This is a genomic window from Amycolatopsis sp. CB00013 (assembly GCF_001905755.1).
GTDB lineage: Bacteria > Actinomycetota > Actinomycetes > Mycobacteriales > Pseudonocardiaceae > Amycolatopsis > Amycolatopsis japonica.
The window spans coordinates 679876-736037 of the sequence record NZ_LIWC01000004.1 but is presented as its reverse complement, the minus strand read 5'-3'; the positions used below and the strand labels follow the sequence as shown (position 1 = coordinate 736037).

At 68.8% G+C, this 56162-nt stretch carries 54 protein-coding genes and 1 other RNA gene (2 of these 55 only partly in view); 22 read left to right on the top strand and 33 right to left on the bottom strand.

The features are described 5' to 3' along the window. Positions 1–2929, top strand: the 3' portion of a protein-coding gene (locus tag AMK34_RS30230) for a PQQ-dependent sugar dehydrogenase (protein ID WP_073847581.1). It extends 56 nt beyond the left edge of the window; the window shows 2929 of its 2985 coding nt (coding positions 57–2985); its start codon lies beyond the left edge, outside the window; its stop codon occupies positions 2927–2929. A 44-nt stretch (positions 2930–2973) separates the two neighbouring features. Here the strand turns inward: AMK34_RS30230 and AMK34_RS30225 are convergent, their stop codons facing one another. The 5 genes from AMK34_RS30225 to AMK34_RS30205 all read right to left on the bottom strand — a co-directional run bounded on the left by AMK34_RS30225 (position 2974) and on the right by AMK34_RS30205 (position 8521). Beyond that, positions 2974–3780 carry an ABC transporter permease gene (locus AMK34_RS30225; RefSeq protein WP_037331945.1) on the bottom strand — a complete coding sequence of 269 codons (807 nt, stop codon included), beginning with the start codon at positions 3778–3780 and terminating at the stop codon, positions 2974–2976. A gap of 9 nt (positions 3781–3789) precedes the next feature. After that, complete coding sequence (locus tag AMK34_RS30220; protein ID WP_038518829.1) at positions 3790–4674, bottom strand: ABC transporter permease; 885 nt, start codon at positions 4672–4674, stop codon at positions 3790–3792. A 76-nt stretch (positions 4675–4750) separates the two neighbouring features. Next, on the bottom strand, positions 4751–5956 hold the full coding sequence (locus AMK34_RS30215; RefSeq protein ID WP_073847580.1) for an ABC transporter substrate-binding protein: 1206 nt from the start codon (positions 5954–5956) through the stop codon (positions 4751–4753). A 28-nt stretch (positions 5957–5984) separates the two neighbouring features. Next, positions 5985–7079, bottom strand: a complete 1095-nt coding sequence (locus AMK34_RS30210) for an ABC transporter ATP-binding protein (protein WP_073847639.1) — start codon at positions 7077–7079, stop codon at positions 5985–5987. Positions 7080–7099: 20 nt separating this feature from the next. Further along, entirely contained in the window at positions 7100–8521 is a 1422-nt protein-coding gene (locus AMK34_RS30205) for a gamma-aminobutyraldehyde dehydrogenase (protein WP_038518833.1), read from the bottom strand. A 157-nt stretch (positions 8522–8678) separates the two neighbouring features. Between AMK34_RS30205 and AMK34_RS30200 the strand changes: the two genes are divergently transcribed. Together AMK34_RS30200 and AMK34_RS30195 are read left to right on the top strand one after the other, a co-directional pair. Further along, on the top strand, positions 8679–9422 hold the full coding sequence (locus AMK34_RS30200; protein WP_038518834.1) for a FadR/GntR family transcriptional regulator: 744 nt from the start codon (positions 8679–8681) through the stop codon (positions 9420–9422). A 32-nt stretch (positions 9423–9454) separates the two neighbouring features. Further along, positions 9455–10189, top strand: a complete 735-nt coding sequence (locus tag AMK34_RS30195) for a cache domain-containing protein (protein ID WP_038524363.1) — start codon at positions 9455–9457, stop codon at positions 10187–10189. On the opposite strand, the gene AMK34_RS30190 is transcribed toward AMK34_RS30195, so the two are convergent. Further along, positions 10173–11642 carry a PucR family transcriptional regulator gene (locus AMK34_RS30190; protein WP_073847638.1) on the bottom strand — a complete coding sequence of 490 codons (1470 nt, stop codon included), beginning with the start codon at positions 11640–11642 and terminating at the stop codon, positions 10173–10175. The two genes, AMK34_RS30195 and AMK34_RS30190, sit on opposite strands and share 17 nt — an antisense overlap. Positions 11643–11752: 110 nt before the next feature. On the opposite strand from AMK34_RS30190, the gene gabT reads away from it, so the two are divergent. Then, entirely contained in the window at positions 11753–13084 is a 1332-nt protein-coding gene (gabT, locus tag AMK34_RS30185) for a 4-aminobutyrate--2-oxoglutarate transaminase (protein ID WP_073847637.1), read from the top strand. Further along, positions 13081–14511: an aldehyde dehydrogenase family protein gene (locus AMK34_RS30180; protein WP_073847579.1), complete on the top strand. Its 1431-nt coding sequence runs from the start codon at positions 13081–13083 to the stop codon at positions 14509–14511. The genes gabT and AMK34_RS30180 overlap by 4 nt, the downstream gene beginning before the upstream one ends. A 39-nt stretch (positions 14512–14550) precedes the next feature. Here AMK34_RS30180 and AMK34_RS30175 read toward each other — a convergent pair whose 3' ends face one another. Beyond that, on the bottom strand, positions 14551–15312 hold the full coding sequence (locus AMK34_RS30175; RefSeq protein ID WP_038518844.1) for a helical backbone metal receptor: 762 nt from the start codon (positions 15310–15312) through the stop codon (positions 14551–14553). Continuing rightward, the gene (locus tag AMK34_RS30170; RefSeq protein WP_073847578.1) at positions 15309–16718 is read right to left on the bottom strand and encodes an RNB domain-containing ribonuclease; all 1410 of its coding nucleotides are present in this window, start codon (positions 16716–16718) and stop codon (positions 15309–15311) included. Before AMK34_RS30170 ends, AMK34_RS30175 begins: the two co-directional genes overlap by 4 nt. Before the next feature lie 134 nt (positions 16719–16852). Between AMK34_RS30170 and AMK34_RS30165 the strand changes: the two genes are divergently transcribed. Next, on the top strand, positions 16853–17818 hold the full coding sequence (locus AMK34_RS30165) for an ATP-binding protein (protein ID WP_073847577.1): 966 nt from the start codon (positions 16853–16855) through the stop codon (positions 17816–17818). A 350-nt stretch (positions 17819–18168) separates the two neighbouring features. Here the strand turns inward: AMK34_RS30165 and AMK34_RS30160 are convergent, their stop codons facing one another. The 9 genes from AMK34_RS30160 to AMK34_RS30120 all read right to left on the bottom strand — a co-directional run bounded on the left by AMK34_RS30160 (position 18169) and on the right by AMK34_RS30120 (position 28410). Then, positions 18169–18366: a hypothetical protein gene (locus AMK34_RS30160; RefSeq protein ID WP_007035345.1), complete on the bottom strand. Its 198-nt coding sequence runs from the start codon at positions 18364–18366 to the stop codon at positions 18169–18171. 34 nt (positions 18367–18400) lie between these two features. Continuing rightward, positions 18401–19534: a hypothetical protein gene (locus tag AMK34_RS30155; protein WP_443111216.1), complete on the bottom strand. Its 1134-nt coding sequence runs from the start codon at positions 19532–19534 to the stop codon at positions 18401–18403. Positions 19535–19627: 93 nt separating this feature from the next. Further along, positions 19628–20626, bottom strand: coding sequence for a C40 family peptidase (locus tag AMK34_RS30150; protein ID WP_038518851.1), 999 nt, complete (start codon positions 20624–20626; stop codon positions 19628–19630). A gap of 4 nt (positions 20627–20630) precedes the next feature. Next, positions 20631–21227, bottom strand: a complete 597-nt coding sequence (locus AMK34_RS30145) for a hypothetical protein (RefSeq protein ID WP_073847576.1) — start codon at positions 21225–21227, stop codon at positions 20631–20633. A gap of 3 nt (positions 21228–21230) precedes the next feature. Beyond that, complete coding sequence (locus AMK34_RS30140; protein ID WP_073847575.1) at positions 21231–23396, bottom strand: hypothetical protein; 2166 nt, start codon at positions 23394–23396, stop codon at positions 21231–21233. Next, positions 23393–26347, bottom strand: a complete 2955-nt coding sequence (locus tag AMK34_RS30135; RefSeq protein WP_073847574.1) for an ATP-binding protein — start codon at positions 26345–26347, stop codon at positions 23393–23395. The genes AMK34_RS30140 and AMK34_RS30135 overlap by 4 nt, the downstream gene beginning before the upstream one ends. A gap of 3 nt (positions 26348–26350) precedes the next feature. Then, positions 26351–26827, bottom strand: coding sequence for a hypothetical protein (locus tag AMK34_RS30130; RefSeq protein WP_073847573.1), 477 nt, complete (start codon positions 26825–26827; stop codon positions 26351–26353). A gap of 9 nt (positions 26828–26836) precedes the next feature. Next, entirely contained in the window at positions 26837–27103 is a 267-nt protein-coding gene (locus AMK34_RS30125; protein ID WP_005166545.1) for a hypothetical protein, read from the bottom strand. Positions 27104–27546: 443 nt separating this feature from the next. After that, positions 27547–28410 carry an SCO6745 family protein gene (locus tag AMK34_RS30120; protein WP_038518857.1) on the bottom strand — a complete coding sequence of 288 codons (864 nt, stop codon included), beginning with the start codon at positions 28408–28410 and terminating at the stop codon, positions 27547–27549. 292 nt (positions 28411–28702) lie between these two features. On the opposite strand from AMK34_RS30120, the gene AMK34_RS30115 reads away from it, so the two are divergent. The 4 genes from AMK34_RS30115 to AMK34_RS30100 are packed head-to-tail and all read left to right on the top strand — an operon-like array spanning position 28703 to position 31395. Then, complete coding sequence (locus tag AMK34_RS30115; protein WP_073847572.1) at positions 28703–29203, top strand: YbaB/EbfC family nucleoid-associated protein; 501 nt, start codon at positions 28703–28705, stop codon at positions 29201–29203. Between the two features lie 25 nt (positions 29204–29228). Further along, the gene (locus AMK34_RS30110; protein WP_038518861.1) at positions 29229–29561 is read left to right on the top strand and encodes a hypothetical protein; all 333 of its coding nucleotides are present in this window, start codon (positions 29229–29231) and stop codon (positions 29559–29561) included. Positions 29562–29566: 5 nt separating this feature from the next. Further along, positions 29567–30709: a hypothetical protein gene (locus AMK34_RS30105; RefSeq protein WP_073847571.1), complete on the top strand. Its 1143-nt coding sequence runs from the start codon at positions 29567–29569 to the stop codon at positions 30707–30709. A gap of 50 nt (positions 30710–30759) precedes the next feature. Further along, entirely contained in the window at positions 30760–31395 is a 636-nt protein-coding gene (locus AMK34_RS30100) for a hypothetical protein (protein WP_073847570.1), read from the top strand. 98 nt (positions 31396–31493) lie between these two features. Here AMK34_RS30100 and rnpB read toward each other — a convergent pair. From rnpB to AMK34_RS30075, 5 genes are all read right to left on the bottom strand, one after another. After that, positions 31494–31892: RNase P RNA component class A (rnpB, locus tag AMK34_RS30095), an RNA gene on the bottom strand. A 14-nt stretch (positions 31893–31906) separates the two neighbouring features. Next, a complete protein-coding gene (locus AMK34_RS30090) occupies positions 31907–32467 on the bottom strand; it encodes a COG4315 family predicted lipoprotein (RefSeq protein WP_228694698.1) in 561 nt (186 codons plus the stop codon). Continuing rightward, entirely contained in the window at positions 32388–33671 is a 1284-nt protein-coding gene (locus AMK34_RS30085) for an NAD(P)/FAD-dependent oxidoreductase (RefSeq protein WP_038518868.1), read from the bottom strand. Before AMK34_RS30085 ends, AMK34_RS30090 begins: the two co-directional genes overlap by 80 nt. Beyond that, entirely contained in the window at positions 33668–34477 is an 810-nt protein-coding gene (locus tag AMK34_RS30080) for a ferredoxin (protein WP_073847569.1), read from the bottom strand. Before AMK34_RS30080 ends, AMK34_RS30085 begins: the two co-directional genes overlap by 4 nt. Further along, positions 34474–35124, bottom strand: coding sequence for a DUF4142 domain-containing protein (locus AMK34_RS30075; RefSeq protein ID WP_073847568.1), 651 nt, complete (start codon positions 35122–35124; stop codon positions 34474–34476). Before AMK34_RS30075 ends, AMK34_RS30080 begins: the two co-directional genes overlap by 4 nt. 246 nt (positions 35125–35370) lie before the next feature. On the opposite strand from AMK34_RS30075, the gene AMK34_RS30070 reads away from it, so the two are divergent. Genes AMK34_RS30070 through sfnG form a run of 4 tightly spaced genes read left to right on the top strand, consistent with a single transcriptional unit; the run spans position 35371 to position 40278 of the window. Continuing rightward, positions 35371–35925 carry a sigma-70 family RNA polymerase sigma factor gene (locus AMK34_RS30070; protein WP_037331979.1) on the top strand — a complete coding sequence of 185 codons (555 nt, stop codon included), beginning with the start codon at positions 35371–35373 and terminating at the stop codon, positions 35923–35925. A gap of 11 nt (positions 35926–35936) precedes the next feature. Then, positions 35937–36296: a zf-HC2 domain-containing protein gene (locus AMK34_RS30065; protein ID WP_228694700.1), complete on the top strand. Its 360-nt coding sequence runs from the start codon at positions 35937–35939 to the stop codon at positions 36294–36296. 31 nt (positions 36297–36327) lie between these two features. Beyond that, a complete protein-coding gene (locus tag AMK34_RS30060; RefSeq protein ID WP_073847567.1) occupies positions 36328–39153 on the top strand; it encodes a BREX system ATP-binding domain-containing protein in 2826 nt (941 codons plus the stop codon). Positions 39154–39186: 33 nt separating this feature from the next. Then, a complete protein-coding gene (sfnG, locus tag AMK34_RS30055; protein WP_037331985.1) occupies positions 39187–40278 on the top strand; it encodes a dimethylsulfone monooxygenase SfnG in 1092 nt (363 codons plus the stop codon). Positions 40279–40324: 46 nt separating this feature from the next. Here sfnG and AMK34_RS30050 read toward each other — a convergent pair whose 3' ends face one another. The 4 genes from AMK34_RS30050 to AMK34_RS30035 form a co-directional block, all read right to left on the bottom strand. Continuing rightward, entirely contained in the window at positions 40325–42061 is a 1737-nt protein-coding gene (locus AMK34_RS30050; RefSeq protein ID WP_038518883.1) for a hypothetical protein, read from the bottom strand. Between the two features lie 112 nt (positions 42062–42173). Continuing rightward, complete coding sequence (locus AMK34_RS30045; RefSeq protein ID WP_198941770.1) at positions 42174–43283, bottom strand: bifunctional RNase H/acid phosphatase; 1110 nt, start codon at positions 43281–43283, stop codon at positions 42174–42176. Continuing rightward, entirely contained in the window at positions 43280–44017 is a 738-nt protein-coding gene (locus AMK34_RS30040) for a zinc ribbon domain-containing protein (RefSeq protein WP_073847566.1), read from the bottom strand. The genes AMK34_RS30045 and AMK34_RS30040 overlap by 4 nt, the downstream gene beginning before the upstream one ends. Before the next feature lie 17 nt (positions 44018–44034). Then, positions 44035–44856 carry a Nif3-like dinuclear metal center hexameric protein gene (locus AMK34_RS30035; protein ID WP_073847565.1) on the bottom strand — a complete coding sequence of 274 codons (822 nt, stop codon included), beginning with the start codon at positions 44854–44856 and terminating at the stop codon, positions 44035–44037. Between the two features lie 31 nt (positions 44857–44887). On the opposite strand from AMK34_RS30035, the gene AMK34_RS30030 reads away from it, so the two are divergent. After that, the gene (locus AMK34_RS30030) at positions 44888–45442 is read left to right on the top strand and encodes a chorismate mutase (RefSeq protein ID WP_073847564.1); all 555 of its coding nucleotides are present in this window, start codon (positions 44888–44890) and stop codon (positions 45440–45442) included. 97 nt (positions 45443–45539) lie between these two features. On the opposite strand, the gene AMK34_RS30025 is transcribed toward AMK34_RS30030, so the two are convergent. Continuing rightward, positions 45540–45860: a hypothetical protein gene (locus AMK34_RS30025; protein ID WP_038518892.1), complete on the bottom strand. Its 321-nt coding sequence runs from the start codon at positions 45858–45860 to the stop codon at positions 45540–45542. A 130-nt stretch (positions 45861–45990) separates the two neighbouring features. Here AMK34_RS30025 and AMK34_RS30020 point away from each other — a divergent pair, with 130 nt between their 5' ends. Genes AMK34_RS30020 through AMK34_RS30010 form a run of 3 tightly spaced genes read left to right on the top strand, consistent with a single transcriptional unit; the run spans position 45991 to position 47972 of the window. Then, positions 45991–46452 (top strand): low molecular weight protein-tyrosine-phosphatase, encoded by a 462-nt coding sequence (locus AMK34_RS30020; RefSeq protein ID WP_037331995.1) that lies wholly within the window; start codon positions 45991–45993, stop codon positions 46450–46452. A gap of 23 nt (positions 46453–46475) precedes the next feature. Then, positions 46476–47297 carry an SURF1 family cytochrome oxidase biogenesis protein gene (locus tag AMK34_RS30015; RefSeq protein WP_038518895.1) on the top strand — a complete coding sequence of 274 codons (822 nt, stop codon included), beginning with the start codon at positions 46476–46478 and terminating at the stop codon, positions 47295–47297. Between the two features lie 54 nt (positions 47298–47351). After that, complete coding sequence (locus tag AMK34_RS30010) at positions 47352–47972, top strand: FMN-binding negative transcriptional regulator (RefSeq protein WP_038524369.1); 621 nt, start codon at positions 47352–47354, stop codon at positions 47970–47972. A gap of 238 nt (positions 47973–48210) precedes the next feature. Here the strand turns inward: AMK34_RS30010 and AMK34_RS30005 are convergent, their stop codons facing one another. Then, the gene (locus AMK34_RS30005; protein ID WP_174492061.1) at positions 48211–49164 is read right to left on the bottom strand and encodes a cobalamin biosynthesis protein CobD/CbiB; all 954 of its coding nucleotides are present in this window, start codon (positions 49162–49164) and stop codon (positions 48211–48213) included. Positions 49165–49202: 38 nt separating this feature from the next. Beyond that, positions 49203–49898 (bottom strand): FadR/GntR family transcriptional regulator, encoded by a 696-nt coding sequence (locus tag AMK34_RS30000; RefSeq protein ID WP_016331555.1) that lies wholly within the window; start codon positions 49896–49898, stop codon positions 49203–49205. A gap of 103 nt (positions 49899–50001) precedes the next feature. Here AMK34_RS30000 and AMK34_RS29995 point away from each other — a divergent pair, with 103 nt between their 5' ends. The 4 genes from AMK34_RS29995 to AMK34_RS29980 are packed head-to-tail and all read left to right on the top strand — an operon-like array spanning position 50002 to position 52736. After that, on the top strand, positions 50002–50493 hold the full coding sequence (locus AMK34_RS29995) for a gluconokinase (RefSeq protein WP_038518897.1): 492 nt from the start codon (positions 50002–50004) through the stop codon (positions 50491–50493). Continuing rightward, the gene (locus AMK34_RS29990; protein ID WP_037332001.1) at positions 50493–51860 is read left to right on the top strand and encodes a GntT/GntP/DsdX family permease; all 1368 of its coding nucleotides are present in this window, start codon (positions 50493–50495) and stop codon (positions 51858–51860) included. The genes AMK34_RS29995 and AMK34_RS29990 overlap by 1 nt, the downstream gene beginning before the upstream one ends. 43 nt (positions 51861–51903) lie before the next feature. Next, positions 51904–52230 carry an ArsR/SmtB family transcription factor gene (locus AMK34_RS29985; RefSeq protein ID WP_016331552.1) on the top strand — a complete coding sequence of 109 codons (327 nt, stop codon included), beginning with the start codon at positions 51904–51906 and terminating at the stop codon, positions 52228–52230. Then, positions 52227–52736: an SRPBCC family protein gene (locus AMK34_RS29980; RefSeq protein ID WP_038518901.1), complete on the top strand. Its 510-nt coding sequence runs from the start codon at positions 52227–52229 to the stop codon at positions 52734–52736. The genes AMK34_RS29985 and AMK34_RS29980 overlap by 4 nt, the downstream gene beginning before the upstream one ends. Positions 52737–52794: 58 nt before the next feature. Here the strand turns inward: AMK34_RS29980 and AMK34_RS29975 are convergent, their stop codons facing one another. The 4 genes in view from AMK34_RS29975 to AMK34_RS29960 are tightly spaced (each overlapping or abutting the next) and all read right to left on the bottom strand, a layout consistent with a single transcriptional unit that may run on beyond the window. After that, positions 52795–53799, bottom strand: coding sequence for an N-acetylglucosamine kinase (locus tag AMK34_RS29975; protein WP_038518904.1), 1005 nt, complete (start codon positions 53797–53799; stop codon positions 52795–52797). Continuing rightward, complete coding sequence (locus AMK34_RS29970; protein ID WP_073847563.1) at positions 53784–55049, bottom strand: 6-phospho-beta-glucosidase; 1266 nt, start codon at positions 55047–55049, stop codon at positions 53784–53786. The genes AMK34_RS29975 and AMK34_RS29970 overlap by 16 nt, the downstream gene beginning before the upstream one ends. Continuing rightward, entirely contained in the window at positions 55046–55939 is an 894-nt protein-coding gene (locus AMK34_RS29965; protein WP_073847562.1) for a carbohydrate ABC transporter permease, read from the bottom strand. The genes AMK34_RS29970 and AMK34_RS29965 overlap by 4 nt, the downstream gene beginning before the upstream one ends. Continuing rightward, on the bottom strand, positions 55936–56162 hold the final stretch of the coding sequence (locus tag AMK34_RS29960; RefSeq protein WP_073847561.1) for a carbohydrate ABC transporter permease. 763 nt of this gene lie beyond the right edge of the window; only the last 227 of its 990 coding nucleotides appear in the window; its start codon lies off the right edge, out of view; its stop codon occupies positions 55936–55938. Before AMK34_RS29960 ends, AMK34_RS29965 begins: the two co-directional genes overlap by 4 nt.

Genomic DNA, 56162 nt, shown 5'->3' with positions numbered 1-56162 from the left:
CACAGTCGTCACGGCACCTGTCGCCGCGGCGGCGCCGGTACTGCCCGCCGGGTTCGTCTTGACCGATACGCCGACCGGGCAACCGGCCGGTGACCTGACCGACGTGGCCTATCTGCCTGACGGCGGCGTCCTCACGACCGGCAGGCACGGCTCCGTACGCTGGACGCCGAAGGGCGGACAGCCGAGTGAAATCGCGTCGATCCCGGTCTACACCGGGGGTTCACTCGGTTTGACGAGTATCGCGGTGGCCCCGGATTTCGCCACCAGCCGAACGATCTACACCGCGCGAGCACTGTCGAACGGCGGCGGCCGGGCCTTCCGCGTCAGCCAATGGCAAGTGCAGGGAACGGACGCGCCGACCGGGCTCACCGACGAAAGACCGGTACTTCAGATCCCCGCGAACTCCGACAGCCGGGGCATCCAGGATCTCGCCGTCGATCCGTCGGGCGGAGTGCTCTGGATCGCGGTCGGCGACAACGCCGCCGACCAGGCACCCGGAACCGCCACCAAGGACACCGTGGACAAGTTCGCGCTGCGCGCGCTGGACCCGGGTCAGCCGACCGGCAAGATCCTGCGGGTCACCCCCAACGGCGTCGGCGTCGGAAGCAATCCCTTCTACGACATGGCCACGCCGGATTCGTGGCGCAGCCGCAACTATCTCAGCGGACTCCGGGATCCGCGGATCACGCTCGACCAGCGTGGCGGAATCGTGGTCACGGACAACGGATGGGCGGCCCGGGACGAGGTGAACATCGCCCTGCCTGGCCAGAACCAGAAATGGCCGTGCTGGGAAGGAACCGGCAAGACACCCGGTTACCGCGACCTGGCCGAGTGCGGCAACGTGCTGAACACCGCACCACTGACGGAAACGGCACGCCAGACGAACGGCGACATTCTCGGTGGGGTCTTCTACGCCGGTACGTCGTACCCGGAGCCCTACCGTGCACGGCATTTCGTGGCGGACAAAGGCGCGGGCACGCTGTCGACGCTGAGGTTCGACAGCGCCGGCAAGGTGGTCGATCAGCCCGCGGTTCTCGCATCCGGGATCGGCAATCCCGCCGCCCTCGCGACCGCGCCCAACGGGGACATCGTGGTGGCGGACGCGAGCACGTCGACCCTACGGCGGCTGAGCTACCTTCCGGCCAACAAGGCTCCTGTGGCCTCCTTTGACGTCACCATCGAACCCGGCACCCGCACGGTGCGGTTCGACGCGAGCGCTTCGACCGACCCGGACTTCGACAACCTCGGCTACGAATGGGACTTCGGCGACGGCGATACCGGAACCGGACGCGTCGTGTCCCACGTCTACGACACCGCGGCCGAGAAGGTGACCGTCACCCTGACCACAAAGGACAGCCACGGGACGGCGACGAGCACGACCCAGTCTGTCACCCCCGGCACCGCCGGTCCGACGGTCACGATGTCCTCGCCGGGGCCGGACGCGCGTTTCCAAGCGGGCGAGTCGATCAGGTTGACGGCGAAGGCGACCGATCCCGTCGACGGGTGGCGCAACGTCTACTGGACGGCGGAGCAGGTGATCTGCCCGGTTCAGGACAGCTGCACGACCAGCGTGCGCACCGGGTCGGATGAGATCTTCTCGCTGGTTTACCCGCGGGACAACGACAGCAAGATCATCATCACCGCGTACGCGACCAGCAGCCGAGGTGTCGTGAGCAGGGAGCGGTACGTCGCCCTGCCGCGGCTGGCGAGGGTCTCGATCGGTGGGTCGCGGGAGGCCCGATTCGATGTGGGCGACGGTCAGGGCCAAGCCGTCGACAGGTGGGTGACCGTCGGTTCCGGGGTCTCGGTCACCGCACCGTCGACTGCGTTCGACGGAGCGCCGTTCACCCGGTGGGCAGACAACTCCAGTACGTCGCCGAAGCGCGAGTTCATAGTGCTCCCGGGCGAAACGCAACTACGTGCCGATTACCAGTCGCCCATCGAGAAGCGCTACGCCGAAGACGCCCCACTTCAGGGAAGACTGGGTCCCGCAACGGGGATCGAGGTCATCGAAGCCGGTGTTCATTGGCGTCCTTACGCCAGTGGCCGTCTCTACTGGACACCGAGGACCGGTGTGACCGCCGTTTCCGGCGCGATCCACGAAAAGTACGTCGCGCTTGGCGCGCATGCCTTCCTCGGAGTCCCGAGCACGGACGAAGCCGCGGGTAAAACGACCTACGGTCGCTTCAACCAGTTCGAGGGCGGCCCCGCGACCGGCGCCGGGACGATCTATTGGGAACCAGGCTTCGGCGCGGTGGCGATCTATGGCCCCGTCCGCGACAAATGGCTCGAGACCGGAGCGGAGGGCGGTCTGCTCGGTCCCCCGACCACCGATCAAGCGACGACACCGGACGGGACCGGTCGGTACAGCCACTTCGCCGGTTCGTCGATCTACTGGACGGCCGCGACCGGAGCGCACTACATCAAGGGCGAGATCAGGAACAAGTGGCGGGCACTCGGCTGGGAAAGGTACTTCGGTTACCCCACCACAGACGAGAGCGGGACTCCGGACGGTGTGGGCAGATACAACCACTTCAGCCAGGCCGGATCGATCTATTGGACGCCGTCGACAGGCGCCTACGAAGTCCACGGGTTGATCCGCGCGCGGTGGTCGGCGATCGGCTGGGAGAACGGAGTCGGCTATCCCATCACCGACGAGACGTGGACACCTGGCAACACCGGCAAGTACAACCACTTCCGCCAGGGCGGCTTCGATCACTCGATCTACTGGCGTGCGGGAACGAACGTCGCCTGGGAGGTCAAGGGATTGATCCGGCTGCGCTGGCGGGACCTCGGCTGGCAGACGTCGTACCTCGGCTTCCCGATCAGTGGCGAGTACAACACGCCGACGGGTAAGCGCAGCGACTTCCAGTACGGCTACATCACCTACAACGGATCGACGGGAGCGATCGAAGACCGTCGGTACTGAGTGAAAACGCCGGTGCGGCCCGCAAAGGGTCGCACCGGCGTTGTCTAAAGCCGTCCGCCCGACGTCGTGTCGCCGGAAAGCCGTTGCGCCAGATAGACGGGCACCGTCGAGGCCAGGATCAGCACCGCCGCCACGACGTTGACGATCGGGGCCTGGTTCGGCCGGAACAGGTTGTTCAGGATCCAGATCGGCAGGGTCTCCAACCCGGTCCCGAGGGTGAACGTCGTGACGATGATTTCGTCGAACGACAGCGCGAAGGCGAGCAGACCGCCGGCCAGCAGGGCCGACCGCAGCATCGGGAAGGTCACCAGCCGGAACGTCGTGAGCCCGTCGGCGCCGAGGTCCATCGACGCCTCTTCGAGGTTGCCGCCCATCCGCCGCAGGCGGGCGACGACGTTGTTGAACACCACCACGATGCAGAAGGTCGCGTGCGCGACGATCGCGGTGAACAGGCCGAGGTCGATGCCGAGGATCGTGCGGAAGGCGTTGTTCAGCGCGATACCGGTGACGATACCGGGCAGCGCGATCGGCAGGATGATCAGCAGCGACACCTGGTTGCGGCCGAAGAAACGGTACTTCTGCAGCGCGAAGGCCGCCATCGTGCCGAGTACCAGGGCAATCGCGGTCGCCGCGAGTCCTGCTTGGACACTCGTGCCGAGCGCGTTGAGCGCGCCTTCGTTCTCCGCGGCCCGGCTCCACCATTCGAGGGTGAAGCTCGACGGCGGCCAGCCGAAGGTGGTGTCCGCGTTGAAGGAGTTGAGCAGGACCACCAGCAGCGGGAAGTAGATGACGCCGAGGCCGAGCACGAGCGCGGCCAGCAGCAGGTATTTGGTCGTCCGGGAAAGCCGCATCGCGCGCTCCTACAGGTTGTCCAGCGCGCCCGTGCGGCGCACGGCGGCGAGGTAGGCGAGCATGATCACCACGGGCACGGTCGCGACGGTCGCCGCGAACGGCAGGTTGTTGGCCGCGCCGATGTTGTCGTAGACGACGTTGCCCAGCATCTGCGACGTGCCGCCGACGATCTTCACCGCGATGTAGTCGCCCAGCGACAACGAAAACGTGAAGATCGAGCCGGCGACGACGGCCGGGAAGGTCACCGGAAGCACCACCGAGCGGAACGTCCGGAACGGCCGGGCGCCGAGGTCGCCCGAGGCGTCCACCAAGGAGTTCGGCAGCCGTTCGAGGCCCGCGTAGATCGGCAGGATCATGTACGGAAGCCAGAGATACGACAGTGTGATCACGGTCGCGAGCACGCCGTAGCCGGGGGTGTCGAGGCCGAACGGGTTGAGCAGCCAGTGCAGAACCCCGTTGCCCGACAACATGGTCCGCCACGCGTAGGCCTTCACCAGGTAGCTCGCCCACAGCGGAGTCATGACGGCGATCACCAGGAGCCGCCGTGCCCTGGGTGAGGCGAATTTGGCCATGTAGAACGCCATCGGGAAGGCGATGATCGCGGTGACCACCGTGACCAGCGCAGCGATCCCGACGGTCCGGAGGGTGATCGTGCGGTACACCGCGTCGCTGAACAGGGTGACGAAGTTGTTCAGCGACCACTCGGTCACGACCTGGCCGGTGAAGACGTCGGTGCTCCAGAACGCGGTCACGAACAACGCGGCCAGCGCGCCGAGGTAGGCGAGGCCGAGCCACAGCATCGGCGCGGAGAGCAGGATTCCCAGGCGCAGCTTGGGTTTGCGGTACAGGTAGGCGGAGGCTTTCCGCCTCGGTGAATCGAGGGTGGTCGTCATCGTCTCCACCAGGTGTGGGATGGGACCGGAAGCGGCCGGCGTGGGGGGCCCACCGGCCGCTCCCGGAGTCGGGAGGTCAGCCCTTGATCTCGGTCCAGGCGCGGGTCCACTCGCCGTAGTCCTTGCACTTGACGTCGGTGCGGCCGTCGAGGCACTGCGTGATCGGCGTCGTCCAGTACTGGATCTTCGAGGCGTACGCGGCGTCGCCGGCGTGGTAGGTCTCGCAGTGCTTCTTGTCCTTGGTTTCGGCGCACGCCTTCGGGTTCGAGGGCGATTCACCGAAGTACTCGGCGACCTGGGCGTTCGCCTTCGGGCTGACGATGTGGTTCAGCCACTTGTAGGAGCACGTCTTGTGCGGGGACTTCGCGCCCACCATCCAGGTGTCCGACCAGCCGGTCGCGCCTTCGGACGGCAGCACGGACTCGACCGGCGCGCCCTCGCTCTTGGTCAGGTTCACCGTCACCTGCCAGGCGGTGCCGACGACGGCGTCGCCGCTCTTGAGCGCCTGGCTTTCCTTCAGGTAGTCCGACCAGTACTCCCCCACCATCGGGCGCTGCTGCTTGAGCAGGTCGACGGCGGCCTGGAACTGCTTGTCGTCCAAGGCGTACGGGTTCTTGATCCCGAGTTCGGGCTTGTGCGTCTGCAGGTACAGCGCGGCGTCGGCGATGTAGATCGGCGAGTCGTAGGCCGAGATCTTGCCCTTGTACGGGCTGTTCGCGTCGAACATGACCGACCACGACGTCGGCGCCGGGGTCACCTTGTCCGTGCGCCAGGTGAGCAGGTTCGCTCCCCAACCGTGCGGCACGCCGTAGGACACATTGTTGACGCTGTTCCAGGGGCGGTTCTTGAGGAAGTCGAAGACGTCGGCGTAGTTCGGGACGAGCGCGGTGTTCACCGGTTCGACGTCGCCGGACGCGATGAGCCGCAGCGAAGCGTCACCGGAGGCGGAGATGACGTCGTACTGTCCGGTCTTCATCAGGCTCACGGCCTCGTCGGAGGTGCCGAACGCCTTGACGTTGACCTTGCAACCGGTCTCCTTTTCGAAGCCGGTGACCCAGTCGACGGCCGGGTCGTTGGAGCCGTTCTCCGCGTAGCCGGGCCAGGCCAGCACGTTGACCTGGCCTTCCGGCTGGCCGAGCTGCGCGAGCGCGTCGAGCTTCGGCGGGGTGAACCCCTGTCCGCCGGGCGCGGCGGCGGTCGAACTGGATCCGGACGTTCCGCAGGCGGCCACGAGCAGGCCGGCGCCGAGCAGGCCGGCGAGCGCGAGTTTCCTGTTCTTCATTGAACAACCTTTCGGTACAGGGGGAGAACTAACCGGCTTCGGGGACGCGGAAGCTGTGTTCGTGCCGCCAGCTCAGGCGGACACGGCCGCCTTCGAAGTCCGCGGGTTCGGCGGTGTTCTGCCGGACCACGGAGAGCTGGCCACCGGCGTCGAGCGTGACCTCGTAGCGCACGGTCGCACCGGCGTAGACGGTGTTGGTGACGGTGCCGGTGGCGCTGGTCTCGCCGACCTCGGCGGATTTCGAGAGATCGGCGTCGATGCGGATCTTCTCGGGGCGGATGCTGAACACACCGGGTTTGCCGATGATGTTCTCGGCGCCGCCGCCGCTGAGCAGGTTCGAGGTGCCGACGAAACCGGCGACGAACGCCGTCGCGGGCCGCTCGTAGACCTCGACCGGTGAGCCGACCTGTTCGATGCGGCCGGCGTTGAACACCGCGATGCGGTCGCTCATCGTCAACGCCTCGTCCTGGTCGTGGGTGACGAAGATGAAGGTGATGCCGACCTCGCGCTGGATCTGCTTCAGCTCGGTCTGCATGGTGTGGCGCAGTTTCAAGTCAAGCGCGCCGAGCGGTTCGTCGAGCAGGAGCACCTTCGGCCGGTTGACCAGTGCCCTGGCGAGGGCGACCCGCTGCCGTTGGCCGCCGGAGAGCTGGTCGGGTTTGCGTTCCCCGAACTCGCCGAGCCGGACGGTGTCGAGGGCTTCCTTCGCGCGTTGACGGCGCTCCGCGCGAGGGACGCGTTTCACCCGGAGGCCGTACTCGACGTTCTGCCGCACGGTCATGTGCGGGAAGAGCGCGTAGTCCTGGAAGACGGTGTTGACGTCGCGGTCGAAGGGCGCGAGGCGGCTGACGTCGCGGCCGTGGAGTTCGATCGTGCCCGACGTCGGGAGTTCGAAGCCGGCGATCATGCGGAGCACGGTCGTCTTGCCGGAACCGGACGGGCCGAGCATCGAGAAGAACTCGCCGGGCGGGATGTCGAGGTCGACGCCGTCGACCGCGTGGACCTGGCCGAACTCCTTGCGCAGCCCGCGCAGCCGGATGGCCGGAATGTCGTCTCCACCTGCGGAAGTGATAGCAAAGGTCCCTTGCTCCCCCGCGGCGGCGGTGGGCGCTTGATGAGGCATGGCGTGCCTTTCGGTGGTCGTCACAGCGCGCTCATCACGTGCTTGACGCGGGTGTAGTCCTCGAGGCCGTAGAGCGAGAGGTCCTTGCCGTAGCCGGACTTCTTGAAGCCGCCGTGCGGCATTTCGGCGACCAGCGGGATATGCGTGTTGATCCACACGCAGCCGAAATCGAGCTTCCCGGCCAGCCGCATCGCCCGCTGGTGGTCGGTGGTCCACACCGACGACGCGAGCGCGTACTCGACGCCGTTGGCCGCGGCGAGCGCTTCGGCTTCGGTCTCGAAGCGCTGCACGGTGATGACCGGGCCGAAGATCTCCGTCTGGCTGATCTCGTCGTCCTGGCGGACTCCGGAGATCACCGTCGGTTCGTAGAAGTAACCCTCGTCCCCATGCCGTTTACCTCCACAGTGGACCATCGCGTGCGAGGGCAGCCGGTCGACGAAACCGGCGACCCGGTCGAGCTGGGCGGCGTTGTTGAGGGGACCGTAGCTGACCGACGTGTCATCGGGCTTGCCGGTGGTGGTCGCCCGCGCCTGCCTGGTGAGAGCCGCGACGAAGGTGTCGTGGACCTCGTCGGCGACCAGGACACGCGTCGCCGCCGTACAGTCCTGGCCCGCGTTGAAGTAGCCGGCGGCGGCGATACCTTCTGCGGCCGCTTCGATGTCGGCGTCCGCGAAGACGACTACGGGCGCTTTACCGCCGAGTTCGAGGTGTACGCGCTTAACGTCCTTCGCGGCCGAAGCGGCGACTTCGATCCCGGCTCGCACGGAACCGGTGATGGACACCATCGCGGGGATCTCGTGCTCGACGAGCGCCCGCCCGGTTTCGCGGTCGCCGCAGATCACGTTGAGTACGCCGGGTGGCAGGAATTCGGCGCAGATCTCGGCGAAGAGAAGGGTCGACGCGGGCGTCGTGTCGGCCGGTTTGAGCACCACGGTGTTCCCCGCGGCGAGCGCGGGCGCGATCTTCCAGACCGCCATGAGGAGCGGATAGTTCCACGGCGTAACCTGCGCGCACACGCCGATCGGTTCTCGGCGGACGAAAGAGGTATGTCCTTCCATGTACTCGCCCGCCGACCGTCCTTCGAGGACACGCGCGGCCCCCGCGAAGAACCGCAACTGGTCGACGATCATCGGCAGTTCTTCGGCCGCGGTGAGCGCGACCGGCTTGCCGGTGTTCGCCGATTCGACGAGGACGAGGCCGTCCGCGCGAGCCTCGACGGCGTCCGCGATCTTCAGCAGCGCGAGCTGGCGCTGCGCGGGTGTGGTCTCGCGCCAGGTTTCGAAGGCGGCGGCCGCGACCTTGAGCGCGCGGTCGACGTCTTCGGGGCCGGCGACGGCGGCGGTGCAATACGGGCGGCCGGTGACGGGATCGACGACGTCGGCGACCTTGCCCGACGCGGATCCGGTGTACTCACCGCCGATGAAGTGCTTCAACTGCTGCACGAGACCTCCAGGGGCCTGGTGGCGTGAGGTGGTAGCAAAGGTCCCTTGCTCCCTTGTGGGGCGGCGCGGGGCTAAAACATATAAGTCCATAGGTTAAATGACAAGACGATGGTGCAAGATTGGTTCCATCGGGTAGCGGTACGGGCGAAGGGCCACCATGCGTAAGGGGATGTCGCACAGCGCGCGATCAGCGATGTTCGCTCCGCTCGACCAGATCGGCCGGGCGGAAGCGGTCACCTCGCGGCTGGTCGACGCCATCACGCTCGGGCTGCTGGCCGATTCGGAACAGCTGCCGAGCGAAGCCGAGCTGGCCGCCCAGTTCGGCGTCTCCACCGTGACGGTTCGCGAAGCGCTCGTGGCCTTGCGACAGCAGGGCCTTGTCGAGACGCGACGCGGCCGAGGCGGTGGAAGCTTCGTGAAGACGCCTGCCAACCCTTCGGCCGCTTCGTGGCGAGAGCGCCTTCGCACGGTCTCGCTGTCCGAGCTTCGCGACGTCGGCGATCACTACCTCGCCATCGCGGGCGCGGCGGCCAAACTCGCCGCCGAGCGGAGTTCGCCCGAAGACATCGAGCGGCTCGAACTGGCGACCGAGGACATCCGCACCGCCACCGGCGCGGAAGCGTCGCGCGCCGAGCGCCAGTTCCATCTCGAAGTCGCCGCGGCCGCCCAATCGCCGCGGCTGACCAGGGAAGAAGTGCAGTTGCAGAGCGAACGTGGTGGTTTGCTGTGGCTTCCGCTCGAGCCGCACGGCACCCGCGAGAACGCCTACGCCGAACACCGCGCGATCGCCGCCGCCATCGCACAGGGCGACGGCGAGCTGGCCAGGAAGCTCACCGAGGAGCACATCCTCGAAGCGATAGACCGGCTGGCGGACGTGCATTTAGACCTTCTGGCCCCTTAAGCTGCGACATCCGCGCATCCGAGGTGAGCATCGTGAACGACACACCGTCCGCCGGTTCCGAGGTCGTCGAACAGGTATCCGCCCTGGTCGAGGACGTCTTCGGTCGGCTGAAGCCGGTACTGACCGGCGCCGAGGGGCTCCTGGCCGCATCCGCCGATGCCACCGCGGAAGACCTGACCCGTCTCCGGCCGCAGGTCTTCGAGGTCCTCGGCGGCCTGGTCGTGGGCGCCGGGTTCATCAGCGCACCGAACGCGCTGGCCGATCAGGAATTCGGCTTCGAATGGTGGACCGAGACCGGCGACGCCGAGCCGGTGCAGCTGGTCATCAGCCTCGATCCGGACAGCGAGAACTTCCTGGACTACACCCGGCAGTCGTGGTTCACCGTCCCGCGTGACACGGGCCGCCGCCACATCAACGGCCCGTACGTCGATTACCTCTGCACCGACGAATACACGCTGACCTTCACCGTGCCCGTCCAGCGCGACGGGGCCTTCGCGGGCGTCGTCGGCGCGGACATCTACGTGCGCGAGGTCGAGCGCCTGCTGCAGCCGAAGCTGCGCGCCCTCGGCGGCCGCGCGGCGCTGGTCAACGCGCAGGGCAGGGTGATCGTGTCGAACAACGCGCGGCAGGCGACGGGATCGCTGGTCCGCGAGGTCGACGTCCCGGCGTGGTGGTCCGCCGGCGCGGAGCCGGTCACGACGGAGACCGGCGCACAGCTGCGGCGCTGCGGGGACTCGCCGATCGCCTTGGTCAGGTCCGAGCGCTGACCTGCAGCGCCAGCCAGAATTCGGCGCGCACGCCAGGGGAATCGAGGTCTCGGCCGGTGAGTTCGGCGACCTTGCGCATGCGGTTGCGCAGGGTGTGCCGGTGGACGCCGAGCCGCGCGGACGCCAGATCCCAGTGACCGTGGTGTTCGAGCCAGCAGGTAAGTGAGGCAACCAGCTCCCCCCTGCCGGTTTCGTCATGATGCCGCAGCGGGGCCAGCAAGCTGTCCGAAAACGCTTGCGCCGCTTGGGAATCGACGATCTCCAGGAAACCACGCCCGGCGTGTTCGGCGAACCGGACCAGCGGGGATCGTTCGGCCTTCGCCGCTTCCGCCGCCTGTTTCGCCTGCCGCAGCCCGACCGGGAAGTCCACAGTGGATACAGGTTCGGACAGCCCGGCGTGCAATCCGCCGATCCGGGAAGCGTGCCGGGCGACCGCCTCAACGTCGCCGACAGCGAGCACGAACGCCCCGGACTCGCCGAAGAACACCTTGTCTCCGGAAGTCTCGGCGTCGAGCGCGTCGGCGAGCGCCCGTCGCGCACTCGCCGGACCGGTGACGGCCAGCACGGACCATGGCGCTTCCGGGACACCGCCCCAGAGCGACTTCATCGTCCGCGTGGCGAGTTCGCCGTGCCCCGCGGCGAGCAGGTCGCACAGCCCGGACCTCAGCCGCCGCAGGGCTCCACTGTGCTCACGGTTCTGTTCCAGGGCAAGGGAAAGCAAGGACACCGCGGTATTGACGATATGCTGCCCGGCGGCGTCGAGCGGCTCACGGGTGCCGACGGCGAGCACACCCCGCGCGCGCGTGTCGAGCGTCTGCAGGACCACCTCGTACTCCCCCGCCACCGTCACCAGCGTGCCCGCGCGCAGCCGCGCGAAGTCGTCCTGGAGTTCGTCGGCGAAGGGCCGCGCGGAAGGCGAAGACTCGGTGACCGCACCGGACGAATCGAGCAGGATTACCCAGCCGTCGACCAGCTTCGCCAGCTTCCGCACCACTCCGCCGGGACCGCCTTTGCCGACGGCGGTCCTCGTCAGCTCCTGCTGTCCCTTGCCGGTGCGCACGAGCGAGGCGTATTCGTCGGCGGCGACCGCACGCGAAACCGCGCGCGTGATCGCGATGAACGGTGTCTTCCTCGGCACTTCCAGAACCGGGAGCCCGACCTCGTCCGCAGTGTCCACAAGGGACTGAGGAATGCTCTCATGACTGAGGCCGACTCCGAAACCGAGCCCCGCCACGCCCGCCTCGACCAGTCGCCGGATGTACCCGGGTGACGTGGTCTCGTCGAGGGCGAGACCGGTGGTCAGCAGCAGTTCGCCCCCTTCGAGGAAGGCCTGCGGATCGGTCAGTTCGGTGGGATGGACCCAGCCGATCGGCCGGTCGAGCGCCGCCTCGGCGGCACACACCCGCAGGCCGAGCGAACGTTCGCCCACGAGGGCGGCGAGGGTCAGTGCCATGTTGTCCAACTCTACGCCTCGATATCGACAAGATGTCGAGCTGACGGCGCCGGGCGCGGCTCCCATCCTGGAGGGCGACCACCGTCCCTCGCGTCCGCAGGAGTTTGGCCGTGACCGCCACCACCGCAACGCAGCGCAGGCTGCGCACCGAGATCCCCGGCCCCGCTTCGCGCGCCCTGCAGGAACGACGCGCGGCCGTCGTCGCCGCCGGTGTGAGCTCGGTGCTGCCCGTCTACGTCACCTCGGCCGAAGGCGGCCTGCTCACCGACGCCGACGGCAACGTCCTGATCGACTTCGGTTCCGGTATCGCGGTGACCAACGTCGGCCACGCCGCCCCCGCCGTCGTGGACCGCGTCCGCGAGCAGGCCGGCCGGTTCACGCACACGTGTTTCATGGTCACGCCGTACGAAGGCTACGTCGAGGTGTGCGAAGCACTCGACAAGCTGACGCCGGGTACGCACGAGAAGCGTTCGGTGCTGTTCAACTCCGGCGCCGAAGCCGTCGAGAACGCGGTGAAGATCGCCCGCGCCGCGACCGGCCGTCAGGCGGTCGTCGTGTTCGACCACGCCTACCACGGCCGCACCAACCTGACGATGGCGCTGACCGCGAAGTCCATCCCCTACAAGCACGGTTTCGGCCCGTTCGCGCCCGAGGTCTACCGCGTACCCGGCTCGTACCCGTACCGCGACGGCCTGTCCGGACCCGAGGCCGCGCGGATCGCCATCGACCGGATCGAGAAGCAGATCGGCGGCGACCAGGTCGCGGCGGTCGTGCTGGAGCCGGTGCAGGGTGAAGGCGGTTTCATCGAGCCCGCCCCCGGTTTCCTTCCCGCGCTTTCCCGCTGGTGCACCGAAAACGGTGTCGTGTTCGTCGCCGACGAGGTGCAGACCGGGTTCTGCCGCACCGGCGAGTGGTTCGCGTCCACCCACGAAGAGGTCGTGCCGGACCTGATCGCCACCGCCAAGGGCATCGCGGGCGGGTTGCCGCTCGCCGCGGTCACCGGCCGCGCGGAACTGCTCGACGCCGTCGGTCCGGGCGGGCTCGGCGGCACCTACGGCGGTAACCCGATCGCGTGCGCCGCGGCGCTCGGCTCGATCGAGATCATGCGGCAGGAGAACCTCGCGGCTTCGGCGAAGCGCATCGAGAACACGGTGCTGCCGCGGCTGCGCGCGCTGGCCGAGGAGACCGGTGTGATCGGCGACGTCCGCGGCCGCGGCGCGATGCTGGCCGCCGAATTCGTGAAGCCGGGCACCACCGAACCCGACGCCGACCTGACCAAACGCGTCGCGCAGGCCTGCCACCAGGCGGGCGTCGTCGTCCTCACCTGCGGCACCTACGGCAACGTCGTCCGCCTGCTGCCGCCGCTGTCCCTGTCCACCGAACTGCTCGAAGAGGGCCTGTCGGTCCTCGAGCACGCTGTCCGTACGGAGGCCTCCAAGTGACCACATTCCCTTACTGGGTAGCCGGAAAGCCGGTCACCAGCGACGAGACCGTCGTCGTCCGTCACTCCTTCGACGGCAGCGAGGCGGGTTCGCACCACGTTCCGTCCACTTCGGACATCGAAGCCGCGGTCCAGGCCGCGCACGACGTCCAGGACGAGTTCGCGACGCTGCCCGCGCACGTCCGGGCGGGCGCGTTGGACCACGTGTCCCGAGTTTTGGGTGAGCGGTCCGAAGAGATCGCGCGGCTGATCACCGCCGAGTCCGGCAAGCCGCTGAAGTGGGCGCGCGGCGAGATCGGGCGCGCGGCGTCGACGTTCCGCTGGGCCGCCGAGGAGGCCCGCCGGTTCTCCGGTGACCTGCAGCGGCTCGACACCGACCCCGGCGGCACCGGACGGCTCGCGCTGGTGCGCCGCGTGCCGAAGGGACCGGTGCTGGGCATCACGCCGTTCAACTTCCCGCTGAACCTGGTGGCGCACAAGGTCGCGCCGGCGATCGCGGTCGGCGCGCCGATCGTGCTCAAGCCCGCGCCCGCGACGCCGCTGACCGCGTTGCTGCTCGGCGAGATCCTCGCCGAGACCCAGCTGCCCGCCGGTAGCTGGTCGATCCTCCCGGTGAGCAACGAGGAATCGGCCAAGCTGGTGGCCGACCCGCGACTGCCGGTCGTGTCGTTCACCGGTTCCGTGCCGGTGGGCTGGGGTATCCGGGACAGCGTGCCGCGCAAACACGTCGCGCTCGAACTCGGCGGCAACGCCGCGGTGCTCGTCTGTCCTGATTGGACGGATCTGGACTTCGCGGCGCAGCGGATCGCGACGTTCGCGATGTACCAGGCCGGTCAGTCGTGCATCTCGGTGCAGCGGGTGTACGCGCACGCCGACGTCTACGAAGAGCTTCAGGCGAAGGTACTGGAGCAGGTGCGCGCGCTCGGGACCGGCAACCCGCGCACCGACGGCGTGGACGTCGGGCCGCTGATCAACACCGCGGCCGCTACCCGGGTGGAATCGTGGATCACGGCGGCGGTCGAGGCGGGCGGCGAGCTGCTGACCGGCGGCAAGCGTGACGGCGCCACCGTCGAGCCGACGGTGCTCGCGAACGTGCCCGAGGACGCGTCGGTGATGGCCGACGAGGTCTTCGGGCCGGTCGTGTCGATCACCCGGGTGGACTCGGTGGAAGACGGCGTGCGCAGGATCAACGACTCGCGTTTCGGTCTGCAGGCGGGCGTGTTCACGCGTGACCTGCCGACGGCGTTCGACGTGTCCGCGAAGCTGCGGGTCGGCGGCGTGCTCGTCGGCGACGTGCCGAGTTTCCGCGCCGACCAGATGCCCTACGGCGGGGTGAAGGACTCCGGTGTCGGCCGCGAGGGCCCGGCGTCGGCGATGGCGGACTTCACCGAGGAGCGCGTCACCGTCCTGACCGGCCTGACCCTCTGACGCCCCGCATTTCGTCCTCTGAATGCGCTACTACCGCATTCAGAGGACGAAATGCGTGAGGTGGGCGTGCGCTTCGACGAGCGAAGGGCCGTACCAGGTCAGATAGCGCCCGGAGACCAGGACGTGCTTCGCGCCGGGGAACGCTTCGGGGCCGTCGGCGTCAGTGAACTCGTAGGGCTCGTCGGGCAACACGAGCAGGTTCGCCTCTTCGGCCGCGAAGCGCGCTTGGAGCTCGTCGAGCTTCGGGCGCGGGTAACGCTCTTCGTGGTCCGCGTATACGTTGCCGATTCCGACGCGATGCAGCACGTCACCGCCGAAGGTGTCCCGGCCGAGCACGATCCACGGCTTCCGCCAGACCGGCACGACCGCGCGGAAGCGCTCCGGCACCGTCTCCCGCCAGATCTCCTCCGCTTCGACCAGCCACTCGGGCTCGGCGAGGTCGTAGGCCTGCGTCAGGATCCGCCGGATCGAGGCGAGCGCGCTGGGCACGGTCGCCGACGCCTCCATCACCCAGACCGGAATTCCGTTGGCGCGTAAGCGTTCCACATCCTCCGGCCGGTTCTCCTCGGAGTTGGCCAGCACCAGATCCGGTTCGAGTTCGAGTACCTTGTCGACGTTCGGGTACTTGGAGCCGCCCACCCGCGGGACGTCCAGATCGACCGGATGGGTGCAGTAGTCCGTCGCGCCGGCGAGCCGTCCCGGCGCGCTCACCTCGACGGCCTCGGTCAGCGACGGCACGAGCGAGACCACCCGCGACGCCGGTTCGCGCAGCGGGACCACTTCGCCGAGGTCGTCGATCATGCCCGCTCGAACGACAGTTTCCGCTTGTCGACGTCCACCGCGGTGAGCCGGACGCGGATCCGCTCGCCCTCCGGCAGCTTTTCGCCGGTGCACTTGGACATCACCGGCGGATCCTCGACCAGGATCTCGGCCTTGGTCTCCTCCGCGCGCAGCACGATCGCGCTGAACTCGCCGCCGATGTGCTCGGCCATCACCCAGACCTCGACCTGGTCGATGGTGGCGCGTTCGACCTTGGCCGCCAGCGTGTCGGACGCCGACATCTGTTCCGGCACCTCCGAAAGCGCCGCGCGCACCCACTCGGGCACTTCGCGGCCGGCGCTCACCGCGAGACAGATCTCGGTGGCGAACCGGTCGACCAGCCGCCGGATCGGCGCGGTGACATGGGCGTACGCGCCGCCGATCCCGGCGTGGGTCGTCAGGTCCGGCAGTTCGCCGTCGAACGCGGTGTACCCGGCGCCGCGCAAAAGCCTTGTGGTGTCGGCGAAAAGCGCCATGGACGCGGGCTGCCCGGGGTCGAGCGCGGCCAGGAACTCCGACACGCTCTTGCCTTCCGGCCAGTCGATGTTCAGCGCCTGCGCGGACCGGCCCAGCCATTCGACCGCCTCGGGGTCGGGCTGCGGCAGCGTGCGCAGGACGCCGATCTTCGCGTCGATCATGATCTTGGCCGCGGCCATGCCGGTGAGCAGCGAGATCTCGGCGTTCCACGCGTCGACGTCGTTGCGCGGCCGCTGGATCAGCGCCCAGCCGCCGTCGGGGTCGCCGCTGATCTCCTGCTCCGGCAGCTGCAGTTCGACCGCGCCGCGCCGGATCGCGAGCTCGCGCCGCAGGCGGCCCAGCTCGGGCAGCGCGGCGACCGAGGGGTGCGGGTCGCCCGCGTCGATGGAGGCCTGGACGGTCTCGTAGTCGAACTGCTCGGTGGACCGGACCAATGCCCGGCGGACCTTGGTCGCGGTCGGCTCGCCGTTCGCGTCGACGTCGATGGTCCACAGCACGGCGGGCCGGGTCTCCCCCGGCAGCAGGCTCGCCGCGCCCTCGGACAGCACCGGCGGATGCAGCGGGACGTTCCCGTCGGGCAGGTAGAGCGTCTGCCCGCGGCGGCGTGCCTCCTTGTCGAGCGCGCCACCCGGCGGGATGAACGCGGCCAGATCGGCGATCGCGTAGTGGACCCGGAAGCCGCCGCCGTCGACGCGTTCGATCAGCACCGCCTGGTCGAGGTCCTTGGCGCCGGGCGGGTCGATGGTGACGAAGGGCAGACCGGTGGCGTCCTCGCGTTCCCCTGCCGACTCGAGCGGGTCGACGACCGCCGCCTCCGCCTCGGCGAGCACGTCGGGCCCGAACGACTCCGGCAGCACGAACTCGGCGCGCAGGTGACCGAAGTCCCCTCCCGCCGCATGTGTCCTGATCACGAGTGGAGGCACCACCCAACCCTATCCCGATCCGGCGCCGTTGATCGCCCGTTCGGGTGCGGGCCGGTCGGGTGTACGTTACGGATCGAAATGAAAACCGATACCCTTTTCAAAACGACAGGAAGGGCCGTGGCGTGAAGATCGCGTTCGTCGGGAAGGGCGGCAGCGGCAAGACCACGCTGGCGTCGCTGTTCACCGCGTACCTGGCAGGCGGCGGGAAACCGGTGCTGGCGATCGACGCGGACATCAACCAGCATCTCGCCGTCGCGCTCGGCGCGAGCGAGGAAGAGGCCATCGCGTGGCCGACGCTGGGCGACAACATGGGCCTGATCAAGGAGTACCTGCGCGGCGACAACCCGCGGATCGCCGACGCGGCCTCGATGATCAAGACGACGCCGCCGGGGCGCGGGTCGCGGCTGGTCCGGCCGTTCGAGGACAACCCGATCTTCGAGGCGTGCTTCCGCGAGTTCGGCGGCGTGCGGCTCGGCGTCACCGGGCAGTTCGACGAGGACGACCTCGGCGTCGCGTGCTACCACTCGAAGGTCGGCGCGGCGGAACTGCTGCTGAACCACATGATCGACGACGCGGGCGAGTACGTCGTCATGGACATGACCGCGGGCGCCGACGCGTTCGCGTCCGGGCTGTTCACGCGGTTCGACGTGACGTTCCTGGTGTGCGAGCCGACCGTGCGCAGCGTCGGCGTGTACCGGCAGTACGCCGACTATGCGCGGGACTTCGGCGTGCGGCTGGTCGTCGTGGGCAACAAGGTGACCGAGGACGAGGACATCGAGTTCCTGCGCGAAGAGGTCGGCGACGCCCTGCTGGGCTGGATGGAGAACTCGCGGCACGTCCGCGCCGCCGAACGCGGCCGCGCGCGCCCGATCGGCGAACTCGAGGCGCACAACCTCGGGACGCTGGGCTCGATGCTCGCGACCGTCGACGGCGAGCGGCGCGACTGGGCCCGCTACCAGCGGCAGGGCGTCGAGTTCCACCTGCGCAACGCGCGGGCGTGGGGCAGCGGGCGGGCCGGGGAAGACCTCACGGCCCAGGTGGACCCGGAGTTCGTGCTGGGACCGGCACTCGCCGGTCAGGATGCCTGATCGATCACGTGAGCGCGGTCGGATCGGTCCCTGAAAGTACATAAAGGCCCCCTTCCTTGCGCCAGGCGCAAGGAAGGGGGCCTTCATGTACTTGGGGAAGGTGTGAAGGTCGAGTTTCCTCGGCTGAGCCGAGGGATGGGGGCCTTCACGCGCCGCCGTGGTGATTGCTGTGGTTGCTGGTGCAGGTGAGCTGCAGGTGACGATCTCTAAAGGTAGTGAAGGCCCCCTTCACTACCTTCAGGGTAGGCAAGGAGGCCTTCACGGACTGGCGACACAGGGCGGCGGCGTGAGCGAAGGCGTGACTCGCGTGAGTGCGGTGCCTCGCCTCGTGAGTGCGGGCCTGGTGCGGGTCAGTCGCCGTTCCACTTGGCGTCTTCGGCGTCGGCCTGCTTCGTGCGTTCCTTGGCGATTTCCAAGGCGCGCCTGGCCGTCGCCTCGTCCGGGTACGGGCCCAGGAGGTCGATGCTGCGGCCTCGTTCCAGGTGCTCGACCTGGTTCGTCTTGGTGTTGAAGTACCAGCCCTGATCCGGGTTCGGGTCGCTCGACATACGTCAAGCCTGACATCACCCGGACGTCCTGTCATCACTTGCGATAGCGGTAGGGGATCTCCGTCGGATCGCCGGTCGGGCCGAACTCGCCGCCCTCGGGCTGATCCACCTTCGAACTTTCCGGCACGTTCTCGGCGAGCTCGTCGAACCAGCCCCGGTGCATCGGCACACCACGCGGCGGAGTCGCCGGTTCCGGCGCGAGGGGAATCCCCTGCGGGGGTGACGCCGGCATCGCGGCCGACGGCGGCGCCGTGACAGGCGGATCGGGAGGACTGACGGGCGGCTCCGGCTCGGCCGGACTCGCCGCGGCGGGTCGCACCTCCGGAGTGGCCGGAGGGGCGCTGACCGCCGGCGGCTGCATCCGGCTGGGCTGGGGCAGCGGAGGCGGCGCCTGGGCCGGGGGCGCCTGGGACACGGGTGGCTGAGGCGCGGGCGCCTGCTGAGAAGCGGGCGCCTGGGGTGCAGGAGTCTGGGCCGCCTGGGGTGCAGGCGCCTGAGGTGCAGGGGCTTGAGGTGCGGGAGCCCCGTGATTGCCCGGCAACGGCGGAGCGGGCGGCCCGGCAGGCGGCGCGACCGTACGCCACACCGGCGCGGGTCCGATGTTCATCGGCGCCGGAGCACGCGGCGGCTGCCCGGTCGCGGGCGGCACGGCCTGCGAAGGCGGCGGAGGCGCCTGGCGCTGCGAAGGCTTCGGGATCGGGTCCAGGCACGAGACGAGCACAGTGGTGTTCGCCGGATCTTCGACCTTCCGCCCACTGCGCTCGCGGTAGATCATCTCGCCTTCGGTGTCCATCTCGACCAGGTAGCCGGCCTCCGCCAGCTGCTCTTCGTCGAGGTCGACGAGCTTTTCGTAGCGCGACGGGACGACACGGTAGATCGGCCAGGCGAGCCTGCCGTTCTCCTGATGGAACTGCGCCAGCAACGCGGCCATCTGCTGCTGCCAGGGCAGCGACATCCCCTCGGCCAGCGAACGCGGCAACACGACGTAACCGGGGTCGACGCCCGGCCAGCCCTGGTTCAGCTGATCGGCCAGCGGCGTGCTCGACGCCGGCCGCGCCGCCTGCCGCGCGGGCTGGGCGGTGCCGAAGAGATCGCGGGGATCGACCTCCGGGCCGTTCCCCGCCGCGGGCTTGCCTCGCCTTCCGAATTTCCGTGCCACGTTCTTCATCCTCTGCCAGTGTGCGGCCGCTCGCCGGTGGACAGGCCGCCACTTCGGGTGAATCGGATGGTCCCGCGATCGCGATACCACGCTTTCACCATGCTAAACGCCAGGACGGACCGCCTGCGCGACCACTTCGGCCTCGTCGAAGGAGAAGTCGCGGATGTGCACCGGCACCCCGGTCTGCTGCGCTTCGACGATCTTGCCGTCACCCAGGTACATCATCACGTGGTGGATGGTCGCCGGGTTCGACGGCACGGTGGCGAGGAACAGCAGATCACCCGGCTGCGCCTGACGCACCGGCAGCATCGCGCCGCCCTTGTACTGGTCACGCGAAACCCGCGGAATGATGATCCCCGCCGACTCGTAGGCCCGCAGCATCAGGCCGGAGCAGTCATAGCTGTTCGGACCGGTGGCGCCCCAGACGTACGGCTTGCCCTGCTCGGCGAGGGCGAACTTGATGGCCTGCGCGGCCGCCTGGCTCGGCGGCACGACACTGCCCACGCTCGTCCCGCAGCCGACGACGTCGACGATCTGGCCCTCGTTCTGCACGAGGAGCGCCGCCATCGGTTCCCAGTTGTGGTACCGGTCGGGGAAGCCGGACCGCTCGACGCGCTGGGCGGCGTCGCCGGGCCGCATGTTCTCCCAGTCCGGCACCGCGAGCAGCACGTCGAAGAACTTGTTGACCTGGTACGGCGGGTCGGTGACCTGGGCGACGGTGCCCCAGCCCATCGACGGCCGCATCTGGAAGATGCCGAGCGAGTCGCGGTCGCCGTAGGTCAGGTTCCGCAGTTTGGACTCGGTCATCCCGGCCTGGATCGCCACCTGCCACGCGCGCGGGGACAGCGTGCGCTGCTTGCCGATCGAGATGATCAGCGCGACGATCCCCTTCTGTTCCTCGTCCAGCTTGTTGATGTCCGAAGAACCGCGATCGGTCTGCCCCGGCAGGGTCGGCCCGACCGACGCGTCGCACGAGGTCTTGACGATCCCGCCCGACTGGGCCTCCACGTGGTCGGTCACCACCTTGGTGACCGTGCTCGTGGTGACCACCGCGGCGAAGACCGCGGCGATCAGCACGCCGACGATGATCCCGATCTTCATCGGGTCAGCCCGCTTGCGTGTACTTGGTGACCCGCCATCCCGGGTTCGTCTTGACGACGGTGACCCGGACCTTGGGCCCGTCCGTCGCGACGTCGACCTCCATCGACCCCGTGACCGAGGAGGCGACCTGCGGCTCCCCGGTCACTCTGGTCGCGGTGATGTTCGCGGGATCCACCGAGGTCATTTCCCCGGCGAGGTACTCCTCGGTGGTGTACGGCTTCAAGCCGTTCAGCCACTGCTCGGTCGTCGTGCCGTCGGGATGATTCGCCCATGCCGTCACCCACTCCTTGGCGACCCGGATCCCGTCCTGGTCAGGTGGCGCGGAAGACGGCGGCGGCTGGGTGGTGAGCCTCGGCGGCAAGGTCGACGTCACGGTCACCGGCGCCGCGACGCCGGTTCGCGAGGTGGTCGTCGCCGAAGCACCCGGCCCGTTGGCCGTCTGTCCCGGTTTTCCGATGGCCTTGGGCAGCAGGATGCCCAGCGCGGTGAGCACCACCGCGAGGATCACCAGCGTGCCGATGAGGTGCCGGGGCGAGCGCAGCGGCCAGCCCCACAGTCTGCGGTAGACCGCGGTACGGCCGCGGTTGGTCCGGATCGGCATGGATCACCGACCCACGGCGTGGTCTGTGTCCCGGACTTCCTCGCGGACCTCCAGCCCGCGCGAAGGCCGGTACAGCACGAAGACCGGCTTGCCCGCGACGACTTCGGGGTCGACGCGACGCGGACGCGGCGTCGACGGTCCCGCCTGTACCGGCACGGCACCCGAATAGTCCGGTGTGGTGTAGCCGCCACCCGCGGAGTTCATCCGTGACGGCACCACGACCGGCTCCGGTTCGTCGCTCCAGCGCCGGTCGGCGACCGGCGAGGTGTCGACCCGGCGGCTCGGGACCTGGATCGGGCTCCGCCCGCCCGAGGTGAACATCGAGTCGCCCGGATTGCCCGCGGACGGGTTGTACTGGCCGAACACCGGGACGCCTCCACCACCACCGGCGGGCAGCGCGGGCAGGCCGCCGCCACCGCCGACCGCGCCCGGCCACGGCGCTCCCGACCACGCCGCCGCGGGGCGGATGGCGCCGGAACCGTTGTCGAGCCGCTGGGAGCTGGCGAAGATCGTCGCCTCGGGCCGGAACCGCCCGCCGCCGACCGTCGCCCCCACGGGACCGCGAAGGTCTCCGTCGACGACGTCGTCGGTGTCGCGGACGTTCTGCCAGAACGCGTCCTGCGGGGTCGGTTCGTTGTTCTTCTTGCGGAAGCGGGAGAAGAGCCCGCTGCGCGGCGAGGGCATCGCGCCGCCGACCATGCCGACGGACATCTCGACCATTTGCCACAGCCGCCGCACGGGGCGCCCGACCATGAACAGCAGCACGGTGATGATGGCCGCCAGCGCCATCTTCGTCAGCAGGGACAAGGAGTTCCCCGCGGTGAAGATCGCCTCCAGCAGGAGCGTGTGCACGCCGGCCAGTACCGAGAGCACCATCAGGTTGAAGGCGACCGCGCCGACCACCTTGAGGATGCGCTGCATGATCTGCGGCTGCAGCAACGCGATCAGGCCGATCAGCGGAGCGGTCAGCACGAAGATCCGGATCAGCACCTGCGCGAGCAGCACCGTCGCCTTGGCGAGCAGCTGGAACAGCGAGTAGAAGATTCCCTGGCCGAGCGAAAGGAATCCGGCGCCGACGCGACTGCCGTCCTCGCCCGTGAAGTACCCGGTCGCGGGGCCGAGTTTGGTGGAGATGTCCTTGAACGCCGCCTTCTTGGAGTCCACCAGCGCGGCGTCGGCGTCGCCGCCCTGCTGGATCTGGATCCTGGTGAAGGCCCGCGCGTCCAGGAGGGCCGGACCGTACTGGAGTGCCTGCGGAGAGTCCGGCGTGCCGAACTCTCCACGGAGCCAGTTGTCGTAGACGACACGGCAGTGCAGTTCCGTCGGGACGCGGTCCCACGGCTGGCGGGCGGCCACAGCCTCCGGGGTCGCCTGGCACGGCTGTGCCGCGGGCGGCTGCGGCGGGGTCGGCGGCGGGTTCTTGGCCTCGTCGATGAATCCGGCCTGGATGTTGGTCGTGGTCTGCACGATCGCGTTGTCAATGGGATCGATGAACCGCAGGAGCGCCAGGGAGGACGCGGCCAGCCAGACCGCGGCCAGACCGTACAGCGCCCGTTTGCTGACCGCGGCGAGATCACCGCGCCAGATGTTGCGGAACAACATGATCGACATGATCAGCGCGGCCAGGCCGAACAATTGGGCGTAGATGTTGTTGAAGACCTTGTCGGCCCCCGACTTGACGGCGTTGTACAACGGGCTGAGCAGGCTGCCCTGCAACACGGTGTAGTGCAGGGAGTTCGTGGCACCGACGATGTTCTTGCCGATGTTGAACAGCTGGTTGCCCGCCCACGTGTCGATCGTCGAGTTGGGCGAGGTGATGCCTGCCAGCGGGCCGCAGTCGGTTTCGAACGTGTCCCAGACATGGCCGGCGTACCCGTACACGTTGTACGGACTGCCACCCTCACCACGGGCGATCACGGATGGGTCGAGCGCGCCGACCATGCCCGCGCCGGGGCGTTCCGGGTTCGGTGCCTCACCACAGGCCGCGGCCGACGCCGCCGGAGCGGTCGCCACGGCCTGCAGGCCCAGGATCAGCATGACGACGAACATCGTCGCCCGGCGGCTCGGTCTGGTCTTGCCGGGCCGCGGCCCCTCTTTCAGGCGGCGGCGCAGCGCGTGCCAGCCGGCGGCGAACGCGAGCACGAACGCCAGTGTCAGCACTGTGTTCATGCGGCGTCCCTGCCGGTGCCACCCTTGCCGGCGCGCGCGTGCTCGCCTTGACTCCCGTTCCCGTTATGTCCATTTTGGACGGCGCCTTGCACTTCTCCGGTTTCGGCCGCCAACGGGTCCGGGGCGCCGAGCATCTGCTCATCGGTGAGGCCGACTTCGAGTTCGGCCGCGAGCTCGAGGTCTTCTTCGAGCTCGAAGTCGTCCTCGGGTGGTGTCGGGACGTACTGCTTCTCCTCCGGGACCGCGATCTCGTTGCCCGGCTTCGACGGTTTGGCGTCGGGCGAACCCGGCGTGGTGTCCATGACCCGCCGCAGGTGTTCCAGGTGCGGGCCGGAGAAGTCGACGCGGATCCGCTCCACGCCGCCGGCGCCGTCACCGAAGATGAACTGCCGCGGCTCGACGTCACGCTGGAGATCGCGTTGCGAACCGGGACGGCGGCCAAGCGCCGCGACGACCTGTTCGTAACCGACGCCGACCGGGACCTTCAGCAGGCGCAGCGCGTCCGCCTGGGCGTCGTCGTCGTCGAGACGGCCGACGAACACCGAGTCCAGCAGTGCCACGAAACCCTGGATCTTCAGGAAGTCCGCGGGGATCTGCGAGGACAGCAGCACCCGGACGTTCCACTTTCGCGAGTCACGGGCGAAGCGGTTCATCAGCACGCGACCGGTCGGGACCTCGGAGAGGAAGAACGCCTCGTCGATCCAGACGCCCTTGCGCAGTTCCTTCGGTTTCTCGTAGACCGACCGCTGCGTCAGCCACGCGGCGAGGTTCAGCATCTCGACGCCGAGCGATTCCGCGTCCGTCCAGTACTCGCGCGGGACGCCGTCCTTCGGCAGGGTCAGCCCCGCCATGGTCAGCACGGTCATCCGGTCGTCGCGGGTCTCGGAGTACGGGTCCGCGTCGGTCTCCGGGATGAGCAGCGCCATCCGCTCGCGCATCTCGTCGAGGAAGTCCGCGACGACGACGGCGTGCTCGTGGTGCTCGCTGGAGTCCCGGCGCAGCGCGTCGATCACCTGGCCGGGGTCGGCGTCGAACCGGCCGCCGACCGCGCGGACGGCGCGCAGCAGCACGATCCGGGTCTGCGCCATCCGCGAGACCTCGTACGGCAGGACACCGGTGAGGACGTCGAGCACGAGACGACGGCGCGTCGCGCCCGCGAGGGCCTTCTCCCGCCGCCAGGAACGCTCGGGGTCGTCCTCGTCCATGAAGTGCTCGATCTGCGGCTCGGCGACCACCCGGTACGGGTTGAGGATGCCGGGCTGCGCGTTGAGCAGGTTGATCGGCCGCGCGTACGGCCGCAGCTCGGGCAGGTCGCACAGCCGCGACAGTGGGCCCGAGGGGTCGAGGATCGTCCAGTGCGCGCCCGCGCGGAGCGTCTTGTAGACGATGCCGCCGCCGAGGAACGACTTGCCGCCACCGAGGCCCGCGACCATCGCCGTCAGGCCGGAACCGTCCCGGATCTCCTGCGCCATCCACGGGTCCCACGCCACCGGGCGCCGGGTCGCGGTCACGGTCTCGCCGAGCAGGATGCCGCGGCGGTCGCCCACCTCGGCCGTCGCCGTCGGCACGGACGACGCCGCCCACACGACCGAACCGCGGCGCATGTACGCGGCCGAAGCCAGCGGCTCACCGGGGATGAACTCCCTGGCCAGCGCGTACTGCGCCTCGGGATGCTCGACGGCGATCTTCGGCTTGTAGAGGTCGAGAAGCTGCTGGGCCAGGCGCAGCGCGTCGCGCTCCGTCGGCCCGGACACCGCCAGCCGCCACCACGAACGCACCCGGGTGGCCAGCGCGGTGAAGCCCGACGTCATCTCGTCGTCGATCTCCAGCACCCGGCCCGCCTGGCGCGCCAGCGACTGCGGCGGCTCCAGTTCGTGCTCGTCGGTGTAGTGCTTGACCTGCGAACGCACCTTGTTCATCTGGCGCTGCAGCTCGCCCGCGACCTCTTCGGGGCGCCGGACGTAGATCCGCGCGGACACCTCGACCGCGGCGGGCAGCCGGTCCGCGTGCTGGATCCAGGGGTCGTCGACCTCGGGGATCTGCAGGCCGTGCATCTGGCCGACGGTGAGGACCGCGAGATGCCGCGAGACCCCGGCGTTCGACCCGGTCCGGCCGCGGACGGTGACCGTCGGCGCGTACGGCTCGGCGTGGAAATCCGCCGCGTCGGTGAAGCTGGCGAGGTCCTCGGGCTCCCAGGCGGCGCCCGGGACCGCGGGCATGTTGCGCGGCGCGGGCAGGCCCAGCGAGCACGAGCGGTGCATCAGCCAGGACATCTCCTCGGCGTGCACCGGACGTCCTTCGAGCCCGGCGGAGCCGATCACCTGGTCGAGGTGCTCGACCTCGGAGTCGAGCGCGGCCAGCTCGGCGTCGACGGCCTCCGGCAGGATCTTGCGCAGCACCGGGGCGGCGCTCTCGACCGCGCGGTCGATCATCCGCCGGGTCTGCACCTGGACGCCGAGGTAGACCTCTTTTTCGGCCATCGAGCGGCCCATCAGCTGCTGCTGCTCGCCGATGAGATAGTCGTCGAAGGACAACGCGCCCTGGACGTCCTGGGGACGGCCGACGGCGTTGTGCACGTGGGCCTCGGCCCACATGCGGATCGGGTACGGCCGGTTGGTCACGCGCAGGTGCAGCCAGCGGCCCTGGAGCTCCGCGTACTGCCCGGCGATGGCCGCGATCAGGTCGCGGCGCTGCGAGTCCGACCGGAACGACCAGCGCTGCGGCGCGAGCCGGTACCAGGCGTACACCTCATAACCGGTGCGTAACAGGTGCCCGTCGATGCTTCGCGCCGCGATCGACGGGGTATACGAGGGTATGGCCGCCTCTCCGGGCAACCGCCTCCCCTTGCCGGCCTTCTTGGGCTGCGCGGAGCGGACCTGCTGGGGCGGGTTCCAGGCCCCTTGCTGCAGGTCTCGATCACGTTTTCCTCGGCTTCCGCCGCGACCGAACAACGACTACCTCCCGGCCCGAGCCGCGGGGCGGCTCCGACGCGCTCGTGGTGTTCCCTGAGCTCCGGCGCCGCCGCCGTAGCCGTGGTGCTGGTACTGCCGTCTCCTGCGGTGCTTCGGTAGCGGGCGGCTCGCCCGTACCCGGACGCGGGATGCGCTGGCCGCGCCACCCGTGCCCGTGGTCCGTTCTCTTGGTGTGTTGAGCTCTTTCGCCGCCATCGCGGCCACGGCGCCCAGCGGACGCTCGTGGCTGATCTTGGCCGTGATCAATCTGGTGATCACAATTGTGGCGACGAAGGCCCAGGCGGTCGAGAAGAACCCGAAGCTCCAGCCCGCCCACCGTTCGACGGTGAGCACGAGCAGGAAGACCGGGATACCGACGAGCCACGCGACGTAGCGGGCTCTCCAGGGAAAAGTCGCTTTCGGCGGGCCGAGCCATACGGCATCGACCCGGTAGACCTCGTCATCGGTGCGGATACGCAACGCGAGCCCTCAGCCTGTGAAGAGGCCGGCGATCCACTGGCCCACGTTGACTCCGGCGCCACTCACGGCGAGGCCGATGATCGCCAGCGCGATCACGACACCGGCGAGTCGGCGCATGACACCCGCGTTGTCCCCTTTGCCACCGCCCAGCCACAACAGGAGGAGCGCGACGGCCAGCAGCACCAGGGGGATGATGTTGTCGATCAGCCAGGTACGGACGTTGCCGGTGCCGAGCTCGCCGGCGGCCAGCGTGTCGAGGGTGGTCAAGGTCATCATCGCATTACTCCCGGTGCGCGGAGAGGGGGTTCGCGCGGTTCTGGCTCGGTGGTGCTTCGAACATCATGGCGTCACGAGGCGTAGTGGTCAAAGCGCGCTCTGTAGATGTCGTTTTGTCTACAGTTCACAGAGCGAGGCACAGCACCACGACCATCCTCGGTCTCCATCATCGTTGCAAGGGTCGTCTGGATTAACCCCGGCCACCCGTATTTCGCAGTGTGCGAACGGCCTCACTCGCTTGCGAGGCATCTTGCTCACTGTGAGTACGGGTCGGCCGAGGAGAATCCGGCCTCGACCAGTGTGACATGACTCGTTCGGTGGCTTCTCGCGAGTCCGCTGGGTGAGCACGCATTCCACAAAAAACGCGAACGCCGATCAAGCGAAAGTCACGCTTCCGTTACCCAAAGCGAAATCGGGACGGCCATTTTCACTACATAGCGTGATTATCGGCCCGTCGAGAACACATTCGCGGGAAAAGCGCCGGCTTCGACGGCCTGGCGGCTCAAAGGCCCGCACAGCTCGTGAAGCCGTTTCGTCTTCTCTTCGCCGAGATGCTCCCAAGGCCCCGCCGAGGCGGCGTTCGTGGCGACTTCGAGCCGCTCGCGAAGATCGTTCCCGGCCTCGGTCAGGCCGCCCTGGTCATCGAGGACGCCCTGCTCGCGAAGCTTGGCCGCCGCGGCGTCCCACTGCTCGTCGCTCCAGCCGCGGGAGGCCTTGGCCGCCTCGGGCAGGAACCCCTTGCCGGTGGCGGTGTGCGAGACGAGAGCGGCGAGCCCGTCGACCCCGTTGGCGACGAGCGCGGCGATGTGGCCGTCCCCGCGGTGCTCGCGCAACAGGGTGATGGCGTGCCAGAGGACGAGATGCGGCTCGCTCGGCCAGTCGAGGCCGGCGTGCCCGGCGTAGAGGGGGCGCCCGTCGGGCTGGCAGCCGCCGGTCGCCTCGCGGGCGAGTTCGGCCGCCTCGGCGACCGCTTCGGAGCCGAGGGTCTCTTTGCCGAGGAGCCGGGTCAGCGCCGCGTCGACGGCTTCGAACCGGGCTTCGATGATCTTTTCGGGCGTGGCCAGCGTCCAGGCGCGCGGGATGTGGCGGGCGACCAGTTCGGGATTGAAGTTGTAGAACGTCGCCGCGACCACGCCGGGCCCGACCGCGCCCATCGGCGCCGCACGGCCCGCGAAGTACGTCATGCGCCCCGGCCGGAGACCGGCGCCCGTGAGCGCCTCTTCCGTCTCGGGGGCGAAGTAGGTAAGGGAATGCAGTACATCGAACGTCCCGCGGAAACGTCCCGTGACCCGACTCGCTTCACCCATGGGGGCACCCTACCGGCAGGTAGGTATCCGGTGCAGGGTTCGGCGTCGAATGGAGCAAGAGACCTGCCTCGATGCCAGTGGGAGCAAGGGACCTTTGCTACCACTTGGCGGAGCAGGGGGGCGTGTGGTGACCGTGTGGATTTCGTTGCGTTGGGTGACCCGAAATCCACACAGTCCTCGCGAAGGGGAGCAAGGGACCTTTGCTACCACTCCCGAGACGACGCGGGAACCGAACCGGCTCGGCTACGTCATACTCCTGAAGACGGATCACCACAGCGCACGGGGAGCGACGATGTCCGCCCAGATGGAACAACTGATCGCCCAGTTCGAGAACTTCCAGGCCAAGGTGCGCCAGGCCGAGGCGCGCTTCGCCGAAGTCGGCGACATGCAGGAGCGGATCGCGCAGGTCGAGACCTCCGTGACCTCCCCCTCCGGCGAGGTCACGGTCGTCGCCGGAGCGGGCGGAACCGTCACCGACCTCCGGCTCAGCGCGGGCGCCATGCGCCTCGAAGCGGGCCACCTGTCCTCGGTGATCATGAGCACCCTGCGCAAGGCCGTCGCCGGCGCCGCCCAGCAGCAGGCCGGGATCGTGGACGAGACGTTCGGCGAGGCGTTCGGCGTCAACACGTCGGAACAGGTTCGCGAGGCGCAGGCCGAGGCGTTCGGAACCGTCGAGGAAGAACCCGCGTCACAGCAGCAGCAACCGCAGCAGCCATCCCGCCCGGCGCGCCGCCCCGCCCCGCGGGACGACGACGACTACTTCGACGACGGCTCCTTCCTGCGCCGCAGCTGACCGAACCGACCGAGGGACTCCCACGATGTCAAAGGGAATCGAGACGAACATCGCGGCGATCGCCGCGTATGCCCAGCAACTCCCCTATTACGAGCAGGAAGCGGAGAAGTTCGGCGCCAAGATCGACGCCGCCGACGTGACCGACGAGGCGTGGGGGGTCGTCGGGATCTGGGCCAAGCAGGGCTACACCGATCGGCTCGGCGAACTCCGTTCGCTGATGAACGACATGAAGGACGGCGTGGACGGGTTCATCTCCAAGCTGAACAAGGCCTCGGAGATGTACCGGGGCATCGAGGAAGCCGGAAAGGTCGAGTTCGGCAAGCACGAGGCGACCATCGACGAAACGCTCGGAAAGTAGGGGTCATGACCGAGGAGAAGTCGAGCATCGCCGACGGGGTCGACGTCCAGGCGTACGACGAGAGCATGAGCGCGAACCTCGATCGCGCGATGGGGCACGTGCCGGTGGCGGGCACGATCTACAAGTCGGGCAAGTCGATCGCCTCGCACGCCCAGCAGGCGGCCCAGGCGGACAACCCGGCCGAACTGGCTTCCGCGGGTGCCGCGCTGGTCGGAGACGGAGCCGCTTTCGTCGGCGCCGCCGCCACGGACATGGTCACCTTCGCGATGGACCCGATCGGCTGGCTGGTCAGCCACGGGCTGAACATGCTGCTCGAACTGGTCCAGCCGCTGCAGGACGCGTTGCACCAGGTCACCGGCGACGGCCCGGCCATCGGGCACGCGTCGGAGAACTTCGTGACCCTCGCGAACGGCTTCGTCGCCCTCGCCGACGACTTCGAGAAGACCGGTGACGCGGCGCTCGCCGAGTGGGTGGACGACGCAGGCAAGGCCGCGAAGGAAGCGCTGGGCGACTTCTCCGCCGGGATCCGCGGCGTCGGCTCGGCCGCCGGATCGGTGGCCGAGGTGCTGCAGATGTGGTCGATGGTCATGGTGGTCATCGAGGAGCTGATCAAGGGCATCATCACCGAGCTGATCTCCTGGCTGATCACCATCTGGCTGCCCGCGCTGGCCGCGTCGGTGATCAGCTTCGGCAGCTCGGTCGCCGCCGCGATGACCGCGTCCATCGCCAAGGCCGCCAGCGTGCTGCAGAAGGTGACCAAGTACCTCGGCAAGTTCGGCAAGCTGCTCGACACCTTCATCGAGTACCTCGCGAAGTACGCGACCAAGGTCGTGGACATGACGAGGAAGTTCCGGATCGGTACCTACGCCGGTGAGTCGAAGTTCTCGCTGAACGTCCTGGAGAACACCGCGGGAGTGGCACTGACGCCGAGCAACCGGGTGCTCACCACGATGTTCGGGACCTCGGTCGGCGCGCGCCCGCTGGTCTCCGGCGCGGCCGTCAAGGGCGGCATCGGAGCCGGCAAGGCCGCGTACACCGAAGGCAAGGAAGCCGTGACGCCGGAGGGGGAGAACGAGCCGTGGTTCAACAAGAGCGAGATCGGCGGGGACAAGAGCCCGGAGGAGACGCGGGGGAACCTCGACATCTGAGCGACTCCCGGCAGCGGGCGGCGGAAAAGATCTTCGCGCACCAAGAGCGCATGGAGGACAAGGCGGAGAAGGCCCTCGTCCGTCCCGGCTTCCGTGAACGGGTCGAGGAACTGATGGCCGCCCAGTGGCGCGAGCCGGTCATCGTGCTGCGGCTGGGCGACACCGATCTGGGTTTCGACGTGCCCGGCAGGCGCCTGGACGGCACGGTCAAGGGGAAGCGGCTCGTCCGGCGGTTCTTCTGGAACGTGTTCCGCGGTATCGGCGGCGCGTTCGTCTACGTCTTCGCGCTGCTCAACGGTGCGGGCAGTGGCGGCGGCAAGGGCGGTCACCCGTTCCAGCGGGAGATCCGCGTGAAGGGCCCCGCGAACGCGATGGCGCTCGAGCCCGCCGATCGGGTCCGGAAGGCGAGCGGGCCCTGGCTGGTGTGCTCGCCGTCCGCGATCGCGGTGGTGGACACCGGTTCGACCTACCGGGACCTGGCCGACGCGCCGCCGCCGGAGATCCTCTGGCAGGCCAGGAAACCGCAGGCTCCCGCGATCGACTTCCGCAAACGCGTCCTGACCTGGCCGGACGGGTCGAGTTTCGCGTTCACGCTGCACGGACGCACCGAGGAGCGGTATCTGCGGGAGCGTTTCGAGTTCCCGGACACCATTCACTGGACCGGACGGCCGGACGCGCCGAAGTAGCTCGCTCGGTTCTTGAGGGCTGAAGGACGCTTTCCCCGCATGCGATGCGAGGAAAGCGTCCTTCGTCGCGTTCGCCGAGGGCCCCTCGAGAAGTAGTACGGACGAGCCGGCGTGTAAGCCGGATCCTGTCCCCGCCCCGCCTTGCGGCGGCACGGGTGGCGGCCATCCATCTAGGCCCGCCGTCGCCGACGGGCTCGAGCGGCCTACCCGCAGACTCGGGCGGGCAGCCCTCGATCGCCTGCGCAGGAGCCTCGCGGCTCCCTCTTGACCTTGCTCCGGGTGGGGTTTACCTAGCCGTCCTGGTCACCCAGGACGCTGGTGGTCTCTTACACCACCGTTTCACCCTTACCTCCGCCCGCGAAGCGAGCGAAGGCGGTCTGTTTTCTGTGGCACTGTCCCGCGGGTCGCCCCGGGTTGCCGTTAACAACCACCCTGCCCTGTGGAGTCCGGACTTTCCTCGAACCGGTCTCCCGGCTCGCGGCCGCCCCGCCGACTCGTCCGTCGGCGAATCCTACTGCACGGGTGCCGGCAGGCAGTTCAGGTTGCGCCGTCCGTCGGGTTCGACCACGAACCACACGTGGTCGGTGCCCTGCCCGGTCCATTCGCCGGGCCGCGCGTTGGCGAACTTGTAGAGCGGCCAACCGGCCAAGGTCACCTGCTTGGCGCCTTCGGGACGCTTGATGGTGTCGACCAGTGCCGGATCGATGCCGGTCACCAGGGGCGTGCCGGTCGTCGTGACGGGGGTCCACACCGCGGCGCAGTCCCCGAGGCAGGTCGAACGGGCCTTGTGCGGATTGTCGCGTTCGTAGCGGAAGAGCACGGCGCCGGTCTCGTCGAGGACGGCTTGCCCCATCCGTGTCATGTAGACGGCGGTGAGCCGCGTGCCGGGCGGAGGGTCCGTCGGAGTACTGGCGCGCGAAGTGACGGGCTGCGACACCCGCGGGCTGGGGAGCGATTCCGTCACCGGAGCCTGAGCCGTCCGCGACGCGGGTTCAGCCGCCTGCCACCACATCGCGGCGCCCACGACGAGCGCCGCGATGACGACGAGCATGGTCAACCGCGATCGGCGCATCAGGCGTCTCCGTTTCTCCCGGGTGGCTGACGGGGTTCTGTGCCGCGATCTCGTTGGTCCAGTGGAGGACGGCGGACGGGCTGTCGAGGCCGACGACACCGACGAGGCGTCCCTTGCGGACGAAGCCGGTGACGGGCCGTTCGCCACCGACAGGTGAAGCGAGCGCGACGGTGTCGGTGCCGAGCTTCGGGATGCCGCCCGCCTGGATGCGCATGCCGTGCTGTTCGGACCAGAACCGCGGCACCGGCGCGAAAGGCCGCGAAGCCTGCGGCCCGGCGAGGAGGTTCTCCGCGGCCGCACGGCCCATCTCGACGGCGTTGAGCCAGTGCTCCACTCGCCGCGGCGTCTCGTCGAAACGCAGGTTCGGCCATTGCGCGACGTCCCCGGCGGCGACGATGTTGTTCATCCCCAGCACGTGACAGGTCGGCGAGCATACGACGCCGTCGTCGAGCGGCAGTTTCGCCCCGCGCAGCCACGAGATCGACGGCACCGTGCCGACGGCCACCACGACACACGAGACGTCGAGGATCCAGCCGTCGGACGACCGCAGCCGCAACCCGTTCGGCGTGGTCTGCCAGTTGTCGATGGACGCGCCCAGCGCCAGCCGCACCCCGCGCGAGCGGTGCAGCGCCGAGAGCTTCTGCCCGATGTGCTTGCCGACGACCTCGCCGAGCAGATGCGCCGACCGGCCGATGACGGTGACCTCCCGGCCGATCTCGCGCAGGCTGGCGGCGACCTCGCAGCCGATGAACCCGCTGCCCAGCACCGCGACCGGCCCGTGGTCGGCGGCGAGGTTGTCGCGTAGTTCCGCGGCGTCGGCCAGGGTCCGGACAACGACCACCCGCGGATGTCCGTGCGGCACACCGGAAAGCCTTCGCGGTTCGACGCCGCTGGCGATGACGAGCCCGTCGTAGGGCAGTTCCTCGGCCCCGGGCAGATGGACGACCTGGCGGCCCGGCTGCAGATGGGTCGCCGGAGTGTTGAATCGCCATTCGGCGTCGATCTCGTCGGGCCTGGCGAGCATCATCTCGGCCGGGCCGGTGGCGCCGGTCAGCAGTTGCTTCGACAACGCCGGCCGGTGATACGGCGGTTCGGGCTCGTTGCCGACGATCACCAGTTCGCCGTCGAACCGCAGTTCCCGCAACCGTTCCGCGCAGCGCAGCCCCGCCAGCCCGCCGCCGACCACGACGATCCGTTCGCTCATCGTCGCGCCCCCTGTAATCGGATCGCCCGCATCGGACAGGCTCTGGCCGCGGCTTGTACGAGCGGCACCTGTTTGGCGCCGGGTTTCCGGAGGTAGCGCAGCTGTCCGTCGCCCTGCAATTGGAAGACCTGCGGTGCTTCGGCCTGACAGATGGCGTAGCGGTGGCACTTCTTGTCGTCGACGGAGATCCGGACCGGCTCGGCCCGGCCGGTGTCGCCTTCGAGCAGTCCCAGCAGGACCAGCGCCCGCGGCGGTAGCACCCGCAGCACGGTGAGCACGACGGCCGGGGTGAGCACGGTGATCCCGCCGAGCCAGACCGTCGCGAGGTTCCCGTTCGCGGACGCGCCAAGCCAGGAGTGGATCGCGAGCAGGCCGACCGCGAAGTAGCCGGCCTGATGGAACCGCCGTCCCCGGGGATCGGCCGCGCCGCGGCGCGCCGCCGCGGTGACCGAGACGGCGATGAACAGTTCCAGCCCGACGACACCGGCCGCGTGCCGCGCGAAACCACCACCGGCGAACGGGATCAGCAGTGCGAGGACGCCGAACGACTCGTCGTCGAGGAACAGATAGGACAGTCCATGGACGACACCGGTGGCGAGACTGAACACCGCGAGCACGACGTGACCTCCGCGCAACGCCTCGTGACCGGTGACGCGCCTGATCCAGCCGGTGGCGCTCAGCACGCCCCACACCAGCGTCAGGCACATGGTCACGTAGGCGAACCGGGCCGACAGGGCGGCGATGTCCCGCACCCCGCTGTCATGAGGTGACGGGGCCGGGATGACCGCAAGGAGCGCGGAGTTCATACGCGCCTGCCCGATGCCCCGAGCACCCGGACGAGCCCGAAGGTCGCGCCCCCGGCGATCCCCGCCATGAGCACGCCGAGCGCGAGGTCGCCGCCGTCGAGTTCGTCACCGCCGCCGGGGGCGACCATCAGCGAGGTGGTCTCGGCGATGCCGGTGCTTTCGAGCAGGGTCATATGCCGCATGACGGTGTCGACGGCGGTCTGCGCGAAGGACCGCATCGCGTCGTCGCGGGTGGCGGCCCGCACCTGGGAGGCGAGACCGAAGATGCTCCCCTGCGCGGCGCGGGCGCGATTGACGTAGAGGCGGTCGAAGTCGGCGCCGGCGGCCCCGGTGATCTCGTCGATCCAGGAACGCTGTTCCGCGGTGGGCTCGGCGGGGAGTTCGACGCGGACCTTCGAAGCGAGCGCCCGGACCTGGGCGTCGAGCCGGTCGTGGTCGTCGGCGAGTTTCCGGCCGACCTCCCGTACCCGCTGCCCGCTCCCGCGCTGTTCCGCCTGACGACCGATCGGCCCTTCCCACAAACTCCCTTGGCGCACCTGGACGAGCAGTTCACGATCATGGGCGTCGATTTCCGCGAACGCATGGGTGGGCGTTCCCACCCATATCACCAAGCAGGCGATCACCAGTCCGAACAGCCGATAGATCATTTCACCCGTCCCCATCCTCGAAGTGCCTCACTGGGAGTACGGCGAACCGGAGCGGCCGGTTCGATCTAGCCGGAGCAGGCCAGTGTGATGTGCATCACACGACACATTTAGAACCGTTTATCGCCGCGATACGTACCGGCCGACTAAATGTAAACGAACCACTACTGCACATGGCTCACGGCGATAGTCTGCGCTACGGTGTACGAACCCGTGAAATCCTCCACCGCCGGGGAGGTAGCGAATCTTATGGAAGCAGTGGGCAGAGGATGCCGGTTCGATGGCGACCATCGGCCGGGCGAGGTTCCGGACGAGTTCATTTCGGTGCTGTACAAGGATTTCCGGGATACGTTGTTCGGGCAGGTGATGTACCTGACGGGCCATGATCAACAATGGACGGAAGACGTGGTCCAGGAAACACTGATCCGCGCCTGGCAGCATTCGGACACGTTGAACCGCGAGCCGGGAATGTTGCGCGGCTGGCTGCTCACGGTCGCCAAGCGGATCGTGATCGACGGCTGGCGAAACCGGCGCGCCCGGCCACAGGAGGTCGAGCTGGACAGTTCCGAAAACGCCGAAATAGCGGACCGGACCGAACAGTCACTGTCCGCACTCGTCATTTCCGAAGCGCTGCGTTATCTGGACGGCAAATATCAGGCCGTCATCTACGAGACGTATCTGACCGGGCATACGGTCCGGGAGGCGGCGGTAATATTGGGGATCCCGGAGGGAACGGTCAAATCACGGCTGTACGCGGCCATGAAGACATTGCGACGGTCGTTAGGAGAACTGGGGTCCCGATGAGGAAGCGAAAGGTGAAACACACCGATGTGGCGGCGTACGTACTCGGCGTGCTGGACCGCGCCGAGGCGCACGCCTTCGAGAAGCATTTGAAGGGCTGCGCGCGATGCGGACGGCAGGTCGCGGAATTCGCGTCGGTGGAAGACGCGCTGGCGAAGGCCGATCTGCGCTACCTGTCCCCCGTCGCCGCGCGATGTCGCGGCCGGCTGTCGATGATCACGGCCAACCTCGTCGTGGTCTTCCTGGCGTGCGTCGTCGCGGCCTTGATGTCGTCGCAACGATCGTCCCGGCGGATCTCGTCGGATGCGGACATCCCGGCTCCTGCTCCCCTCGACGACCAGCGATCACTCCCGTTACCGCTTACATGCGAGTAGTCTGCCGCAAGCCGACACGAAGGTCTCTACGGTGCATACCGAAGTAAATCCCGAGAGTCCCTTCGGCGGGCCTTCGGTACCGAAGCGCCGCGCCGCCGGGTTACTGGGTCGAGACGGCGAACTCGACACGATCACCGGACTGCTCCGCGCCGCCCTGCGGGGCCGCGCCGTCAGCGCGGTGGTGGTCGGCGAGTTCGGGATGGGCAAGTCCTCGATGCTCACCGCGGCCGGTGAGCTCGCCGAAGCGGCCGGGTTCACCGTCGCGATCGCCACCGCGTCCCGGCTGGAAACCCACCTGAGCGGCGGCGTCGGCCGTCAGCTGGTCGAAGGGCTCACCCACGCGCCCGCCGAACCCGGATCTCCGCGGCCGCGCACGCCGCACGCGGCCGAAATCCTGCCGGATCACCCTCCCCGGACCGAACGGGAACAGACGGAGGCGCTCGACGCCTTCTTCCGCATCGTCCGGCACGCCGCCGAGCAGGGGCCGGTCTTCCTCGGCATCGACAACATCCACCTCGCCGACCCGTGGTCGATGCGCTGCCTCGCCTACATCCGGCACCGGGTCGAGCAGTTGCCGGTGGTGGTCGTGCTGACCTCGCTGATCGGGCATCTGCAGAACGGTGAGGTCGCCCTGCTGGAGATGTCCGGCTGCACCCCGGCGACGATCCGGCTGCGCGGGCTCGGGACCCGGCACGTCGCCGAATTCCTCCAGGTCTCCGTCGGACGGTTCGCCGAGGAATGCCGCGAGGTCACCGGCGGCAACCCGTTCCTGCTCGGCGCGCTGCGCCGCCGCCTGGTCCCGGGGATGGATCTGGACACCGCGGGCTCGGCGATGATCGGCGACGTGCTGCGGGTCCGCATGCACGAGTACACCGCCGCGCCGAAAGTGCTCGAAGCCGTCGCGATCCTCGGCGAGGACGCGAGTTTCGACCTGCTGGCACAACTCGCCGGGGTCGACGAGAGCACCGCTCTGGAGGCCATCGACACGATGGTGCGCGTGCACCTGCTGACCAACAGCCACCGGCCGTCGCTGACCTACCGGTTCGTCCGCAACTCGGTGCTCGCCGACATGCCGCTCACCACCAGGGCGGTCACCCAGTCGCGGGCGGCGCGGCTCCTGCACGACGCGGGTGCCGCGCCGGAGCGGGTCGGCGTCCATCTCCTGGAGGCGACCGCGATCAGGATCCCTTGGGCGGTCGACGTCCTGCGGCTGGCCGCACGGCATTCCGTGGTCGAGGGCGACCCGGAGCTGTCCGTCCGGTTCCTCTCACGCGCGCTCGAAGAACGGCTCAGCGAACGCAAGCGGATGGCGATCCTGCTCCAGCTCGCGCACGCGGAATTCCACTGCGACCAGGATTCGGCGCCGGCCAGGGTGCGCGAGGCCATCGACCATATCGACGACCGGGAAACCGCGGCCTTCGTCGCGACGGCCATGATCCTTTCGCTGTGCTGCGGCCCGGACGCGCGGCTGGCGATCAACTCCGCCGGCCAGTTCGCCGCGCGGCTCGACGCGGGCGGGCCCGACGCCGTCTGGCCGCTGCTGTGCATGACCTATCTCGCCGAAGCCGGCAGCAGACTCGGGCCACCGCCGGACTTCCGCGACTTCGAACGGCAATGGGCGCCGCTGAACGATCCCGCCTCGCGGCAGAGCCGATCCGGTCTCCTCGCGCTCGACACGGTGCGCGGCGGAGAGTCCTCGGCGAACGCCGTCCGGCATTTCGGGGAGGCGTTGTCCGGCGAGCAGCCCGAACTGTTCGAGCAGCCGTATTTCTTCACGCTCGCGACGGCCGCCCTCGCCGACGAACCCGCGCTCACCGACAAGCTCTGCCAAGTGCTCGACACCGAACGCCTGCCGTGGGACTTCCACGTGCCGAAGGGCGCCCTCGCCACCCTCGCCCGCGGGATCGCCCTGCAGGCGGGCGGAGACCTGGTGCGCGCGAGTGTCCACTTCGAATCGCTGGTGCGGCAGTTCGACGAACGCGGGGTCACCAGCCGCTGCCCGATCGCGGTGCTGTGCGCGGCGAGGCTGATCGAGGTCTCGGTCGACCTCGGCCGCCACGACATCGCCAAAGCGCTGCTGGATCGCGTCGATTTCGGGGCCACACAAGCGCTTTTCACGCACAACTACCTGCTCTACGCCCGAGGCAGACTGCGTGCGGCCACCGGTGAACCGGAGCTCGGGTACGAAGATCTGCGCGGCTGCGGCCGCCGTCTCGAACACCACGGCATGCGTTTCCCCGGCTTCGCGCCTTGGCGGGCGCACGCCGCCCGCACCGCGCTGGCGCTCGGCCGTACCGACGCGGCGGCGCGGCTCGCCGAGGAGGACCTCGAGGCCGCGGAACGCTGGGGAGCGCCCAGGATCCTCGGCGGCGCGTTGACCACGGCCGGGCTCGTCCGCGAGGACGAAGAGGGCGAACGCCTGCTCACCAAGGCCGTCGACGTGCTCGGCGGGTCGACCGCGAAACTGGCGCTGGCCGAGGCGCTGACCGAACTCGGCGTGCTGCAGGCCCGGCACGGGCAGGCCGAAAAGGCGGTCGGCACGCTGCGGATGGCCGCGCAGTCGAGCAAGCATTGCGGGGCGCGGCCGCTCGCGAGGCGGGCCGCGGAGGCGTTGCGGAACGCGCGGACGAGTCTCGCGACGGCGAAGGACAACGAACACGGTCTCACCAAACAGGAATACCGCGTCGCGCTGATGGCGTCACAGGGTCTCACCAACCGGGAGATCGCCGAAGCACTGCACCTGACCCGCCGCACCGTCGAACTGCATTTGTCCGGGGCCTACCGCAAACTGGGTATCACCGGACGCACCGAATTGGGTTCCGCGCTCGGGCGGTCTCAGCGCGTGGACACCGATTGACGGTTTCCGGGGGCGGCGGGTTCACTCCGCGGCATGCCGGGAATCGAATCCGAACCACTCAAATTCGCCTATTGGGTCCCCAATGTGAGCGGCGGTCTGGTCACCAGCGACATCGAGCAGCGCACCGACTGGGGATACGAGTACAACCGGGATCTCGCCGTCCTCGCGGAGAACAGCGGCTTCGAGTACGCGCTGAGCCAGGTCCGCTACACGGCCAGCTACGGTGCGGCCTACCAGCACGAATCGACCGGGTTCAGCCTCGCGCTGCTGCTCGCGACGCAGCGGCTCAAGGTGATCGCGGCCGTCCATCCCGGGCTGTGGCATCCCGGGGTGCTCGCGAAGTTCATCGCCAGCGCGGATGTGATCTCCGGCGGGCGCGCGGCGGTCAACGTGGTCAGCGGCTGGTTCAAGGACGAATTCACGAACCTCGGCGAACCGTGGCTGGAACACGACGAACGGTACCGTCGTTCGGAAGAATTCATTCGCGTGCTGAAGGAACTCTGGACGAGCGACCACGCCGAATTCGCCGGCGATTTCTATCGGATCCACGATTTCGACATCAAACCCAAACCGGTCGGACGGCCGCATCCGGAGATCTTCCAGGGCGGCAACTCCACCGCCGCGAGGAAGCTCGCGGGCCGGGTCTCCGACTGGTACTTCAGCAACGGCAAGGACTTCGACGGGTTCAGCGAGCAGGTCGAGGAGGTCCGCGGCTACGCGGCCCAGAACGACCACGCCGTTCGCTTCGGGCTCAACGGTTTCGTGATCGCGCGGGAGACCGAGAGCGAGGCGAAGGCCGTGCTGCGAGAGATCGTCGAGAAGGCGAACACCGAGGCGGTCGAAGGTTTCCGCGGCGCGGTCAAGCAGGCGGGAAGCTCCACATCGGACAAGAAGGGGATGTGGGCCGACTCGGAGTTCAAGGATCTGGTGCAGTACAACGACGGCTTCCGCACCGGGCTCATCGGCACGCCGGAGCAGATCGCGGACCGGGCGATCGAGTACAAGAAGCGCGGGGCGAACCTGCTGCTGCTCGGCTTCCTGCACTACCTGGAGGACGTCGAGCACTTCGGGAAACACGTGCTGCCCGTGATCCGGGAGAAGGAAGCCGCCCTCGACCGCGTTTAGTCCTCTGAATGCGGTGGGCCGCATTCAGAGGACTAAACGCGGGCGTTTACGGAAGGTAGACGGTCTGGCCCGGGTGCATGGTCGGGCCGCAGTCCTTGAGCGGCCCGCCGAAGCGCGCCTTCTCCACGTCCGGCATGGTCTTCGCGGCGTAGTCGCGGACGGCCTTCAGCTTCTCGGGGCTGGAGACGGCGTCCTTGCGCACGAAGTCGCCGTTGCGCGGCCCGCTGCCCGGGTACACGAAGATCGGCTCGTAGTCGCGGTCGATCCGCGGGTCGACGGTGATGCCGTTGCCCGCGGCCCACGGGCCCCACGAGTGGATGAAGGTCGGCTTGACCTTGTCGAACACGTAGTCGCGCAGCCCCGGCAGGTCACCCTTCTTGAGGAAGTCCGCGACGTCCGCCTCGACCAGCCCGGCCATGTCGACCAGGTGCAGGCGGCTGGTCATCGACGAGCCGCCGAGGTCCGGCAGCAGCAGCGACGCCTGCTGGAGGCCCAGGATGTCGGCCATGGTGTTGAAGCCGCGGCCGAAGCGGTCGGCGATGAGGCACGCGGGCACCGTCGGGACTTCTTGGAACTTCTTCGACGCCGACGCGAAACCCATCCCGGACGGGATCGCGGCCGCGACCAGCACGAGCACCACGACGGTCCGCAGCGCCGCCCGCGAACGACGCAGGAGTTCACCGGCGGCCAGCGTTCCCGCCAGCACCGAGAGGATCCAGATCGGGGTCGCGAAACGGTGCTGGCCCATCCAGTCCGGGACCATCACGCCGTAGGCGATGATGCCCAGCGCCAGCGGCACCAGCAGCGCGATCAGCGCGCGCCGCCATTCCGCGCGGACCAGCGCGTACCCGATGGTCAGGGCAAGCAGGATCGTGCCGGCGACACCGGCGTAGCCGACCAGCTCGAACGGCTGCTTCAGCGCCGAAAGCCCGGGCAGCCCCTGCCCCTTGGCGATGGACGGGTTCGCCAGCAGCCTGCCGAATTCCGCGATCCGCCAGGCGAGGTACGCCCCGAACGGGATCGCGAACGCGACCACCGACACCACGACGAACTTGATGCTCTGCCCCAGCAGCGGCTTACGCAGCTGGAACAGGACGACGAGCGGGTACGCGCCGCCGTAGATCAGGCCTTCGGGGCGGGTCAGCGCGGCGAACGCGACCAGCACCCCGGACCAGACGGCGACCTTCGCGGTGAGCAGGGTGTCCTTGCGCACGGCCACGAACAGCAGCACGGCGAGCCAGGCGACGGCCATCCCGAACAGCGAGTTCTCCAGCCCGGAGATCGTCCAGATGACGAACGACGGGATCGCGGCCAGCGTCAGCCCGACGACCAACGTCGCCAGCCAGGCGAAGCGCGCGAAGATCTGCTTCGCCGCGATGTGGCAGGCGGCCAGCGTCCCGGCGGTGAACAGGAGCCCCAGCAGCTTCGGGAACAGCACGTAGTCGGGCAGGCCGAACAGCATGCCGCTGTCGAAGACGCCGACGAGCTTGCCGAGCGCCAGCATCACCAGCCACGTCGAGTTCGACCAGCCCTCGACCGAGGGCTGCCCCGGCTGCAGCACCGGGCCGAGGCCGTCGGTGAAGCTGCGCGCGTAGGAGAAGGTGATGGCCGCGTCGTCGACGATCCAGTGGCCGTAGAGGGTGGCGTGCCAGGCCAGCGCCGCCACTCCGGCGAGGACCGCCAGGTACGGTGCGACACGGGCGGCCAGGCCACGACGGGCCGGCGTCTCCGCCGGATCGGGCACGCCTTGTTCGGAAGCTTCGCTGAGTGCGCTCGCCGTCATGTCCCCGTCTTTGCCTTTTCGCTCACGTGCCGTCGCCGAAACTGTAGCCAATACCCCATCGGCCGCCCGCGACACGTCATATCCAGGCGTGATCCGCGCCACAATCTCCTGACTAGGAGAGGTGCGAAATGTCGTTCACCAACCGGACCGAGGCGTTGCCGTCCGGGTAGAACTCGACGATCGACAGCGAGGCCAGGTCCAGGTGCAGGCGGAACAGCAGCGACGGCCCGGCGTCCAGGCCCATCCGCAGCAGCGCCTTGATCGGCGTGACATGGCTGACCAGCACCAGCGTCCGGCCGCCGTACTTCGCGATCAGCTCGTCGCGCGCCTTGCGGACCCGCCGGTGCACGCCGTCGAAGCTCTCCCCGCCCGGCGCCGCGATCGAAGTGTCGGAAAGCCAGCTGGTCTGGAATTCGGGGTCGCGGTCCATGGCCTCTTTGAAGGTGAGGCCCTCCCATTCGCCGAAATCGGTCTCGATCAGCCCGGGGTGGGTCTCGACCCGGCCGCCGAGCGCGTCCGCGATCGCCTGCGCGGTCTGCTGGGTGCGGATCAGCGGTGAGGCGATGATCGGCGCCGCCTCGCCGTCGACGACCAGGCCCTCCATCGCGCCGAGGCGTTTCGCGGCGGCGGCCGCCTGCTGCTTGCCGTGCTCGGTGAGGGGTACGTCGCCGCGGCCGGAGTACCGCTTCTCGACCGACATCGCCGTCTGGCCGTGCCGCACGAGGAGCAGTTTGGTCGGGGTCCCGGTCGCGCCGGTCCAGCCGACGGGGCTGACCCTGTCCTGCTTCACGGTCTTCTTCGGCGCTTCCGCCTGCTTCCCCGCGTCCATCGCTTCGTTCGCGAGGCCGTCCGCGTGGGAATTCTCCGCCCGCGGGATCCACTCGTAGCGCACGCGCGAGAACCGCGCCGCCAGCTCCTTGGCTTCGGCGTTCAGCGGCTGCATCGACGGGTGCTTGACCTTCCAGCGCCCGGACATCTGCTCCACCACGAGCTTCGAGTCCATCCGGACGTCCACTGTGGACGCTCCGAGCTCGGCGGCCGCGGCGAGCCCGGCGATCAGGCCGCCGTACTCGGCGACGTTGTTGGTCGCGATGCCGACGTAGGCCTTGCGCTCGGCGAGCACCTCGCCGGTTGCCGGGTCCTTGACGACCGCGCCGTACCCGGCGGGCCCCGGGTTGCCCCGCGAACCTCCGTCGGCCTCGACGAGCACGTGGTCGGTCACAGGCCGGACTCCAGGGTGCGCACCAGGATGGCGCCGCAGTTCTCGCACTGGATGACGTTGTCCTCCGGGGCCGCCTTGATCTCGGCGATCTCGCGGCGGTCGATGTCGAGCTGGCAGGCGCCGCAGCGGCGGGCCCGCAGCAGCGCCGCGCCGATGCCCTTGTGCGCGCGGACCCGCTCGTAGAGCTTCAGCAGGTCTTCCGGGAAGCGCGGCAGGAGCTTGGCGCGGTCTTCGTCGCGGCGTGCCTTGGTGGTGTCGAGGTCGGTGAAGTGCTCGTCGCGGCGCCCGATGGCTTCGGCGACCTCGCCCTCGGCCTTCGCGACCTCGGCGCTGGTGCGCTGGGCGTCGAGTTCGAGCGCCTCGCGGCGTTCCATCAGTTCGAGCAGGTCGTCCTCGAGCGCGGACTGACGCCGGCTGAGGCTGTTCAGCTCGTGCTCGATGTCGGTCATCTGCTTCGCCGCGACGGAACCGGATTCGAGGAGCTTGCGGTCGCGGTCTCCGCGAGCGCGCACCGACTCGATCTCCTTCTCCTGACGGGCGATCTCGCGGTCGAGGTCGGACGCCGCCGTCTGGACCGAGACCAGCGCGTCACGTCGTTCGCGCACCGACTTCTCGCCCGCGTCGATCTCGGCGATCTCCGGCAGGGTGCGACGGCGGTGGGCGGTACGCGCGAGTTCGGCGTCCACCTTCGCGAGTTCGAGCAGCTGGCGCTGGACGGCGGGGTCGGCCTTCACGGTGCTCCTTGGAGTTCTTAGTGCTCGGTTCGGGTGGCCCGTAGCGTCCACGGGTCGGTGCACCGCGTGGAGACGTGAACGTCGACGTTACCCGCAAACGCGGCACGGACGACGCCCGAGGCTTGCTCGCACCACGGCCACTCGCTCGCCCAGTGGGTGACGCCGACCAGGGCGGGGACTTCGGCGATGTCGGCGAGGTGCTCGCCGACGGGATGATGCCGGAGATCGGCGGTGACGTACGCGTCGACCCCGGCGGCGGTGGCCCGCTTGAGATAGCTGTCGCCGGAGCCGCCGGAAACGGCCACGCGGCGGATCGGGCGATCCGGGTCGCCCGCGCCGTAGACGCCGGGCTCCGTGCGGGGCAAGGCGTTCGCGACGCGTTCGACGAAGGCGGAGAACGGTTCGGGCGCGGGCAATTCACCGATGCGGCCGATGCCGGTGACGCCGTCTTCGCGGGGATCGAGCGGGCCGAGGACGGTCAGGCCGATGGCGTCGGCCAGCGCGTCGGAGACACCGGGGGACGCGGAATCGGCGTTGGTGTGCGCGCAGTAGAGGGCGACACCGGCCCGGATCAGGCGGTGCACGAGACGCCCCTTCGTGCTGTCCGCCGGCACGCCGTGGACTCCGCGCAGCAGCAGCGGATGGTGCGCGACGATCAGCTGCGCACCCCCGGCGATCGCCTCGTCGACGGTCTCGTCGACCGGGTCGACGCAGAACAGGACCTTGTCCACGTGCTCGGCCGGGTCGCCGCAGACGAGGCCGACGGCGTCCCACGATTCGGCGAGTTCGGGTGGATACGCCTGCTCCAGGGCGGCGATGACTTCGGCTAGCGCGGGCACCCGGGGATTTTCGCATGTAGCGTTTCCGGGCATGCGACTTCGGGTGCTCTGTGCTGTTTCGCTGCTTCTCGTGGTGTCACCCGCGCCTGCGTCGGCGTCTCCAGGCCTCTGGGAACTGACCGACCTGGCCGCTCAGCGCGTGCAGATCGCCGACAAGGTCGCGGCCGCGAAGTTCGGCACGCCGTCGCCGATCGACGACCCGGTGCGCGAACGGCAGATCCTCGACTCAATGGCCGCGAAGGCGCCCGGCCTCGGTCTCGACGCCGACAGCGTGGTGCGGTTCTACCGCGACCAGATCGAGGCGAACAAGGTCGTGCAGCGCGGCCTGTACGCGCGGTGGACCGAGCACCCCGGCACGCGGCCGCCCGGGCGACCCGATCTGGGGACCGAGGTGCGGCCGGTGATCGACCGGCTCAACGCGGGGCTGCTCACCGAACTCGCGGAGACGCGGGACGCGCGGGCACGACGGTCGTGCGACGCGCGGCTCGCGGTCACGGTGCGGCTGGCCGACGCGCGACGCGGGCTGGACCGGCTGCACTCGGGGGCGCTTTCGGAGGCCGTGCGGTCGGCCTGTTCACGCTCCTGACCTGCGGATGGGGAGCAAGGGACCTTTGCTACCACTTGGGCCGGAGACGTCGCTGACCTGCGGAAAGAGAGCAAGGGACCTTTGCTACCACCCCGGCTCAGTCCAGGGCCTTCGCATCCTTGTTGATCGCCCAGCGGCCGGCCGCGCGCATCACGCGCCCCGTCCACAGCACCGCGCGATAGGCCTTCGTCGCCTGATCGGCGACGTCGGGCCGGACGACCTGGTACGGCGCGACGGACGCGCTCGACCGGAGGTGCAACGGCATCCTGGTCATCGCCTCTTTCGGCGATCTCGCCTGGACGAAGTGGTGCTCCGACAGGATCCGCCCGACCTCGTAGGGGTGCGGAAGCTTGACGGTGATGCGGTACCAACGGAGCCCGGTTGCCGGCGACTCGACGCTGGGTGTTGGTGCGCTCATACGCGACCTTCCTGCGTGTTTCTCTCCAGGAGGTCTACTCCCGCTTCGTCCCGGCTTTCCAGCTTCGCGCGCCCGGTAGCCGTTCGGAGCCGGTGAGCGGTCGATCTCCGTCGGCCTTCACACTGATCAGGTGCTGCACATCGTCTTCGTCTGTTCCGGCAACATCTGCCGTTCCCCGATGGCCGAGCTCGTCTTCCGCGCGAAGGCCGAGGAGGCGGGTCTCGATCACCTCGTGCAGGTGTCCAGCGCGGGCACCGGCGGCTGGCACGTGGGCGAGGCCGCGGACAAGCGGGCCCGCGCGAAGCTCGCCGAACACGGCTACCCGACCGGCCATGTCGCGGCCGAGGTCGACCGCGGACATCTGGCCGCCGACCTGCTGCTCGCGGCGGACGAAGGACATCTGTCGTTCCTCCGGCGCAAGGTGTCGGACCCGGCGAAGGTCCGCCTTCTGCGCGAGTTCGATCCGTCCGCGCCCGAGGGCGCCGAGGTCCCGGACCCGTACTACGGCGAGGACGACGGTTTCGAGGACGTCCTCGGCATGATCGAGCGGGCCGTTCCGGGCCTGCTCGACTGGGTGCGCGCACACGCCTGAGGCCGACCGCTTACCGTGGTGGGGTGCGGTTGAAGTTCCTGCTGAAGCCCGGGTGGCTGGCATTGACGTTGGTGGTGTTCACCTTCGCCATCACTTGCTTCACCCTGCTGGCGCCATGGCAGTTCTCCCGCAACACCGAACGCGAGCACCAGAACGCGGCGCTGCGGGAGTCGTTCTCCGGGCAGCCGCGCTCGCTGGAGGAGCTGCTCCCCAACGGCGCCGTGCCTGATCAGCGCACCGAATGGCACCTGGTCGCGTTGAAGGGCACGTACCTGCCCGAGGGCGAGGTCGTGGCCCGTCTGCGCTCCGTACAGGGCGAAGCGGCCTTCGAGGTCCTAACTCCGTTCCGGACCGTCGAGGGCACGATCGTGCTGGTGGACCGCGGGTACGTCCGGCTCGACGACAAATCGCGCGCGCTCCCCTTCGCCCCGCCCCCGGCCGGAACGGTCGACATCGTCACGCGCGCACGTCACGACGAGAAGGACGGGAAGAACCGCGACGCCTTCGCCGACGAGTCGACCGGCGGGAAGCTGCAGAGCTACGTCGTCGATTCGCAGGTCGTCGCGCGGGCCGCGAAGCTGGACATCCGTCCGGGTTATTTCCAACTCGACGTGAACCAGCCCGGCGTCCTAGGCGCGCTGCCACTGCCGCAGACCGACGCGGGACCGTTCTTCTCCTACGCCCTGCAGTGGATCGCGTTCGGCGCGATGGCGGTGATGGGGTGGCTGTACTTCACCGTCCGCGAGCTGAAGCCGGGCGGCGCGCTGACCACCGAGCGGCCGCAGCGGCGCAAAAGCGTCGCGGAGATGCTGGCCGAAGACGAACGCTCCGAAGTGGCCACCTGATTCGACCCGAAAATGGACCTTTCGCAGGTCCATTTCGCGTGTTCCGCTTCGGGCATGCTGATTCACCCGTGGGACGCCGCCCACGATGACGCCGAATGGCGGGCCTGGCTCTCGACGCACGATTTCGGCCAGCTGATCGCCGGCGGCGTGGGCCGTGACCTGCCGATCGTCAACCCGGTGCACTTCGCCTACGACGGTGACCGAACGGTCCTGCTGCACCTCGCGCGCCCCAATCCGGTCTGGCCGCTGCTGGAGGAACACCCGCGCGCGCTGCTCGCGGTGATCGACGAACACACCTACATCCGCTCCGACTGGAACACCCCGGCCGACCCGCCGCACGGTGTGCCGACGTCGTACTACTCGTCGGTCCAGCTCGAATGCGACGTCCGGCTGATCGACGACGCCGCGGAGAAGGCCGCGCTCCTGGACCGGCAGCTCGCGCGTTTCGAGCCCGGTTCGGGCAGGGCGGCGGTGAGCGCGACCGAGGCGCCGGACAAGCGGCTGCTTCCCGGCATCCGCGGGGTCGAGCTGACCGTGACCGGGGTGCGGGCGAAGTTCAAGTTCGGCGGGAACAAGCAGCCGGCCGACCGGTCACGGATCGACGCCGAGCTCGCGCGGCGCGATGGGCCGATGGACGCAGGGGCGCGGGCGCGGTTGGCTCAGCGGGAGCGGTAGCAAAGGTCCCTTGCTCTCTTTCCGCAGGTCAGGGGCCTGGTGGTAGCAAAGGTCCCCTGCTCCCCCTGCTCGATGACCGTGTGGATTTCGGGTCACCCAACGCAACAAAATCCACACAGTCACCACGCGGAGTAAGGGGTGTGTGGAAATAGAGACACTCAACGTCCCTATATCCACACACCCCCGCCCCAAGTGGTAGCAAAGGTCCCTTGCTCCCCCGCCGCCGGGAAAGCGCAGGTCAGCGACGGCGCCGCAGCCCGACGAGACCCGCCAGCACCACCGCGCTGAGAGCGCCCAGCCACCCGACCACCCGCGAGAGCTCCACGGCGCGCGTCACGTGCCCGGCGTCCGGGTTGCGTCCGATGCCGAGCACCGGCAGTTCCTCGACCCCGTGCGGGTACACCGTCCGCCCGCCGACGCGGATCTCCAGCGCCCCGGCGAAAGCGGCCTCGACGCGGCCGGCGTTCGGGCTCGGGTGCGCGGCGGTGTCCCGCCGCCACGCCCGCCACGCGCCGCCCGCCGAGCCGCCGACGACCGGGGCCGCGAGCACGGTCAGCCCGGCCGCGACGCGCGTGGGCACGAGATGGACGATTTCGTCCAGCCGGGCGACGAGCCACCGGTACCGCTCGGGGCGCCCGCGGCCGATGCCGCGCAGCAGGCTGATCGCGCGCGAGCCGAGCAGGCCGGGGACGCCGGCCAGCGCTCCCCACACCAGCGGCGCGACGACGACGTCCGCGGTGTTCTCGGCGAGGGTTTCCACCGAAGCGCGCGAGAGGCCGATGACGCCGAGGTCGTCGGCGACTCGTGGATCCAGTGTGGACAGTGTGCCGCGAGCGGTCTCGAGTTCGCCTTCTTCGAGATCCCGGGCAAGCGACGTGCCGTGCGCGGCCAGTCCGGCGGCGCCGAGGACGGCCCAGGTGGTCACCGCGGTCGTGGTCGCCTGCAGGACGGGGCTGCGCCGCCCCGCCCGCTCGGCGAGTACGCCCGCCAGCACGGCGGAGCCCGCGAGGCCGCCGGTCCACAGGACCCCGGTCACCGGATGCTTCGACCGGACCTTCGCGTCCACCGCCGAAGCTGCCCTGGCGAACGCCGTCACCGGACGCCGCGACCGGGGGTCCCCGATCGCCCCGTCCGCGGCCACCCCCAACACCAAGCCGATCGCGCGCGCCGCGCTCACCATCGCCCCCTGCATGCAGTATCCCTGGAAGACCTGCAGAGATTACTCGAAGATCATCCGTCCAGAAGGACGGCCATCTCGTCACGCGCCTGGATGACGATGTCCCGCATCGCGCGTTCGGCCCGGTCAGGGTCACCGGCGTCGACGGCCACCGCGACCTCGACGTGCAGGGCGACGGCCTCGGGCTGCGGCTCCTCGGGCATCAGGCCGTGCCCGGTCCGCCCGGCGAGCACCTCGGCGACGACCGCCGAAAGCTGGGCGAACATCGGATTCCGCGACGAGGACAGCAGCAGATCGTGGAAAGCGACGTCGTGCCCCAGAAAAGTGTCGAGGTCACGCCGGTGCGCCGTCTCCTCAAGCCGCTTCGCCAAGGCCCGGAGTCGGCCGCCCTCCTCCGGCGTCGCCCGCAGCGCGGCGTACCGGGCGGCACACGGTTCCACGCCGGAACGCAGTTCGGTGAGGGTGCGCAGCGCGGTCTTCCGCTCGGAGCCGTCGAGTTGCCAGCGGAGCAGTCTCGGGTCGTAATGGTTCCACTCGCTCGGCTCGCGCACGATCACCCCGACCCGGCGCTTGCTGCTGGTCAGGCACATCGTTTCGAGGACCCGCACCACCTCGCGCGCCACCGTGCGAGAGGCGCCGAACCGCTCTTGGAGCTCCTCCGAGCGCAGTACGGAGCCCGGCGGGAGCTCCCCGTTCGCGATCGCGGAGCCGAGCGCGTCGAGCACTTCGGCATGCCTGTCGTTGCCCACCAGGCGACTCTAACGTTCTGACTCGATTAAGTAGTACTTGATGTTGCTTAAGTAGTACTTTTGAGCTGTACTCGTCCCGGCTACAACGACGTGGGAGGTACGGATGACCGTCATCGTGGTGATGGGCGTTTCCGGCTCGGGCAAGACGACCGTGGGCACGGCACTCGCCGAACGCCTCGGCGTCGACTACGCCGAAGCGGACACGTTCCATCCGAAGGCGAACATCGACAAGATGAGCTCCGGCCACCCGCTGAACGACGAAGACCGGCAACCCTGGCTCGAAGCCATCGCCACCTGGATCTCCGACCACCAATGCTCCGGCGGCGTCGTCACGTCTTCCGCACTCAAGTATCGCTACCGCGACATCCTGCGCAGCGGCGGGAAAGTCTGGTTCCTGCACCTCCACGGCGACCGCGACCTGCTCGCCGATCGGATGAAGACCCGCTCCGGCCACTTCATGCCGGTGTCCCTTTTGGACTCCCAGCTCGCCGACCTCGAGCCGCTGCGTCCGGACGAGCACGGCCTCGTCGCCGACATCGCGAAGAAGCCGGAAGAGATCGTCGAAACCGCCCTTTCCGCTTTCAAGGACCGCTGATGACCACCACCCTCGCCGCCGCCTGGACCGGACACGACACCCGCCTCATCGGCGCGACGGTGCTCGCCATCGCCGTGATCGTCGTCCTGATCACCAAGGCGAAGCAGCATCCGTTCCTCGCCCTCATCCTCGGCTCCGGCGTGCTCGGGCTCGTCGGCGGAATGCCGGTCGACAAGCTGATCAAGAGCTTCAGTTCCGGCGTCGGCTCCACCGTCGCGTCGGTCGGCGTGCTGATCGCGCTCGGCGCGATGCTCGGCAAACTGCTCGCCGACTCCGGCGGCGCCGACCAGATCGTCGACACCATCCTGCGCCGCTCGGGCGACCGCGCCCTGCCGTGGGCGATGGCGCTGGTCGCCGCGCTGATCGGCCTGCCGATGTTCTTCGAGATCGGCCTGGTCATGCTGATCCCGGTGATCCTGCTGGTCGCCAAACGCACCGGGAAACCGTTGCTGATGCTGGGAATCCCCGCGCTCGCCGGGCTTTCGGTGCTGCACGGTCTCGTCCCGCCGCACCCCGGCCCGCTCGCCGCCGCGGGCGCGCTGAACGCGAACGTCGGCCTCACCCTGGCCTTCGGCCTGCTCGTCGCGATCCCGACGGTGATCATCGCCGGGCCGCTGTTCGGCAGGCTGGCCGCCAAGATGGTCCCGGACGCCGTCGCGCCGGAGCGGCTCGTCCCGGAATCGTCCTCTTCGGACGGACGACGTCCCGGCTTCCTCGCGACGCTGTCGACGGTGTTGCTGCCAGTCGTGCTGATGATGGGCAAGGCACTCGCGGACATCCTGCTGGCGAAGGAGAACCACCTCCGCCGCGTGCTCGACTTCATCGGCGACCCGCTGGTGGCCCTGCTCGCCGCGGTACTGCTCGGCATGCTCACCCTGGGCAAATCCGCGGGCTTCACGCGGGACAAGCTTTCGTCCACGGTGGCCGATTCGCTGCCGCCGATCGCCGGCATCCTGCTCATCGTCGGCGCGGGCGGCGGGTTCAAGCAGACCCTCGTCGACGCCGGGGTCGGCAACGTCATCACCAGCCTGGCCACCGGCGCGAACCTGTCGCCGCTGCTGCTCGGCTGGCTGGTCGCGGTCGCGATCCGGCTCGCCACCGGTTCGGCGACGGTCGCCACCGTGTCCGCCGCGGGCATAGTGGCGCCGCTCGCGGCGACCATGGATCCGTCGCACAGCGCGCTGCTGGTGCTGGCGATCGGCGCCGGTTCGCTGTTCTTCTCCCACGTCAACGACGCCGGGTTCTGGCTGGTCAAGGAGTACTTCGGGCTTTCGGTCGGGCAGACGCTGAAGAGCTGGTCGATCATGGAGACGGTGATCTCGGTGGTCGCGATCGCGCTGATCCTGCCGCTGGGTGCCTTGTTGTAGATCCGGCTTGACACGTGACCTTTTAGTCACCTATTCTTCCGACGTGCCCGACGACGACCTGGTTTTCAAGGCCCTGGCGGATCCGACTCGCCGGTTCCTGCTCGACCAGCTGTTCGCGCGTGACGGCCGCACGCTGACCGAACTCGAGTCCGAAGTGGACATGAGCCGGTTCGGCGTGATGAAGCACTTGAAACTGCTGGAAGAAGCCGGACTTGTCGTCACGCGCAAGGAGGGCCGGGAGAAGAAGCACTTCCTCAACCCGGTACCGATCCGGCAGATCCACGACAGGTGGATCGACAAGTTCACGGAGCGCAACGTGACCGCGTTGCTCGACCTCAAAGCCGAACTCGAGACCGAGGAGCCCTCATGACCGACACCCAGGTTTACCGCGTGTACATCAAGGCCACCCCGGAGAAGATCTGGGACGCGATCACGAAGCCCGAGTGGTCGCGGAAGTACGGCTACACCGGCCTCGTCGACTTCGACCTGCGGCCGGGCGGCAAGCACGCCACCCACCCGACGCCCGAGTACGTCGAAGCGGGTTTCACCAACGACTTGGTCGACGGCGAGGTCCTGGAGGTGGATCCGCCACGCAAGCTGGTCATCACCTGGAAGCTCCTGATGGACCCGTCCTTCGACAAGGAGCCGTACACCAAGCTCACCTACGAGATCGAAGAGACGAAGACCGCGGGCACCCGGCTGACCGTCACCCACGACGTCACCGACGCGCCGACGACGGCCGCCCTGGTCAACGGTTCCCAGGAGGACATCAACGCCGGACCGGGCGAGAACGCCGGCGGTGGCTGGGCCTGGATCCTGTCGGACCTCAAGACGCTGCTGGAGACGGACGAGCCGCTCGTCCCCGCCGCTTCCTGAGCGCGTGAAGGCCTCCTTCCCTCGGCTGAGCCGAGGGAAGGAGGCCTTCACGCGCGATCTAGACCCGTTTGGTCGCGGCCTTCAGAGAGGCCTTCGCGGAGGCGGAAGCGCCGATCGTGTCCAGCGCGAACAGCGCCGCACCGACCACTGGAGCCACGTCGACCACTTGGATCGACGCCCGCGGCGCCACTTTCAGGCACCGCCGTTCGATCTCCGCGATCACCTGCGCGCCGACCCCGGTCAGCACTCCCCCGCCGAGGATGACTTCGGGTGCCTCCTCGGTGAGTTCGAGCCGCCGCAGGATGACCGAGACCAGCAGTGCGACCTCTTCGACGAACCGGTCGACCACGTCCTGCGCCACCTCGTCGCCGTCCGCCGCGACGGCGAACAGCAGCGGGCACAGGCCGTGGATCGAATCGGAGTGCAGATCCTGGAAGTGCAGGCGCTGCACCACATCCAGCACCGAAGACGCCTTGAAGTGCGCGGTGACGGCGGCCTGCAGAGCCGTTCCCGGACCGCGGCCGTCCTCGGCGCGGACGGCCCACCACAGCGCCTCCTCGCCGAGCCGGTAGCCGCCGCCCCAGTCGCCGGAGATCTTGCCCAGCGCGGGGAACCGGTGTTCACGGCCGTCGGCGCTGACGCCGGCACCGTTGATCCCGGCGCCGCACACCACCGCCACGCCCGTCCCGTCGGAACTGCCCGCACGCAGCAGCGCGAGCGTGTCGTTGCCGACGATCAGGGTGTCGCTCCAGCCGCGTGCCGCCAGCGCGGCGTGCAGGATCTCTTCCTCCCGCGGGAAATCCAGCCCCGCGAGATAGGCCGACGTATGTGTCGCGAAAGGACGTTCGTCGGGAAGCCCTGCCCCGCGAAGGGCTTCCAGGACCAGCTTTTCCAGCGCTTGGACGCTGCCGTCGACCCCGATGTTCTGCGGGGACGCGCCCGGTCCTCGCGACTGCCCGAGCACCCGCCCGTCCCGCGAGACGATCAGGACGTCGGTCTTGCTGTTGCCGCCGTCGATCGCGACGACGACGTCCTGTGAGCCGGCCGTCATGCCCCCGCCCACGGCAGGAACTCACGGTTGATCTGCACCAGCGAGTCGGCGAGCTGATCCGCCTTGGTGTACTGGCCGACCAGCGGATGCGCGAGCAACGCGTCGGCCACCCGGTCCCGGCCGCCCTTGATCGCCGCCTCCAGCGCGAGATGCTCGTAGGCGGTCACCCCGGCGATGAGCCCGGCGAACCGCTGCTCCACGGGCGGTTGCGCGATCGGGCGCGGACCGTTTCCGTCCACAAGGGACGGAACCTCGATGACGGCGTCGTCCGGCAGGAAGTCGAATGTACCTTCGTTACGGACGTTGACGACGTGCTCTTCGGCGGGGCCGCCTGAGGTGAGCGCGTGCACGAGCTGCACCGCGGCCTCGGAATAGTAGGCGCCGCCCCGCTTTTCCAGCTGCTCCGGTTTGGTCACCACCTCCGGGTCGAGGTACACCTTGAGCAGTTCCTCCTCGACGTCGCTCACGACGTCCGCGCGCGGCCGCTCGGTGCGCTGCTTCGCGACCTGCTCGTCGTGCCCGTAGTAGTACTTCAGGTAGTACGACGGCACGACGTTCATCCGCCGCATCCATGCGACGGGCGCGGTGACGTGCTCACCGAGGTACTCCGCGTGCTCCGCCAGCAGTTCCGGCAAGCGGTCCTCGCCCTTGACGAGCACCTTTCGTTCCCAGCTCAGGTGGTTCAGCCCGGTGTGGACGAGTTTGACGTCGTCGATCCCGGCGCCGAGAAGATGCGCGAACGTGCGCTGGAGATGGATCGCGACGTTGCAGAGGCCGACGGCGCGGTGCCCCTCGTTCAGCAGCGCCCGCGTGACGATGCCGACGGGGTTGGTGAAGTTGACGATCCACGTGTCGTCCCCGGCGATCTTGCGGACCCGGTCGGCGATGTCGAGCACCACCGGCACGGTGCGCAGCGCCTTCGCGAGGCCGCCCGCGCCCGTGGTCTCCTGCCCGACACAGCCGCAGGCGTGCGGGAACGTCTCGTCCCCCCGGCGGGCGCGCTGCCCGCCGACCCGCAGCTGGATCAGCACCGCCGACGCGCCGTCGACGCCTTCTTCGAGGCTCGACGTGGTGCGGACCCGCGCCGGATGCCCGGCGTGGCTCAGCAACCGGTTGCTGAAGTCCCCGACCGCCTCCACCCGGTACGCGTCCGGATCGATCAGCACGATCTCGTCGACGTCCAAAGTGGACCGCCGTCCGGCGATCCCGTCGATCAGCTCGGGCGTGTAAGTGGACCCACCACCGACGACTGCCAGTTTCATCCCTTGACCCCTGTGAATGTGATGCCCTTGACGAAGGACTTCTGCGCGAACACGAACAGCACGATCACCGGCAGCATGATCAGCGCGGTGGCCGCCATGGTGAGGTTCCATTCCACGTGGTGCATACCGCGGAACGACGCGATCGCCAGCGAAAGCGGCCAGCTGTCGCGGGTCTCACCGGTGTAGAGCAGCGGACCGAAGTAGTCGTTCCAGGTGAACAGGAAGCAGAACATCGCGGTGGCCGCGATCCCCGGCTTCGCCATCGGGATCAGCACCTTGACCATCGCCTGGAACTCGTTGCAGCCGTCGATCTTCGCGGCTTCGAGGTAGTCCTTCGGAATGGTGAGGAAGAACTGCCGCAGCAGGAAGATCGAGAACGCGTCGAAGAAGAAGTACGGCACGATCAGCGGAACCAGGGTCCCGGTGAACCCGAGCCGCACCCACAGGTCGTACAACGGGACGACGGTGACCTGCGGGGGCAGCATCATCGCGGCCATGGTCAGCATGAAGAACAGGTTCTGCCCACGGAACTTCAGCTTCGAAAGCGCGTACGCCGCCGGAATCGCCGAGACGAGCGCCCCCACGGTGGCCAGCGTCGAATACAGGATGCTGTTGCCGAAATACTGCAGCAGCGGCGCCTTTTCGAACACCTCGATGAAGTTCTCGAAGTGCCATTCCTTCGGCCAGAAGTTCGACGAGAGCGCCTGATCGCTGGACATCACCGCGGTGAGGAACACGAACAGGATGGGCAGCATGAAGATCACGCCCATCGCGATGCCCACGCTGTGCGTCGCGATCCAGTACAGCTTCTTGTCCCATTGGCGCCGCACCCGCACCTTCGGCGGTTCGGACGCCGGGGCGGTGTGCCGGGGCTCGGCCAGTGTGGTCATCCGCCCTCCTCCTGATGCTGGGTCTTGCGCAGCTGCCGGACCAGGATCCAGGTGAACCCGGCCGACACGATGAACAGCAGGACCGCCATCGCCGCCGCGTAACCCATGTTGAAGTACCGGAAACCCTGGACGTACAGCCAAACCGGATAGGTCAGCGTCGAATTCTGTGGTGCGCCGATGAATCTCGTGTTGCCCGCGACGTCGGCCGCGCCCGCGGCCGCCG

Excerpts from the sequence above, each read along its gene's own strand:
- AMK34_RS30225 (WP_037331945.1), bottom strand. The coding sequence starts at position 3,780 with ATGCGGCTTTCCCGGACGACCAAATACCTGCTGCTGGCCGCGCTCGTG.
- AMK34_RS30220 (WP_038518829.1), bottom strand. The coding sequence starts at position 4,674 with ATGACGACCACCCTCGATTCACCGAGGCGGAAAGCCTCCGCCTACCTG.
- AMK34_RS30215 (WP_073847580.1), bottom strand. The coding sequence starts at position 5,956 with ATGAAGAACAGGAAACTCGCGCTCGCCGGCCTGCTCGGCGCCGGCCTG.
- AMK34_RS30210 (WP_073847639.1), bottom strand. The coding sequence starts at position 7,079 with ATGCCTCATCAAGCGCCCACCGCCGCCGCGGGGGAGCAAGGGACCTTT.
- AMK34_RS30200 (WP_038518834.1), top strand. The coding sequence starts at position 8,679 with ATGCGTAAGGGGATGTCGCACAGCGCGCGATCAGCGATGTTCGCTCCG.
- AMK34_RS30190 (WP_073847638.1), bottom strand. The coding sequence starts at position 11,642 with ATGGCACTGACCCTCGCCGCCCTCGTGGGCGAACGTTCGCTCGGCCTG.
- AMK34_RS30175 (WP_038518844.1), bottom strand. The coding sequence starts at position 15,312 with ATGATCGACGACCTCGGCGAAGTGGTCCCGCTGCGCGAACCGGCGTCG.
- AMK34_RS30160 (WP_007035345.1), bottom strand. The coding sequence starts at position 18,366 with ATGTCGAGCGACCCGAACCCGGATCAGGGCTGGTACTTCAACACCAAG.
- AMK34_RS30155 (WP_443111216.1), bottom strand. The coding sequence starts at position 19,534 with ATGAAGAACGTGGCACGGAAATTCGGAAGGCGAGGCAAGCCCGCGGCG.
- AMK34_RS30150 (WP_038518851.1), bottom strand. The coding sequence starts at position 20,626 with ATGAAGATCGGGATCATCGTCGGCGTGCTGATCGCCGCGGTCTTCGCC.
- AMK34_RS30145 (WP_073847576.1), bottom strand. The coding sequence starts at position 21,227 with ATGCCGATCCGGACCAACCGCGGCCGTACCGCGGTCTACCGCAGACTG.
- AMK34_RS30140 (WP_073847575.1), bottom strand. The coding sequence starts at position 23,396 with ATGAACACAGTGCTGACACTGGCGTTCGTGCTCGCGTTCGCCGCCGGC.
- AMK34_RS30125 (WP_005166545.1), bottom strand. The coding sequence starts at position 27,103 with ATGATGACCTTGACCACCCTCGACACGCTGGCCGCCGGCGAGCTCGGC.
- AMK34_RS30120 (WP_038518857.1), bottom strand. The coding sequence starts at position 28,410 with ATGGGTGAAGCGAGTCGGGTCACGGGACGTTTCCGCGGGACGTTCGAT.
- AMK34_RS30115 (WP_073847572.1), top strand. The coding sequence starts at position 28,703 with ATGTCCGCCCAGATGGAACAACTGATCGCCCAGTTCGAGAACTTCCAG.
- AMK34_RS30110 (WP_038518861.1), top strand. The coding sequence starts at position 29,229 with ATGTCAAAGGGAATCGAGACGAACATCGCGGCGATCGCCGCGTATGCC.
- AMK34_RS30105 (WP_073847571.1), top strand. The coding sequence starts at position 29,567 with ATGACCGAGGAGAAGTCGAGCATCGCCGACGGGGTCGACGTCCAGGCG.
- AMK34_RS30100 (WP_073847570.1), top strand. The coding sequence starts at position 30,760 with ATGGAGGACAAGGCGGAGAAGGCCCTCGTCCGTCCCGGCTTCCGTGAA.
- AMK34_RS30090 (WP_228694698.1), bottom strand. The coding sequence starts at position 32,467 with ATGCGCCGATCGCGGTTGACCATGCTCGTCGTCATCGCGGCGCTCGTC.
- AMK34_RS30085 (WP_038518868.1), bottom strand. The coding sequence starts at position 33,671 with ATGAGCGAACGGATCGTCGTGGTCGGCGGCGGGCTGGCGGGGCTGCGC.
- AMK34_RS30080 (WP_073847569.1), bottom strand. The coding sequence starts at position 34,477 with ATGAACTCCGCGCTCCTTGCGGTCATCCCGGCCCCGTCACCTCATGAC.
- AMK34_RS30075 (WP_073847568.1), bottom strand. The coding sequence starts at position 35,124 with ATGATCTATCGGCTGTTCGGACTGGTGATCGCCTGCTTGGTGATATGG.
- AMK34_RS30070 (WP_037331979.1), top strand. The coding sequence starts at position 35,371 with ATGGAAGCAGTGGGCAGAGGATGCCGGTTCGATGGCGACCATCGGCCG.
- sfnG (WP_037331985.1), top strand. The coding sequence starts at position 39,187 with ATGCCGGGAATCGAATCCGAACCACTCAAATTCGCCTATTGGGTCCCC.
- AMK34_RS30050 (WP_038518883.1), bottom strand. The coding sequence starts at position 42,061 with ATGACGGCGAGCGCACTCAGCGAAGCTTCCGAACAAGGCGTGCCCGAT.
- AMK34_RS30030 (WP_073847564.1), top strand. The coding sequence starts at position 44,888 with ATGCGACTTCGGGTGCTCTGTGCTGTTTCGCTGCTTCTCGTGGTGTCA.
- AMK34_RS30025 (WP_038518892.1), bottom strand. The coding sequence starts at position 45,860 with ATGAGCGCACCAACACCCAGCGTCGAGTCGCCGGCAACCGGGCTCCGT.
- AMK34_RS30010 (WP_038524369.1), top strand. The coding sequence starts at position 47,352 with ATGCTGATTCACCCGTGGGACGCCGCCCACGATGACGCCGAATGGCGG.
- AMK34_RS30005 (WP_174492061.1), bottom strand. The coding sequence starts at position 49,164 with ATGCAGGGGGCGATGGTGAGCGCGGCGCGCGCGATCGGCTTGGTGTTG.
- AMK34_RS29995 (WP_038518897.1), top strand. The coding sequence starts at position 50,002 with ATGACCGTCATCGTGGTGATGGGCGTTTCCGGCTCGGGCAAGACGACC.
- AMK34_RS29990 (WP_037332001.1), top strand. The coding sequence starts at position 50,493 with ATGACCACCACCCTCGCCGCCGCCTGGACCGGACACGACACCCGCCTC.
- AMK34_RS29980 (WP_038518901.1), top strand. The coding sequence starts at position 52,227 with ATGACCGACACCCAGGTTTACCGCGTGTACATCAAGGCCACCCCGGAG.
- AMK34_RS29970 (WP_073847563.1), bottom strand. The coding sequence starts at position 55,049 with ATGAAACTGGCAGTCGTCGGTGGTGGGTCCACTTACACGCCCGAGCTG.
- AMK34_RS29965 (WP_073847562.1), bottom strand. The coding sequence starts at position 55,939 with ATGACCACACTGGCCGAGCCCCGGCACACCGCCCCGGCGTCCGAACCG.